At 38.0% G+C, this 57,671-nt stretch carries 46 protein-coding genes and 2 tRNA genes; 32 read left to right on the top strand and 16 right to left on the bottom strand.

Annotated features, from left to right (window positions below; translation table 11 throughout):
* Positions 1-77 precede the first annotated feature (77 nt).
* Positions 78-293, bottom strand: coding sequence for a YdcH family protein (locus J3U74_RS10425; RefSeq protein ID WP_220219450.1), 216 nt, complete (start codon positions 291-293; stop codon positions 78-80).
* 109 nt (positions 294-402) lie between these two features.
* Here J3U74_RS10425 and J3U74_RS10420 point away from each other — a divergent pair, with 109 nt between their 5' ends.
* Both J3U74_RS10420 and J3U74_RS10415 read left to right on the top strand, forming a co-directional pair.
* The gene (locus tag J3U74_RS10420) at positions 403-1,929 is read left to right on the top strand and encodes a helicase HerA-like C-terminal domain-containing protein (protein ID WP_267328526.1); all 1,527 of its coding nucleotides are present in this window, start codon (positions 403-405) and stop codon (positions 1,927-1,929) included.
* A gap of 48 nt (positions 1,930-1,977) precedes the next feature.
* On the top strand, positions 1,978-3,063 hold the full coding sequence (locus J3U74_RS10415) for an AI-2E family transporter (protein WP_220219452.1): 1,086 nt from the start codon (positions 1,978-1,980) through the stop codon (positions 3,061-3,063).
* Between the two features lie 39 nt (positions 3,064-3,102).
* Here the strand turns inward: J3U74_RS10415 and bcp are convergent, their stop codons facing one another.
* Positions 3,103-3,579 carry a thioredoxin-dependent thiol peroxidase gene (gene bcp, locus J3U74_RS10410; protein ID WP_220219453.1) on the bottom strand — a complete coding sequence of 159 codons (477 nt, stop codon included), beginning with the start codon at positions 3,577-3,579 and terminating at the stop codon, positions 3,103-3,105.
* 70 nt (positions 3,580-3,649) lie between these two features.
* Positions 3,650-4,942: a glutamate-1-semialdehyde 2,1-aminomutase gene (hemL, locus tag J3U74_RS10405; RefSeq protein ID WP_267328525.1), complete on the bottom strand. Its 1,293-nt coding sequence runs from the start codon at positions 4,940-4,942 to the stop codon at positions 3,650-3,652.
* A 158-nt stretch (positions 4,943-5,100) separates the two neighbouring features.
* On the opposite strand from hemL, the gene erpA reads away from it, so the two are divergent.
* The 4 genes from erpA to J3U74_RS10385 all read left to right on the top strand — a co-directional run bounded on the left by erpA (position 5,101) and on the right by J3U74_RS10385 (position 7,079).
* A complete protein-coding gene (erpA, locus tag J3U74_RS10400) occupies positions 5,101-5,439 on the top strand; it encodes an iron-sulfur cluster insertion protein ErpA (protein WP_220219455.1) in 339 nt (112 codons plus the stop codon).
* A gap of 416 nt (positions 5,440-5,855) precedes the next feature.
* Positions 5,856-6,755, top strand: coding sequence for an AraC family transcriptional regulator (locus tag J3U74_RS10395; protein ID WP_267328524.1), 900 nt, complete (start codon positions 5,856-5,858; stop codon positions 6,753-6,755).
* Between the two features lie 142 nt (positions 6,756-6,897).
* Positions 6,898-6,985, top strand: a tRNA-Leu gene (locus J3U74_RS10390).
* Positions 6,986-7,003: 18 nt separating this feature from the next.
* Positions 7,004-7,079: transfer RNA gene (locus tag J3U74_RS10385), tRNA-Gly, on the top strand.
* 995 nt (positions 7,080-8,074) lie between these two features.
* Here the strand turns inward: J3U74_RS10385 and J3U74_RS10380 are convergent.
* The 3 genes from J3U74_RS10380 to J3U74_RS10370 all read right to left on the bottom strand — a co-directional run bounded on the left by J3U74_RS10380 (position 8,075) and on the right by J3U74_RS10370 (position 13,547).
* A complete protein-coding gene (locus J3U74_RS10380) occupies positions 8,075-9,331 on the bottom strand; it encodes a type VI immunity family protein (protein WP_267328523.1) in 1,257 nt (418 codons plus the stop codon).
* Between the two features lie 47 nt (positions 9,332-9,378).
* On the bottom strand, positions 9,379-10,668 hold the full coding sequence (locus tag J3U74_RS10375) for a hypothetical protein (RefSeq protein ID WP_267328522.1): 1,290 nt from the start codon (positions 10,666-10,668) through the stop codon (positions 9,379-9,381).
* 290 nt (positions 10,669-10,958) lie between these two features.
* Positions 10,959-13,547, bottom strand: a complete 2,589-nt coding sequence (locus tag J3U74_RS10370) for a type VI secretion system Vgr family protein (protein WP_267328521.1) — start codon at positions 13,545-13,547, stop codon at positions 10,959-10,961.
* A 500-nt stretch (positions 13,548-14,047) separates the two neighbouring features.
* On the opposite strand from J3U74_RS10370, the gene J3U74_RS10365 reads away from it, so the two are divergent.
* Entirely contained in the window at positions 14,048-15,211 is a 1,164-nt protein-coding gene (locus tag J3U74_RS10365; protein WP_267328520.1) for a DUF3829 domain-containing protein, read from the top strand.
* 401 nt (positions 15,212-15,612) lie between these two features.
* Here J3U74_RS10365 and J3U74_RS10360 read toward each other — a convergent pair whose 3' ends face one another.
* Complete coding sequence (locus J3U74_RS10360) at positions 15,613-15,978, bottom strand: ester cyclase (protein ID WP_220219458.1); 366 nt, start codon at positions 15,976-15,978, stop codon at positions 15,613-15,615.
* Positions 15,979-16,579: 601 nt separating this feature from the next.
* Between J3U74_RS10360 and J3U74_RS10355 the strand changes: the two genes are divergently transcribed.
* Positions 16,580-17,236 (top strand): DUF421 domain-containing protein, encoded by a 657-nt coding sequence (locus J3U74_RS10355; RefSeq protein ID WP_220219459.1) that lies wholly within the window; start codon positions 16,580-16,582, stop codon positions 17,234-17,236.
* A gap of 69 nt (positions 17,237-17,305) precedes the next feature.
* Here J3U74_RS10355 and J3U74_RS10350 read toward each other — a convergent pair whose 3' ends face one another.
* A complete protein-coding gene (locus J3U74_RS10350) occupies positions 17,306-17,578 on the bottom strand; it encodes a DksA/TraR family C4-type zinc finger protein (protein ID WP_220219460.1) in 273 nt (90 codons plus the stop codon).
* A 156-nt stretch (positions 17,579-17,734) separates the two neighbouring features.
* Here J3U74_RS10350 and msrA point away from each other — a divergent pair, with 156 nt between their 5' ends.
* Genes msrA through msrB form a run of 3 tightly spaced genes read left to right on the top strand, consistent with a single transcriptional unit; the run spans position 17,735 to position 19,300 of the window.
* Positions 17,735-18,271, top strand: coding sequence for a peptide-methionine (S)-S-oxide reductase MsrA (gene msrA, locus J3U74_RS10345; RefSeq protein ID WP_267328519.1), 537 nt, complete (start codon positions 17,735-17,737; stop codon positions 18,269-18,271).
* A gap of 14 nt (positions 18,272-18,285) precedes the next feature.
* Entirely contained in the window at positions 18,286-18,804 is a 519-nt protein-coding gene (locus J3U74_RS10340; protein WP_220219462.1) for a cytochrome b, read from the top strand.
* A 58-nt stretch (positions 18,805-18,862) separates the two neighbouring features.
* Positions 18,863-19,300 carry a peptide-methionine (R)-S-oxide reductase MsrB gene (gene msrB / locus J3U74_RS10335; RefSeq protein ID WP_220219463.1) on the top strand — a complete coding sequence of 146 codons (438 nt, stop codon included), beginning with the start codon at positions 18,863-18,865 and terminating at the stop codon, positions 19,298-19,300.
* A gap of 110 nt (positions 19,301-19,410) precedes the next feature.
* On the opposite strand, the gene lptG is transcribed toward msrB, so the two are convergent.
* The gene (gene lptG / locus J3U74_RS10330) at positions 19,411-20,475 is read right to left on the bottom strand and encodes an LPS export ABC transporter permease LptG (protein WP_220219464.1); all 1,065 of its coding nucleotides are present in this window, start codon (positions 20,473-20,475) and stop codon (positions 19,411-19,413) included.
* 12 nt (positions 20,476-20,487) lie between these two features.
* A complete protein-coding gene (gene lptF / locus J3U74_RS10325; protein ID WP_267328518.1) occupies positions 20,488-21,591 on the bottom strand; it encodes an LPS export ABC transporter permease LptF in 1,104 nt (367 codons plus the stop codon).
* A gap of 98 nt (positions 21,592-21,689) precedes the next feature.
* Here lptF and J3U74_RS10320 point away from each other — a divergent pair, with 98 nt between their 5' ends.
* The 7 genes from J3U74_RS10320 to J3U74_RS10290 all read left to right on the top strand — a co-directional run bounded on the left by J3U74_RS10320 (position 21,690) and on the right by J3U74_RS10290 (position 31,928).
* A complete protein-coding gene (locus J3U74_RS10320) occupies positions 21,690-23,213 on the top strand; it encodes a leucyl aminopeptidase (protein WP_416379805.1) in 1,524 nt (507 codons plus the stop codon).
* A gap of 17 nt (positions 23,214-23,230) precedes the next feature.
* Positions 23,231-23,686, top strand: a complete 456-nt coding sequence (locus J3U74_RS10315) for a DNA polymerase III subunit chi (RefSeq protein ID WP_220219467.1) — start codon at positions 23,231-23,233, stop codon at positions 23,684-23,686.
* Positions 23,687-23,978: 292 nt separating this feature from the next.
* Positions 23,979-25,430 carry a hypothetical protein gene (locus J3U74_RS10310; protein WP_267328516.1) on the top strand — a complete coding sequence of 484 codons (1,452 nt, stop codon included), beginning with the start codon at positions 23,979-23,981 and terminating at the stop codon, positions 25,428-25,430.
* Positions 25,431-26,321: 891 nt separating this feature from the next.
* Positions 26,322-27,161, top strand: a complete 840-nt coding sequence (locus J3U74_RS10305) for a Rossmann-like and DUF2520 domain-containing protein (protein WP_267328515.1) — start codon at positions 26,322-26,324, stop codon at positions 27,159-27,161.
* A 2-nt stretch (positions 27,162-27,163) separates the two neighbouring features.
* On the top strand, positions 27,164-28,018 hold the full coding sequence (gene panB / locus J3U74_RS10300; RefSeq protein WP_267328514.1) for a 3-methyl-2-oxobutanoate hydroxymethyltransferase: 855 nt from the start codon (positions 27,164-27,166) through the stop codon (positions 28,016-28,018).
* 4 nt (positions 28,019-28,022) lie between these two features.
* Positions 28,023-28,871, top strand: coding sequence for a pantoate--beta-alanine ligase (panC, locus tag J3U74_RS10295; RefSeq protein WP_267328513.1), 849 nt, complete (start codon positions 28,023-28,025; stop codon positions 28,869-28,871).
* Positions 28,872-29,069: 198 nt separating this feature from the next.
* On the top strand, positions 29,070-31,928 hold the full coding sequence (locus tag J3U74_RS10290) for a valine--tRNA ligase (protein WP_267328512.1): 2,859 nt from the start codon (positions 29,070-29,072) through the stop codon (positions 31,926-31,928).
* Between the two features lie 8 nt (positions 31,929-31,936).
* On the opposite strand, the gene J3U74_RS10285 is transcribed toward J3U74_RS10290, so the two are convergent.
* The 4 genes from J3U74_RS10285 to J3U74_RS10270 form a co-directional block, all read right to left on the bottom strand.
* Positions 31,937-32,065 carry a hypothetical protein gene (locus tag J3U74_RS10285; protein WP_267338035.1) on the bottom strand — a complete coding sequence of 43 codons (129 nt, stop codon included), beginning with the start codon at positions 32,063-32,065 and terminating at the stop codon, positions 31,937-31,939.
* Between the two features lie 126 nt (positions 32,066-32,191).
* Positions 32,192-33,721, bottom strand: a complete 1,530-nt coding sequence (locus tag J3U74_RS10280; RefSeq protein WP_267328510.1) for a glycoside hydrolase 43 family protein — start codon at positions 33,719-33,721, stop codon at positions 32,192-32,194.
* A gap of 44 nt (positions 33,722-33,765) precedes the next feature.
* Positions 33,766-35,148 (bottom strand): glycoside-pentoside-hexuronide (GPH):cation symporter, encoded by a 1,383-nt coding sequence (locus J3U74_RS10275; protein ID WP_267328509.1) that lies wholly within the window; start codon positions 35,146-35,148, stop codon positions 33,766-33,768.
* A 1,080-nt stretch (positions 35,149-36,228) separates the two neighbouring features.
* Positions 36,229-37,641 (bottom strand): EmmdR/YeeO family multidrug/toxin efflux MATE transporter, encoded by a 1,413-nt coding sequence (locus J3U74_RS10270; RefSeq protein ID WP_255556214.1) that lies wholly within the window; start codon positions 37,639-37,641, stop codon positions 36,229-36,231.
* 254 nt (positions 37,642-37,895) lie between these two features.
* On the opposite strand from J3U74_RS10270, the gene J3U74_RS10265 reads away from it, so the two are divergent.
* From J3U74_RS10265 to J3U74_RS10225, 9 genes are all read left to right on the top strand, one after another.
* Complete coding sequence (locus J3U74_RS10265) at positions 37,896-38,387, top strand: hypothetical protein (RefSeq protein WP_267328508.1); 492 nt, start codon at positions 37,896-37,898, stop codon at positions 38,385-38,387.
* A 271-nt stretch (positions 38,388-38,658) separates the two neighbouring features.
* On the top strand, positions 38,659-39,384 hold the full coding sequence (locus J3U74_RS10260; RefSeq protein ID WP_267328507.1) for an epoxyqueuosine reductase QueH: 726 nt from the start codon (positions 38,659-38,661) through the stop codon (positions 39,382-39,384).
* A 214-nt stretch (positions 39,385-39,598) separates the two neighbouring features.
* Entirely contained in the window at positions 39,599-43,873 is a 4,275-nt protein-coding gene (locus tag J3U74_RS10255) for an acyl-CoA dehydratase activase-related protein (RefSeq protein ID WP_267328506.1), read from the top strand.
* Positions 43,874-43,946: 73 nt separating this feature from the next.
* Positions 43,947-44,597, top strand: a complete 651-nt coding sequence (locus J3U74_RS10250) for a CDP-alcohol phosphatidyltransferase family protein (protein WP_255556215.1) — start codon at positions 43,947-43,949, stop codon at positions 44,595-44,597.
* The gene (locus J3U74_RS10245; protein ID WP_267328505.1) at positions 44,567-46,318 is read left to right on the top strand and encodes a bifunctional alpha/beta hydrolase/class I SAM-dependent methyltransferase; all 1,752 of its coding nucleotides are present in this window, start codon (positions 44,567-44,569) and stop codon (positions 46,316-46,318) included. The genes J3U74_RS10250 and J3U74_RS10245 overlap by 31 nt, the downstream gene beginning before the upstream one ends.
* Before the next feature lie 3 nt (positions 46,319-46,321).
* The gene (locus J3U74_RS10240; RefSeq protein ID WP_267328504.1) at positions 46,322-47,650 is read left to right on the top strand and encodes a phosphatase PAP2/dual specificity phosphatase family protein; all 1,329 of its coding nucleotides are present in this window, start codon (positions 46,322-46,324) and stop codon (positions 47,648-47,650) included.
* A 7-nt stretch (positions 47,651-47,657) separates the two neighbouring features.
* Positions 47,658-48,116, top strand: coding sequence for a hypothetical protein (locus J3U74_RS10235; RefSeq protein WP_267328503.1), 459 nt, complete (start codon positions 47,658-47,660; stop codon positions 48,114-48,116).
* Positions 48,117-48,181: 65 nt separating this feature from the next.
* Entirely contained in the window at positions 48,182-49,120 is a 939-nt protein-coding gene (locus tag J3U74_RS10230; protein ID WP_267328502.1) for a phosphatidate cytidylyltransferase, read from the top strand.
* A 146-nt stretch (positions 49,121-49,266) separates the two neighbouring features.
* Positions 49,267-49,530, top strand: a complete 264-nt coding sequence (locus J3U74_RS10225; protein ID WP_220219483.1) for an HPr family phosphocarrier protein — start codon at positions 49,267-49,269, stop codon at positions 49,528-49,530.
* 108 nt (positions 49,531-49,638) lie between these two features.
* On the opposite strand, the gene J3U74_RS10220 is transcribed toward J3U74_RS10225, so the two are convergent.
* Entirely contained in the window at positions 49,639-51,000 is a 1,362-nt protein-coding gene (locus J3U74_RS10220; protein WP_267328501.1) for an APC family permease, read from the bottom strand.
* Between the two features lie 547 nt (positions 51,001-51,547).
* Here J3U74_RS10220 and J3U74_RS10215 point away from each other — a divergent pair.
* From J3U74_RS10215 to J3U74_RS12570, 5 genes are all read left to right on the top strand, one after another.
* Positions 51,548-52,741 (top strand): tetratricopeptide repeat protein, encoded by a 1,194-nt coding sequence (locus J3U74_RS10215; protein WP_267338034.1) that lies wholly within the window; start codon positions 51,548-51,550, stop codon positions 52,739-52,741.
* A gap of 332 nt (positions 52,742-53,073) precedes the next feature.
* A complete protein-coding gene (locus tag J3U74_RS10210) occupies positions 53,074-53,922 on the top strand; it encodes a tetratricopeptide repeat protein (RefSeq protein WP_267338069.1) in 849 nt (282 codons plus the stop codon).
* Between the two features lie 328 nt (positions 53,923-54,250).
* Positions 54,251-55,408, top strand: coding sequence for a tetratricopeptide repeat protein (locus tag J3U74_RS10205; protein ID WP_267338070.1), 1,158 nt, complete (start codon positions 54,251-54,253; stop codon positions 55,406-55,408).
* Between the two features lie 455 nt (positions 55,409-55,863).
* Positions 55,864-56,970 (top strand): tetratricopeptide repeat protein, encoded by a 1,107-nt coding sequence (locus J3U74_RS10200; protein ID WP_267338072.1) that lies wholly within the window; start codon positions 55,864-55,866, stop codon positions 56,968-56,970.
* A gap of 42 nt (positions 56,971-57,012) precedes the next feature.
* Positions 57,013-57,171, top strand: a complete 159-nt coding sequence (locus J3U74_RS12570) for a hypothetical protein (protein WP_416379761.1) — start codon at positions 57,013-57,015, stop codon at positions 57,169-57,171.
* Between the two features lie 271 nt (positions 57,172-57,442).
* On the opposite strand, the gene J3U74_RS10195 is transcribed toward J3U74_RS12570, so the two are convergent.
* Positions 57,443-57,671: hypothetical protein (locus J3U74_RS10195; protein WP_267396015.1), on the bottom strand; the 229-nt coding region annotated here is incomplete at its 5' end.

Below are 57,671 nucleotides of genomic sequence, written 5' to 3'. Positions count from 1 at the left end.
AACCAGTTTTCACTCTATTTAATGCACGAATAAACTTTACTATAATGGTGGGTGCATTATTACAATAAACAAACCTTCTATGATGAGGCTTTTTTCAGTATTTCATAGAGCTGATCTTTCAATTTAAGCTTAAGCTTTTTTAGCGTCTCAATCGATTCAGATGTATCAACAGCAATGCCTGATTCAATATTTTTAATTTTTTGATCCAGTTCATTATGTTCAGCAAACAGTTTTTGAAAACGTAAATCGGTATTTTTTAATTTAGAAATTAAATCGCGGTATTCAGGAAACATAGCTACTCCTTAATCAGGTGAGTGAAAATAATAACATTAGCAGTTATTACTGTTTCAGCTTACAATATTCTCAATTGTTTTAATAGCAATTTTTATGAGGATTTAACCCATGAGTGAATCAATTGTTATTGCCAAAAGTAATGGCAAAGATCTTTATATTCTTGCTTCATTAGCTAACCGTCATGGTTTAATTACCGGTGCAACTGGTACAGGTAAAACGGTGACTTTGCAAAAAATGGCTGAGAGTTTTTCACAAATTGGCGTTCCTGTTTTTTTAGCTGATGTAAAAGGCGATCTAACCGGCATTGGCTTAAAAGGTGAATTAACCGAAAAATTGCAATCTCGGTTAGAAAACATTGGCGTTAAAGATTGGTCTCCTATTGTATCGCCTATTGCATTATGGGATGTTTTTGGTGAAAAAGGGATACCTGTTCGTAGTACGGTGTCTGATATTGGCCCGGTGTTACTGGCTCGATTATTAAATCTTAATGATATACAATCCGGCGTTTTACAACTGGTATTTAAAATTGCTGACGATAATGGCTTATTATTGATCGATTTTAAAGATCTACGCACACTCGTTCAATTTGTCGGCGATAATGCTAAAAAATTCATAACTCAATACGGTAATATCTCCTCATCATCAATTGGTGCTATCCAACGGGGCTTATTGACCCTTGAACAAGAGGGCGCAGAATATTTCTTAGGCGAACCTATGTTAGATATCGCCGATCTGCTGCAAGTAGATGCACAAGGCCATGGTGTTATCAATATACTGGCAGCTGACAAGTTATATAATTCACCAAAATTATATTCGGTGTTCTTACTATGGTTACTTTCCGAACTGTTTGAACATCTGCCAGAAGTGGGCGATTTGGACAAACCGAAATTGGTATTCTTTTTTGATGAAGCCCACCTGCTATTTAATGATATTTCACCGGCTTTATTAGAAAAAATTGAACAAGTTGTTCGTTTAATTCGTTCAAAAGGCGTTGGCGTCTATTTTGCAACCCAAAATCCGACCGATATCCCCGATACTGTACTTGGGCAGTTAGGTAATCGAGTACAACACGCCTTACGAGCCTTCACCCCTAAAGATCAAAAAATAGTTAAAGTTGCAGCGCAAACTATGCGGGCTAATCCAAATTTCGATACCGAAAAAGCCATAATGGACTTAGGTGTAGGTGAAGCTTTAATCTCGTTTCTCGATGAAAAAGGGCGCCCCAATATGGTTGAACGTGGATTTATTATTGCCCCTGGCTCAAAAATGGGACCAATGCCTTTAGATGACCAATTATCTATTATTCATCAATCGCCATTTTATAATAAATATTCGCAAACGATTGATCGTCAATCCGCTTACGAAAAAATTAGGGATGGATTTAACGTTAACGGAGTTGCTAACGCGAATACTAATGAGCCAAATACCAATGCTGATGATGCTAACACCGATCAACAGAACAATCATGGTGGTGTGGTCGATTTTCTTCGTTCGCTATTTTTTGGTTGGAATGGCCCAAAAGGTGGGCAACATGACGGCGTTGTTCAACAAGTAGCCAAAAGCGCAACCAGACAGATAATAAATAATGTTGGTCGGCAAATTAGCCGTGGTATATTAGGCGGCATAAAAAAATAAAGATAATTAAATAATAATAAAAATTATTTACAAAATAGGAGTTTGTAGATGTTTAAAATGTTTATGCAATGGTATAAAAAACGATTTAGCGATCCCCATGTTGTATCGTTGATGTTTGTTATCCTGATTTTATTTTTTATAATCTACTTCTTTCATAAAATTCTTTTGCCCGTTCTAATTGCTATTGTGTTGTCATATCTACTTGATAGACCGGTCAATTATTTACATAAAAAGAATATACCACGCACGTTTGCAGTCATCATTGTTTTATTAGTATTTGTGATGCTGGTGTTAGCTGGATTTATGATTTTAGTTCCCTTAATTTGGCAACAAAGTATCAGCTTAATCACCAATATCCCAAACATGCTTAATTTTGTTAATAACTTACTGACCTCGCTACCGGAACACTATCCGGAACTGATTGATGTAGGATTGTTTGATTCAATTATTCAAGGTATCACTAGTAAATTCGTCCAAACCGGTAATTCGCTTTTACAATTTTCAATTGTTTCTTTGTTTAGCTTAGTTTCAGTCGCGATTAATGCTGTTTTAATCCCAATTATTATGTTTTTCTTACTGAAAGATAAAACTAAAATTTGGGGCTACTGCTCAGTGATATTGCCCAAAAATAGAACAGTTTTAAATAAAGTTGCTTCTGAAATGGATATGCAAATATCAAATTATATTGTCGGTAATGTTTTACATATCCTTATTTTAACCATTAGCGTTTATATTCCGTTTTGGTATTTTGGGCTGGATTATGGCTTGTTATTGGCTGTAGGCGTTGGTTTATCAGTTTTAATCCCTTATATCGGAATTATTATTTCCAGTATTCCGGTCGTTTTAATCGCCTTGTTCCAATGGGGGCTGACTGCTCAATTTGGCTATTTAATGTTCTTTTATGTGCTTATTCAAGCTTTAGACGGTAATTTATTAGTGCCTTATCTCTTCTCGGAAAAACTTAACTTGCACCCATTAGTTATCATTTTAGCGGTAATTATTTTTGGTGGTTTGTGGGGATTTTGGGGGGTCTTTTTCGCAATACCGTTAGCGACATTAGTAAAAGCCATAATTAATGCTTGGCCAAATCCTGAAGAAATCCATAAGATTAATCAAAAAATAAAAGCAGATTAGTGGGCTAATCTGCTTTATCATTCGTGATGCAATAAGATGCTATTTTGCGTGCGATTTAAGATAATCTAACACAACGGTATGATGATCAGCGGTTTTAAAATTGTCGAAGACTTTTTCTATTTTACCGTCTTTACCAATTAAAAAACTGATTCGATGAATACCGTCATAGGTTTTCCCCATGAATTCCTTTTCCCCCCAAGTACCAAATGCTTGACAGACTTCATGATTTTCATCTGAAAGAAGGGTAAAGTTTAATAACTCTTTATCTGCAAAACGTGACAACTTTTCCGGTTTATCGGTACTAATGCCAATAACAACGACATCATATTTTTTCAATTCATCAGAACTGTCACGTAAATTACAAGCCTGAATAGTACAACCAGGCGTCATAGCTTTGGGATAAAAATAGATTAAAATACGTTGACCTTTAAAATCTTTAGAACTTATTAGCTCCCCATCTTGATCTGGTAAAGAAAATTGAGGTGCTTTTTCACCTTCTTTTAGTGGATTAACCATAAATTATTACCTATGTTAATAGTTTAAAATTTTAATCTCTATTTGGTATTAAAAACTCTGTGTCATTAATTCATTTAATATTACTAAAAAAACGACTTGCCGCATCAATGGTGTGATTAATTTCTCTATCTGTATGCATAAGTGACATGAAACCTGCTTCAAATGCTGAAGGAGCAAAATAAACACCCTCAGATAGCATATGATGATAGAATTTTTTGAATATTTCAACATTACATTGCATAACATCTTGATAACAGGTTACTTCTAAAGCAGTTGTAAAGAATAAGCCAAACATACCGCCCACATGATTGGTTACTAATGGTATATTATGTTTCCGGGCGACATCTGACAGCCCGTTAACCAGTGATGCTGTTTTATCCGCTAATTGTTGATAAATCCCCACATCGTTCAATTTGCTTAAAGTTGCATATCCCGCAGCCATTGCTACCGGATTGCCGGAAAGGGTGCCGGCTTGATAGATTGGACCGGTCGGCGCTAATTGTTGCATTATTTCCGCTCGACCGCCAAATGCGCCAACTGGCATTCCTCCACCAATAATTTTGCCTAAACAGGTTAAATCCGGGGTGATATCGTAATACTCTTGCGCTCCGCCTAATGCAACTCTAAATCCTGTCATCACTTCATCAATAATTAACAAAGCGCCATATTTGTCACATAACGATCGCAAACCATGTAAAAATTCTTTTTTGGCCGGTACGCAGTTCATATTACCGGCTACTGGCTCAATAATAATGGCTGCAATATCATCGGGATGTTGTTCAAATTGGCGCTCGACGGAGGCTAAATCATTATAATCACAAACTAAAGTATGTTTAACAAAATCATGCGGAACACCTGGCGATGTTGGATGACCAAAGGTAAGGGCGCCGGAACCGGCCTTAACTAATAAATAATCCGCATGACCATGATAGCAGCCTTCAAATTTGATAATTTTATCTCGACCGGTAAAACCACGAGCAACGCGAATTGCGCTCATGGTGGCTTCTGTACCGGAGTTGACCATACGTAACATCTCAATTGACGGCATTAACTGGGTGACAAGATCAGCAACCTTTGTTTCAATTTCCGTGGGGGCGCCATAGCTCAGACCTTGATGAACAGCCTTAATAACTGCATTAGCCACATCCGGATCATTGTGACCTAAAATCATTGGACCCCAAGAGCCGACATAATCAATATAGGCTTTTTCATCGACATCATAAATATAAGCACCGTTAGCCCGCTCAATAAATATTGGCGTACCACCAACACCGTTAAAAGCCCGAACTGGCGAATTTACACCGCCCGGCATAAAGGATAATGCTTGATGATAAAGCTTTTCAGATTTTAAAGTATTTTGCATGATATTGGCATTCTCTAAAGAAAAGGTTGATGTATTTATTCATAAAATTGAATTTAATTCAAGCAAGCTTTAATAAATTTATCTGATAGAAGTTTTCATTTTGTATTTTCATTTGCCAACAGTATATAATATGACAGTATAACTATTAGGAGAATCAAATGAGCGATGCTTTACCGATTAACTTTACTGATGCTGCTGCAAATAAAGTTAAATCACTAGTCACAGAAGAAGAAAACCCTAATCTAAAATTACGTGTCTACATCACTGGCGGTGGTTGTAGTGGGTTTCAGTATGGCTTTACTTTTGATGAAAAAGTAAACGAAGATGATCTGTCAATCGAAAAAAATGGCGTTTCACTAGTTATTGACCCAATGAGTTTACAATACTTAGTTGGTGGAACGATTGATTATGTTGAAGGTCTACAAGGATCGCGTTTTGTTGTTGATAATCCCAATGCAACAACAACTTGTGGCTGTGGATCATCTTTTAGCGTGTAGTATTCTTTTTCTCTTCTTATCTTACCAAAGGCTCAGAAACCATGTGTTTCTGTAGCTGATTTATCCATATTAATTAAGTTAACGCTGAAAGATTATTATTGATTTAAATTATTCTATTAGGTTTATTCATTTGTAACTTTAAATAGGTTGATCTTATCCGATTGAAATTAATCAAGCTGTGACATACTCAAATTGAATGATTGTTTTGTGCATAGATTTGAAAAGATCAGATCTTCGAATGCATGCATTATCATGTTATCTTTTGTTCACTACCTGCTATTAAATAGATTAACCAATGGCAACAACGAATAGTTGCTGCTTAACGTCATCAATAAATTAATTGTGGCAACTAAACGTTTAATTGGCTTGATAATAAGATCTAAAACACAAAGCTGAGAGGCAAAAGGGGGGAGGAAATGCATAACGATCGGTTGGTACAAACGCATGCTTATTTAAAACAGAAGATTTTGCAACTACTACCGCAACAAGCTCGACACTCCACAGATATTCCGGGATTAATGATATCTCGTTATGAGCATGACAGACCACCTGAAAGCTGTTTTTATCATCCAATGATTGCCATGGTCGTGCAGGGGCATAAGCGGTCAATGATAGGAAATCAAACATTCAATTATGACCAAGGCCAATGTATGGTTGTTGGCGTCGATCTGCCGGGAGTATTTCATATTTCGCGCGCTACGCCAAAAGATCCTTTTATTTCAATATCAATAAAACTTGATAAGCACATCATCAGTCAATTACTTAGCGAAATGGCGATAATACCTGACCTAGCGACAAATAAACCCACATCAGCGGTGGTCGTCTCTACAGCAACACATCAAATTATTGATACGTTTTTGCGCCTAATTGAGTTGCTCGAACAGCCACAAAGTATAGGCTTTATTGCGCCACTGCTTATCAAAGAACTTCATTATTATTTGCTTAACAGTCCATTGGGTCAAAGTCTACGATTTTCCGATCTAAAAGGGGCAAACCTTAAGCAGATAGCCAAAGCGATTAATTGGCTACGCAATAACTACACTCAGCCACTTGATGTTGATACCTTATTAAAGTTAGTGCATATGTCGAGCTCAACCTTTCATCGCCATTTTCGTCAAGTCACAACTCTAAGTCCCTTACAATTTCAAAAACAGTTACGTTTATATGAAGCTGAACGCCTTATGCTGCAAGAAGGCAAAGATGTGAAATCGGTTGCCTTTCAAGTCGGCTACGAAAGCCAGTCACAGTTTAGTCGAGAATACAAACGCCAGTTTGGTGCTTCGCCAAATAATGATATGCTCAAAAAACGATATTAAATCAAAACAAGGTTGAATAGAGGCCAAATCAGACAAACATTGAGCAGTTAATCAATTATTTTCATTTTTTTATTGACGTTGAAATTTAGATAGGTAAAATGCACTGCATTCAAAGCGAATTACCTTACGTAACCAGTTTTGAGCCCGGGTGGTGAAATCGGTAGACACAAGGGATTTAAAATCCCTCGGCCTTTTTGGCCGTGCGAGTTCAAGTCTCGCCCCGGGCACCATTATTAATCATCTCTTATGCGGGAATAGCTCAGTTGGTAGAGCGCAACCTTGCCAAGGTTGAGGTCGCGAGTTCGAACCTCGTTTCCCGCTCCAATTCATAATGTATAAAGCTGCACTAAAATATACCGCTAAATAAATTTTAAGTTAATAATTGGTTGTTTCTCACATACTGAGATGAACTTTAATATACTCATAAGCACTCAAAATTCCAGATTATGTCATCCTTTTATCTAGGCTAGCTGTCGATATAGTTAGAGAATTATCGCTGAGTTAGGATAATCAACCCTATTTACAGTGTGGTCGAGGCAAGCCACATCAGTCTGTTAGTGAAAATACTTTCTATCAAGGGATTAAACGTATTTGGTATGATAAAAAACTAGCCACACATGGTTTACCAGAAACACCTTCTACAGTACTCTATGAACTCGATTATGAAGAGATAGACATTGAGGCTCAACTCTCTCACCAAGACTAAAAATTAAGTCAGACGTTCGTATAATCATGTTAAGTGCATCACGCAGCTTCAAAAGATGATGCAAGAAAGTTCATATAGACTCGATAAGTGGGAACTATAGGCCTTAGAACAGTAGTAATCTATCAATAGTTATATGGTGCTTTACGGCACCTTTTGCATTTCTATTGATAAACAGAGCAATGATCACTAAGTTTTCGTGTCTGCTTTCACATCTTCAAAGGTGATAAACCAGAGTAGTTTAACCTAGAAAAACTGGTATGTAGGTTTTCTTTAAGTAACGAATCTCTGATTTCTCATCTTTGTATTAACATAGTTAATGCTGTATTTGTAGGCAGTAAACGTACCATATTGTGAAAACCACAAGCAAATTCTTCAAAAACCGCGAGTACTGTATGTTATCCACACATTAAAAAATCATTACTTTATGGCTTATGTTAGTAATATCACTTTGCTCATTGATTAGTGCATCGACACTAAACTGACTCGCAGTCATCAAAAATGACTTGAGTGCCACCATTGATTGCATCGACCGTTCATACCAGTGTTGGTGAAATAGCATTTCTTGTTGTGCCTAGTGCTTTTGTTTATCTTCAGCCTAGCCATACACCATCAACTAGTTATTTTTTATAAATACGTCACCACCATCGTCACGACGTAGTAATTGCCATGTAACATCGGTATATTCTTGCTGAGTTTCACTATCAATAAAAGGCTCTACTTTATAGCCACTAACTAATTCGCGATATTCAATTCTGCCATTAATGGTGGTTGAATAAAGCCCACTATGACGGCATAATTCTCCAGTTTTGAGGCTTATACGCACTGGTGAATCAGCTTTATTGATGCTATCTAAGATTTCTTCATTGATTACAGGAATGTCAGTTGCCATTACATCATCAAAACGACTTTGCCAATCTTTTGAGGTACGATTATTAAAACGGACCTCACCATTAATAGAGCCAAAGCCTAATGAACCAATTTCAGGTGCGCGCGCATCTTTAAGCAGTGCATTCACATTCACATAATGTTGTGGATAAGGGTTTGTTTCCACATCGCCCAGTTCAGGAACTTCCCCTGCCCGCACAACAACCCCACCCGAATAGGGATAAAAGGTAATTGCTTCATCATGATTGTTCTGTTTTAATTGACTAAGTCCACCAAGCTTGTTATTAATCAGTTCATCACTGAGTACTGTCAACCAGTTAATACATTTAAAACCTTCTCGAAAAGATAAATCATCCTCGACATTAGAAATATCTAATCCCAAAAATTGATGGGCAATATCGTATTCTAAATATTGGTAATCATAGTATTCATGGCAATGCTGAATGCCTAAGCCGAAAAAGCCATGCATTGGTTGCAAGATATCACTGATTTGTTGAACCAATTCTACTATTTTTTCAACACCAAAACGCTCAAGTTCAGTAACGGGTAAATAGAATTGCACATAACTGATACCTCTATGTAGATCCTCATGCCAATCTGCTGATGAAAATGTTTTAATAAGATAGTTGGGAGTAAACTCTAAATCATCAACATTACTCCAGTAAAAGCAAAGATCTCCTGTTCCCATCAGATTGATATAATCAATTTTTTCATCTATTAACATTGATTTATAAGAATATAATTTGTTTGGATTACCATCGAAATAGCCAGAAGATAATTTATCCCCCCAATATTTATCATAGAGCGCTAATACTCGTCCAATGGCTTGGCGTTTTTCTGGACGATACGCTTGATTAAGATAAAAACAACCAACCAATCCTGCTTTTAAGGCATCTTGATTATCTGGATCGAGATAGTGTCCATAGGTAAAGTCATTATAGTTTTCATAATACTTATCTAAAAACTGCTGTAATTTTTCTGTCATAGCTTATCCTGTTATTTTAGTTACAACGTATTCATGATATTTGAACCCTAGTCATCGCTCGGTTCATCACCTGGTGTGAAATAGTAATAGAACTGCTGCCGGGCGGGATAATAATGTACTTTTCTCCCTCGTTCATCAAGACGATATTTATCTCTATTTTGCCTTGCTTGCATTGAATCGTCCTCAATATCCATTATAGGTTTTATCTGCCCAATATTTTTTTTATAGCGATAATCAATTTCAATTAAACGATCATCTTGGTATTTCAGACGTTCTTGTTTATCAAAATCAGCATAGTAGGTCAGTTGAATGTTATTTTCGAAAACATAACTATTAGTCGATTTTTCCTTTGCAGCTAGTCGTTCAGAGTTAGCGGCCACCGCTCCAGCAAAAACAGTTGTTCTAATAATAGGAAAAAGCTCTATTACCTTATCTCCCGATCGAGTCACTGTTGCGGTAGCAACCGATTCGGCACTTGACGCCATGAATGGCATAGCTGCCGTCATTGCTCCAATAACAGCGACTCCCACCGTGGCTAACGGTGCATTTATAACTTGTTCGTGATGTTGCTCATAACGTTTGAAAACTTGTTCTAGCGCTTCTCGGTTGGTATTATCTCGTGCAAGTAGTTGTGGGCGGCTATATTCAACCTCTTGTTTTTTAACCCATTTTATCACATGCTTAGAAAATGCATCATATTCCATTTGTATCTGCTGTTCAATGGACAATACATGTTGCGGGTTTGTTAACGCTGTTTCACCAACCACCTGAAAAATAGGATCCGCTTTAGCCTTTGCTAACATTTCCTCTGCTTCTTTTTTACCCCGACGACGATATTTACACTGTTTTAAAGTCATTAAGCGAAACTTATTTCGATCACCACTTGCAATTATTAAATAATCTCTTTTTTGTGCATCCGACAGATAATCTCTGGGAAATTTAACCTCAATCACTGTATCAATATTGTTAGGACTGTAGCCTTCTTTGCCTAATAAACTATGATCTTTTTTCTTAATAATATCAGGAATACGAATCATCCCACGGCCATTGGGGAATCGCTCATTTGCCACTATAGGATTAATAGTACGGTAGCCTTCAACGATATCATTATCACCACTACGTTTTAGTGCTAAGGTATTCTCCAGCTCAGTTTTACTGACCATCGGATCAACAGTTTCAGCCCCTCTGAAATCGAACAGATAACTACCTTCAGGATCACCAAATTTATTTATTCTACGGTACTCACGGAAAACCATGCGAAATTGTGATAGAGGATAGTTACTAGGACGATGTGGTTCATTTTTGCTAGTTAATGGTGTTGGCGGAGTTTTTGTCATATTATAGCCAACCTCGCCGCAATACGGCCACAGATAACCCGATAGTTCAGCTTCTTGCCTAATCCATTTAGTAACTTGCCTCTGATATCGTGGAGTGCCATTTTTCGCTATATATGGAGATTTTTTCGCAGCTTCCATTTTATGGCATAAGTAGACAATATCTAGCGGATTCACTACGGGTAATACTATACCAGATGAATCGTAACTTGTTGAAGCAGACTTGCTTCCAATCGAAGAAGGTGCTGCATTTGAGCTATTAGACCTTTTACCCATTATTAATTTCCTATTTTCTAACATTCGTTAAAATCAAGTTGTACACGTTTACCAGTGGCAACATGCCTTGCTAAAAAAGTATTTTTAGGACTATTATCTTTTGGTGTTCCCGTAATAGTTTGCGGCTCATCAGTGAAAATACGTTTCGTTCGTCCTTTGGCATCGGTGAAGCCTGTAATAATTTGTCCATTCACTTCAATATCATAAGGATGAAAAGCTAACGGTTCACCTGTTTCATGATTAGTGAGAATAAAAAACTCACTACATCCATTCACGTTCGGTAAATTAATAACAGGGGCATTTAGTGTCGCTGCCCCCATTTTTTGCAGTGCAGTACTTTTAATCGATACATTATCTGATGTGCCGAGTTCAATTCCGTTTTCGTTGATTTTGATATACGAACCACCGCACATTAAAGTAATGTCTTTCGGTGCGGTGATAGTTATCGAACCATCCACACTATTAATATTAATATCTTGCTTAGCGGCGATCTCCATTGCAGCATTTTGTGCTTGAACTTCAACTTGGCCTTGATTAGCAAACAGTTTCATCCCTGTTTTATGGACAAATAAACTGATTGCCTCTTCGGCTGCAAAGGTAATGTTTTTTAATGCACTAATATCGGTATGGTTCTCTGAGGTCGTCGTTATACAATTCGCTGAGGATAACTGGATATTTTCATCACTGGTAAAAGCAATTCCTTCCGGTGCATAGGCTAAAATTCCAGCCTGTTTGAGCAGCGTTAAAGCGGTCTGCAGTTGTTGCTGATTATCAACGTCAGAGGGATGGGCTTGCGCGGTTTGGGCCGCGTTGTGCAGTGCGTTAGCGATTGACAGCGCGTTTTCAATCTGCTTAATAGCCCCTTGCATATCAAGCTGTTTGCCTTGGGCTTTCGGTTCAGTTTGCGCGGTGAGATATAGTCCTTTATTTGCAGCTATTGTACCCCACTTATCGGTTCGAAGTTCAAACCCCTCACCGCGTTGTTCTTTGTTGTGGTCAACTAAGTGGCCGAGATTTAGTTGAGTTTTGCCATATTCGGTGGCCAGCTTAATGTGCTCTTTACCTCGCTTGTCATCCATCCGTAATTTGTTGTTGGCTGGCGTGCGAATGACATTGCGGTGTTTGTTAGCCGTTGCAACGTGGTCAGGGTGGGTGCTGTCATGCATAGCATGGGCAATGTACGGTCGGTCTGGATTGCTATCTGTAAAAGCAATTGCAACACCTGTACCATCGATTAACGGGAAATGAAAACCATAGGTATCACCAGCATAAGGTCTAGCCAGTCGTACCCATAAGCTTTCTTCGCCGTTTTTCCAATTTTTCAGGTCAAAATCAAACTTAACGCGGTAACGCCCCATTGTATCAATATAACCATAGGTATCGTAGTCAGGACTGGTCACTCTCGCTGGCAAGGTGCCTGCCACTTTGGGCCAAGCTAGCGGTGTAGGTCGATAGGGTTTTAATACGTCATAGGGAATAGCAGTAAAATGTATTTGGTAAGAGTCGCTGCGGTCACCGTGACTGGCGGTTGAGAGAATAATGATACCTTCTTTAATGCCCTCTATTCCACTTTCGTCAATAATAATGCGTTGACCCGGCATTAAGTTATAGTCGTTACATTTCCCCTGAATAATCAATTTTTGACTGATAAGGACCTCATGACGTATGTTAGCATACCAATGTCCGCTTTCAATCTCACTATCATCACCTTTGTATTTATAGTGTTCACCATAGCGATAGTCTGTACCTCGGGTGGTGCTATCTTTAGGATCTGCATTAACGAGAGAATATTGACTGCTATTGGCGGTGCGGTAGTTGTAATCTTGGGTGATAACCTCTTTTGGCTCCGTATAGCTGCTAAACTGCAAATTCCATACACTATTTTGCTGACCATCCACCATACCACTCGGCTCTTTGCAGCGAATATGCCCCAAATCCTTAAAACCTTGCTCATAATCACTTAGGACTAAAACATCACAGTGGTGTTCACTGTGGCTTTCAAAGCGAAACCAAATTCCGACGTCGCTCAATAGGCGCTGGATAAATTCGAGGTCACTTTCTTGCCATTGGGTTATAAATTCCCTCAACGGATAGCTATTTTGTAATTCAAGACGGTAGTCTAGGCCAGTAAAACCATGCCGTCTGAGTATTTCTTCGACCACGCTAACTACACTTTGATTCTGGTAAATCGCACTGTAGTGGTCTTTTGCAAATAATGCAAGGCGAGACTGTAACACGACACGGTAGCGGGCTTCGTCTTTGCTGGCCGAGAGCAAACTAAATTCAGTAATAACACCATATAACGTACGTGGTAAGGTGGGTTTTTCAAAGGAGCTGATTTGAGCAACTTGCCAGGCAGGACTTGGCGCTTCAAAGGTTAATGATGCTGAACGCTTAAGTATTGAACTGATAGCAATATGTTTATCTGGAGAGGTGAAGGTGATGTCGTAACGCCAAGGCTGGTTTAGCCATTCTTGTCCGTCAAGGGATAACACGGAGAGTTTAGCACAATGATTAAGACCATCGATTATTAAACTGTAGTGATTGTGATGCACACCATTTACCGTAGCTGAAATTGTATCAGCCAATTGTTCTATAGTAATCATTATCATTCCTTGATCATTTATACATCAATGTATATATTAGTTCTTATATTTATTTAATTTTATGCTAACTGGTAAAGATAAGCGATTTTATGTAGTTAAAATACGATTTTTTTTTTTTTAGATCAACAATTTTTACAATTCAATTAAAACAATATAATGTTGTTTATATTAGTAATAATTTTTTAGTAAGGGGTGATCATTTGAAATCGGAAAGAAATAGGTATGATTAATTTTAAAAAGTTCGAACCTCGTTTCCCGCTCCAATTAACAAGCCTTACTTAATCTCCTAAACGTTAACCGAGCTAACTGCCAGTTGTACTAGTTTTCTCAAAACATTCGAGAAAATCCAAATTAATGCACGACAAAAAACACCGATTACTGATCTGGATCACAAATAATTAGTGTTTATAAAATAATCTACTTGAATTTTCAATAATTCTAATAAACAATAAATGCTTTACGCAAAACTTAAGTTTTAATTCGCTTGAAAGGATAAGATTTTGGAAAAAAAATTATTATTAGCATTAGTGATTAATGTGCTGGCTTTGACTGGTTGTGATGAAGGTGATAATAATGATGTTTCGGAAAAATCTAATGTGTCAACTTCAATTAATTCTTATGATATCAATTTATCTGATGATTCTTTTGATGATAATGCAGTCGTAAACACCGAACCAAATGTTGTAAATACTAAACAAAGCGACGTAAATACTAAACCAGACGTTGAAAATACTAAGCAACAGGACAACATTACTAATATTGTTAAACTTGATACTCAAAAGATTGTGGAGCCTGCTCAAACAACGGCAACAGCTAATTTAACTGAAGAACAAAAAGCGTATCAAATAACTCAGAAAGTATCTAACTATATCGATGCGACAAACCAGCACAGTAGACGCCTAAGTGCTGGTTTATCGGTTTGGTCTGATAGGGTAGAGAAAATAAAGCAGGGGATTGAAAATAAGAACTATCGCGTTATTGAATCCTCACTGCTTTTAAACTCCAGAGGTTACGAAAGGTTACGCCAAAGCTTGATTGCCACTTTAACTAAAAATCCGATTCCGATTGAACCGGTAGATACTCATGCTCGTAATCTAATCGCAACGCTAGATGAGCTTTTACCGATTTGGGCTGAACTGGAAAAATATAACTCCACCAGACGTTTTGAAGATGATAATGGGGCAAAAGGAAAAGAGTTAATGGCGACTTTTACGCCAGATTATTTAAAAGCAAACCAACTTTATAATCAATTTTCTGCCTCTGTCCAACAGTTGGCATATGAGCAAAGTAAATTAAGTCTGGAGTTATTTAAAAAGCAGGGTCGAACCTTAGAACTTTATGCAGAAGAGTGTTTAAATTATGGCGAACAAATCTTAGCGCAATTTGACTATCTTGAAGATTTTCAGGATAAAGAAAAAATCACTAAAGCCAATGAATATTTAGCGCTGTTAGAGGACAGACTCGACAAGTTACAAAATGAGCTACAAATTGCTGAAAAAAACGGTAGAAATATTGTGGGATTTAGCTCGATGATAAGATATTTAGAAGATTTTATTGGTGATTATCGCGCTATCAGAAATAATCCGCGTGCGGTAACAACGTATATGGTCGAACATTATAATCAAGCAGTCGAATGTTATAACGACCGTATCAATCAACCTTAATTAGTTTTCAAACAGTACCTTTAAGGTGTGTTGTTTACCATGTGTTAGGTTAAATACCTGAAATAAATTGCTATTTTTTACCTTAACACTTAGTTCAAGATCTATTGGCTAGTAAATTAAATGATTTGCTAAACAAGCAGTGAAACTTCAAATTCGTTTAGATGTTAAATAAAAATACAGGAATTGATTGAGGTATTTGGTTTTATTAAGCTGCGAGTATTATTGAAATATCTGGTTTATTGCTTGCTAAGCCTTTGTTTTGACAGAAGCTTAAAGTACTTTAGAAACACCGATAAAATTTACTGATAGTTAGCTAATTGCGCATGGTTTCGTGGAAGCTTATGTCAAAGTAAACTTCCACGAAAGGTGTGATTTAAAAATCTGTTTTAGCAATCCTGTTTCTAAAATACACTATTATGATTGACCGATTTAATTTTTTCGACATGCGATTCAATCACATCCCAATGTTCCGCAATTTTATTATTTTCAACACGGTAAATATCACAAACTTTACTAATCGAGCCATCGGGCATGGTGGTTTTATAAAAAACATAAACCATATCGGCTTCACAACTTATATTAATCACGTCAAATTTTGGTTTACTTTTAATATAAGACTTAAAAAATTCAGTAAAACCGTCTAAACCATTTTTAACTTGAGGATTGTGTTGAATATAGTTTTCAGCGACGTAATGTTTAATTTTCTCTACATCGCCATTGATAAATACATCTTTAAAGAAGTTTTCAACTAATTGCTTGTTTTTCATAATCTGTACCCCTTATTAAAATCATACAAAGAATATTAAAAAACGATTAATTAAATGTGTTAAAAAAGATTAAAATTCAATAAGACAGATGTTGATAGGATAATTATTTATACACCCTTGAGGGTATGTAGTAGCTGATTTGCCACCATAAGGATAAAGCTATTATGCCTGTTTCTAATCGTAATAGCTAGTTTTTAACCTGTTATGACCGCTCGCTATATTTTTTACGTTGATTTTGACGAAAAACTTGTGACAGGAATTATTTAACCATTAAAGCGATAAATTGATGATTTTTAACCGTCGATAAAAACATTTTACTTATCTAATTAAAATCCCGACTGACCTGCATTTATCATCAATATAATCAATATCTATTGTAAGTAGGATATTTTAAAATATCCAAATTCGTGTAAAATAAAGAAGTTTTCTGTTCTAACTGATCTTACAGCGCTTAAAATCGTCAGCAACAATAGATTGATTTTATCGTGACTAAATATATTCCAATTTGCACATATTTTTATTGTTCCATATATCAGTACATATCTTTCTAAAAACATATTTATCGGGAATGAATAATAAAATCTTAGCTTGGAGGTAGGACATGTATTTATTATCAATGGCGCCAAAATTTTTGTTAGCTTTAATAATATTACTTATCTATGTCAAATTATCCGGAAAAAGCCAAATAGCGCCAATGTCTCAGTTAGATCAGGTCGGTAGCATGGTTATCGGTGCGTTAGTCGGGGGAGCGTTATTAAGTCCAACAGTTTCTGCATGGGAATCGGCTGGATTAGTTGCCATTTGGGCGGGATTATTAATATTGATTCGCTTTATTAAATCAAAAAATTCCCGTTTGCGTGATGCCATTGACGGTGAGCCAATTCAATTGGTGAAAAACGGCAATCTATTGAGTGATAACTTTATCAAAGCTAATTTACCGGTCAGAGACTTTGAGACATTAGTCAATATTCAAGGTATCTCCTCTTTTGATCAGCTAAAACAAGTTTGGTATGAATTAAATGGCTCATTAACCATTATCAAGAAAGGTGAAAAAGATATTGCGGTATTGATTATCGAAAATGGTGGAATCAGTCATGATAATCTGGAACAGCTAAAAAAATCTGAAGATTGGGTGAAAAGTGAAATCAAAAAACAGGGTTATGATAAGATTGAAGACATCTTTTGTGCGGAATGGTTTGATAACAAATTTCTGATTTATCCATACGATTCAGTGCGTAATGGCGAGGCGAATAAATAACATCACTGGTACAATAAGATGAAGTAGCAAGGTGATTTTGATTGTTAACCACCTTGCTATCCATTAATACTAACGCAATTGGCTATCTTTACTGCCACGTCGATTATATAATGTAGCGGTTTTGCTAATTTGTTTATCGATTTCTTGCTGACAAGATAAGCAATATTGAACACCCGGTAGCGCTTGTTTGCGTGCTTCGGGAATAGGCTCACCACATTCAATACAAAAATCGGCACTCTTTGTATTTTGGTTTAAATGACGTCTAACATTTTCGATAGCATCAGCAATGGTACCTTCAATTTGTTGATTTACAGCATCATCAGATGCCCAACCACTAGCCATATTCAAATCCTCCCGTGTAGGAATATTGAATATCAATATGGTGATAATCTATACAATTTCAAGTGAGGATTATTGCTTAAAAGAAAAGTTAGAATGATAAAAGTAGTCTGATAACGTTAATTTCAAAAGGTATGGGTTATTTTATCGGAGGTCTTTATGCAAAAATATGAAAAAGCAACATTTGCCGGCGGCTGTTTTTGGTGTATGGTTAAGCCGTTTGACAAATATGAGGGGGTAATAAGTGTTGTCTCTGGTTATACCGGCGGGCATGTGCCTAATCCGACTTATGAGCAAGTTTGTCAGGGAACAACCGGCCATACTGAAGCGGTAGAAATCACATTTGATCCGAACAAAATCACTTATCAAGCCTTGCTTGATATATTTTGGCAACAAATTGACCCAACCGATGCCAATGGGCAGTTTGCTGATCGGGGTGACTCTTATCGCCCGGTTATCTTTTATCATACACCTTCACAACATAAACTGGCTTTAGAGTCTAAACAAAAATTAATTGCCAGCAAACGTTTTTCCCAACCAATCAATGTCGCAATCGAACCGGCTGTTGCATTCTATCCGGCAGAAGAATATCATCAAGATTACTATAAAAAGCGACCGGAACATTATAATCGTTATTACCAGTTATCGGGTCGAGCACCCTTTATCTCGAAAAATTGGGCTGATAAAAATAGATGAGAGTGAAAAAAACAATGCAGAAATATCCACAATATAGCAGTAAACAAAAAACGATCCATTGGTTATCAGCGTTACTGGTGGTCATTGTCGTTGCGTTATTAATCTTCAAAGTGACATTGTCACCTATTTTAGGTGGTATGGCTAATATCTATTTATGGCATAAATCGCTAGGGGTCGTGGTTTTCCTATTTACCGTATGGCGTGTGATTGTCATTAGTAAAGACGGCGTGCCGGATGTCTTACCTAAAAATAAGAAATTACAACGCATTTTAGCCAAATCAACTCAGGGATTTCTTTATATTCTATTATTTATATTACCCTTATCCGGGTATCTTATGAGTAGCCGTGCTTTGAATGTGTTTGGCCTCATCTCAATACCGGCTATACCTATGCCCAATGGGTTATATGGATTTTTTCACTCTGTTCATATAGTGGGATCGTATTTGTTAGCCATATTAGTGATGTTACACATTGCCGGGGCTTTATATCACTATTTTTGGGTTAAAGATAAAGCTTTGCAATCGATGTTATAGGGCGATTAACGATCCTAAGTTAATTCATATTAATTAAGTTGCGTAAGATAGGTGGGTTATGAATAAATTATTGAAAGAAAAAGCCGTTTCAGCGCTAAGTCCTATGCAATATCATGTCACTCAACAAAATGGGACAGAGCCGCCATTTGAAAACGAGTTTAATGACAATCATCAAGAAGGGCTTTACGTTGATGTGGTATCGGGTGAACCACTGTTTACCTCGACAGATAAATTTGATTCTGGCTGTGGTTGGCCAAGTTTTGCTAAGCCAATCAACAATGACAGTATCATCGAAAAAGAGGATAACAGCTACGGTATGCGCCGCATAGAGGTGAGATCACAGCAAGCCGATTCGCATCTGGGGCATGTCTTTAACGACGGTCCGAAAACGTTAGGTGGTTTACGCTATTGCATTAACTCTGCTGCGTTGCGGTTTATTCCGAAAGATGAGTTAGAAGCAAAAGGTTATGGCGAATATCTGCATCTATTTAAATAGCTAGCCAACCCGCCTCCTATCATGCTCTCATTGGGTGATAGGAGGGGGAAATACCAAAATTAGAGTAATAAGCAAACTAACCTTAAATTCTTCCAATAGTAAAATTTAACTTAGTTTTTTCGCTTAAATAAGATGTAACTGATTATCAGGAAGATCAAACTGGTTAGAAGCGAGCCAACCACCGGATAGACACCCCAAACAATACTAATTTGCGCAAAAAGATTGTCGGCAATATAGAACAAAAATCCAAAACTAATCCCAATAATCACCCTAATCCCCATAGATACACTACGTAAAGGACCAAATATAAACGATAAAGCCAATAGCATCATAACGGCTACAGAAACAGGTTTAATCATCTTTTTCCAAAACAGCAGATCATAATATTTGGTGTCTTGACCGGAGCTTTTTAAATATTGGGAATATTGATAAAGACCGGAAGCCGACAAAGAATCGGGATCGAAAGCCACAATGCTCAATTTATCGGGCGTAATATTGGTTTTCCACTCCATTGAGAGCATATTGACATTGGTGATCTGATTTGGATTAGTTAAATCATTCTTTTCAAGTTGATTTAACGTCCAAACACCGTCTTTAAACACACCGCTAACCGCATGGGTTATCGAGAGCAATTTATTGTTACCCACTGAATAGATATCAATATTGGCTATCGAACTGTCATTATTAACATGACCGATATACACATAATCATTACCGTCTTTAGCCCATAAACTGCCTTGTTCAGCCATTAACGAATTGCCATAAAGCTTTTCTGAACGCATATTGCGTGCGGTTTGTTCGCTAATGGGTGCGACCCATTCACCGATAGCCATGGTTAAAATAACTAAGGGTAGTGCGGTTTTCATTACCGCCAAAGCAATTTTAAAACGACTAAATCCCGATGTTTCCATAACGATAAGTTCACTACGGGACGCCAAAATACCTAAGCCGATTAACGCGCCTAACAGTGCCGCCATTGGGAAAAATATTTCCAAATCTTTAGGCACCATTAACAATGTATACATACCGACAGAAAAAGCATCATAATCAACTTTAATTTTTCTAAGCTGATCGATAAAACGGATAATGCCCGATAGGCTGATTAATAAAAACAGGCAAAGTCCGATTGTACTTATTATAGTTTTACCAATATAGCGATCTAAAATCGAAAACATCCCTTTTCTCCTTTACGATGCAATATATTTTAAACGAAGTTTACGCATAAATAAGTTATCCCAACAATTCAAAATTAAGGCAATAACCAGATAGCCTAAATTGATAACATAAAACCAAAATGCCGGATCGAGCCGTTCTTTGCCGGCGTTCGCTTTAAATGAACTGGCTAAAAGAAAATAGATTAAATAGAGCAACAATGCCGGCAATATTTGCGCCAATCGCCCTTGCCGTGGACTTGAGACACTTAACGGAATCACCATGAAGGCCATAAGCGGTACAGAAATAATAAGGGTTAATCGCCAATAAAACTCAGCGTTAGCTTTCGCGGTATTGCTGTGATACAGTTCAGTCATACTCAACTGTTGCACGTCGATCTTTTCATCCTCATTATTCATATCTAACTCTTTAGGTTTGATGATGCCTAAATAGTTATGGAAGTTTGAAATACGAAAATCTTTTAATTGAGCGGTGCCTTCATAGCGATTAGCATCTTGCAGGGTAATAATTTGATTGCCTTGCTCATCTTGCCCGGTTTTACCTTTATTGGCAATAATAATTGACGGACGTTGATTGTTTTTAGGATTAATTTGCGCAATAAAGACATTGTCTAAATTATTATTGTTCACATTACCAATATAGATAACAGAATTACCGTCCGGGGTTTGCTGGAATTGACCGGCTAACAAACCGGCTAAACTAGGATTAATTTTCGCATTTTCAACTAACTGATCTTGCTTTGAACTCGACCAAGGACCAAAGCACAGACTATTGAGGGCAGTTAAGCCACACGTTAAAATGCAAAGAAAGAACACAACTTGATAGTTGATCGATTTTTTTACGCCACAAGCGTGCATTGCAACCATTTCACTATCTGCATATAATCGGCCGAAAGTCACAAGCACACCGAGAAACAGGCTAAGCGGTAAAATAAGATCAGCCATATTGGAAATGCCTAACACTAATAAAGGCATGATTAACTCACGTGGAATATTTCCATCAATGGCGCTGGATAAAATTCTGATTAATTTTTGAGAAAAAAAGATCAGCAATAATATAAATAGTATTGCACCTTGCGTTTTCAATGTTTCTCTTACTAAATATCGACGAATAATCACATTTTACCTATCTACTAGTTCAACCAAATTTGGCTATTATAATCTGATTTGCAAGGTTTCGTTATCTTTTTGTTGCTATCGCTTTATGAACCGATAAAATGTTATCATTCACTTTAAATCAAACACTAAAGAGAAAGCTAATGGAATTTCAAATAAAAAACAGCGCAACTATCACAAAACAAAAATCCGAATGTTTAGTGCTGCCAATATTTCTAGATAAAAATCAAATAGATTCAGTAAAAGAATTAGACCTTGCAACCAACGGCTTAATTAGCCAAATGATTAAGTCAGGTGAAATTAGTGGCGAAATAGGGCACACAACCTTTTTATATTCCTGCTCAACTCAATTAAAACAAAAACTGCTTTTTGTCGGTTGTGGCAAATTAAAAGCGTTTGATTTAAAGCAATCGAAAAAAGTAATTCAAGCAGCGGTTAAAGAATTATTAGCGAAAAAAGTAAAAGAGATCAGCTGGGATATCTTAAACATTAATTCATCAATCACATTACAGATCGCTAAACAGTTACCCCAAATTGTTGCTCAATTAACTTATCGCTTTGATGACTACAAATCAAAAAAATCACCATTAGCAAGTTTAACCAAAATCACCTTACTTTGTGGCGATAAAAAACTGGTTAAACAGGCAAACGAAGCCTTATCACAAGGTAACATTATTGCGCAAGCTACTTGTGCAACTAAAACGATTGCCAATATGCCGTCTAATGTTTGTAATGCTAGCTACTTAGCAGAACAAGGTAAAAAACTCGGAAAGCAGCATGCTTCGTTAAAAGTCACTTGTTTAGGTGAAAAAGAACTGGCTAAATTAAATATGAATGCTTATTTAGCGGTAGGGCGTGGTTCACAAAACGAATCAATCATGACTGTTATTGAGTATCATGGCGCCAAAGATAAAAAAGCACAGCCTTATGTCTTAGTCGGTAAAGGTTTAACTTTTGATTCGGGCGGCATTTCGATTAAACCGTCAGCCGGTATGGATGAGATGAAATATGACATGTGTGGTGCGGCAACCGTTTATGGAGTTATGCAGGCTGTTGCTCAATTAAACTTACCGATAAATGTGGTTGGTATTATGGCAGGATGCGAAAACATGCCGGACGGCAATGCTTATCGACCGGGTGATATCTTAACCACGATGTCCGGCATCACCGTTGAAGTTATCAATACCGATGCGGAAGGCCGTTTAGTGTTATGCGATGCCTTAACCTACGTTGATCGTTATCAACCTAAAACGGTTATTGATATTGCCACCTTAACTGGCGCTTGTATTGTGGCTTTAGGTCATCACTATACCGGCGTAATGGGCAATAATGATAAATTAGTTGAACAATTAATAACCGCATCAAACAGCGCAGGCGATAAAGCATGGGCGTTACCTATTGACGATGATTTTCAAGATCAGATAAACTCCACTTGCGCCGATATAGTTAATGCCGGTGGGCGTGATGGTGGCACAATAACGGCTGCTTGTTTTTTATCTCGCTTTACCGAAAAATATCAATGGGCACACTTAGATATCGCCGGTACTGCTTGGCAGTCAGGCGCCAACAAAGGTGCAACCGGTAGACCGGTGGCGATGTTAATCGAATATCTATTAGCGCAATAATATAAAGTTAGGGGTTTATGAAAAAAGTCATATTTTATCTCTTAGAAAACAAGGCACCGGCGGATGAGGCGGGTGTTTTGTTTCATGAAAAATTGGCTTGTCAAAAAATTACCGAAGCTTGGCAAACAAAGCAACGGATACTGGTAGCCTGTCAAGATCAAGCGCAAGCTGAACGCATAGATGAATACCTGTGGCAACAAGATACGCAACATTTTGTGCCGCACAATTTAGCCGGTGAAGGCATGAGAGGCGGTTCACCGGTTGAAATTTGTTGGCCGCAAAGACGTAGTAGCGGTAGTCGGCAGATACTGATCAATCTGCAAGAGCAGTTCCCGGAATTTTCCGGCGTATACCGAGATGTGATTGACTTTGTGCCGGTAGATGAACACTTGAAAGTGTTAGCCCGGGAAAGGTATAAAACCTATAAACAAGCAGGTTTTAATCTTAAAACTATTCCGATCTTAATTAGCTAGTATTGCTAAGTATATCGGTAAAAAAGTTTAGGAATTCGAGTAGTTGAGACGATTATACCCGCAATATTTATGTAGTATCTCTTCATCACTGTTGCGTTAAATCCAAATCCTCCAGATTTTGTTCGAAAGATACCTTAGATCAATTTTTCCTGACTATTACGATAGGTATAACTTATTGATTAACGAATATGTTTAATTTATACTTGCCGAAAAGGTCAGGAAAGATCAAAAAACAATAAAAAAAATCAATAATAACAAATAATAATAAATTATAACTAAAAAGGACTAAAATATGTTGAAATGCAATTGTCTTCTTCATAAGAAAAAGACATTACTCTTAACTTTAGGCTTGCTTGCTTTATCCAATCCAGCTACGTCAATCTCGATATCTACTTTACGAAGTATCGAAGGTTACGCCCCTTATGTAACATTTGATAATGGACAAACCAAAACGGAGTATCTATCCCCTTTGTTGTCAATCACATTACCAAATGGCGAAGAAATCACTGCCCATTCTGATACCTCAACGGCAGCAAATCCGATAAAATTTGATAACGAAAATGTCAAGTTCTCCGATATAAAAACTATCGTCACATTGCCTTCACAAAACGCGAATTACCCTCGACTACCTATTCAAGATGTCATCCTTAATGCCAATTTTTGGGGTGATGATGACGGCGATTATAACCCGGTAATAACCGGCGATTTACAGGTAAACTGGACTGACGGTGACGGTAACGATCTTACAAATTTTGTTAAAAATAATGAAAATGCTGTATTAGAGCCTTGTGATGCACCTTTGAAGTTATTGGTATCTTCTGACAATGGCACGATCAGCACACAATATGGTATTCCTAACCAAAGTTCTTTTATCGGCGAACAACACGCTTATTATATGTACCCTAAAGTCCCTTCTGTGGTTAAATTTTGTTATGCACAACCGAATCTTAACAATGAAGGTGATGTAGATAACACTTGGGTTAGAGGTAAGGGCTTTACGATGAATGATACCAATAATCCGGGAAACAATTTTCCTACGATTGGATCTAACAACTTATTTTTCGACCTTAAACTTGCCGGCTTAAGTGTTGCTGAAGTTATTGATATCAACGGTACTAACGTTTCATCTCTTGGCGGAACAGGGGTACATTTAGTCTTAAGTGAGCATAACGGAAAATTGCGAGTGACCTTAAAAGGCCCTTCAGCTGCAACCAATGGCGGTAAATTTGTACCTTCAGTTTTCAAATTGTACGCCGATCGCAACAAAACTAATGCATTTTATTCATTTTTTATCCAGCGCTGGATGATCGCCTTCCCGGATGGTCCTTCCAGAAATTGGGCTGAAAGTTCTGATCGTTGTAACACCTTAAGCGGTACATACAATCTACCGGCAGTATGGGATTTTACAAACTCTAATCGTACCGTCGACTCATCCGGTAACCAAATTAACTGGGAAGAAGGTGTACCAGGGGTTGGTGAAATTTACCGTAGGAAGATTAGCTACCGAAACAGTGCGACTACCGAATGGATGGGTGGTTTATTCTCTGAATGGGGTAAGGTAACCAGGGAATATTATCCGGATAGTGATTGGATAGTTTATGATAGTGATTATGGTGACGCTTATTATTGGGCTGCGACCGTCCATAGTCCCGAAAATCATTACGTAGTTGAATCAGGAACCGGCGTTGTTGGTTTCAGAAACGATGATTATGGTAATTTCTTAAGCAGTTGTGTGGCTTGGTAATTATCGTTGTTGAGAAAAAACCTTATAGCAATTTTTGTTATAAGGTTTTTTTATAGATAATTTAACAGTCTATTTTCTTGGTATAACCATTAATCTTCCCACAAACTCAGCCTTATTGAATTTGTATTTCTTCCGCTTTGCTTTTTGTAAAAAGTTTATATACCAACGCTTATCCCGCCATCGCTTTTAGCATGTTTGACTACCTAATTATGCAAACTTTATTAAGGCGTAAAGTTGTATTTTTAATTTTGTAAAATAACAGTCGAATTCTAAGCACAATTAAAAATCAGTTTTATACTTAAACGTATGTGTTTTCTGAAAGTTTTTGACAAGAATATGTTGTCGTTTATGTAAGGTAGTAAGCTAGATTTTTAATAGATTTACTATAATTCAAAGAGTTTTCTACTTAAACATATGCATTTTCTGAAAGTTTTTGACAAGAATTTGTTGTCATTAATGTAGGGTAATCAGATAGATTTTTAATAGATTTATTATAATCAACACCGTTTTATACTAAAACGTATATGTTTTCTGAAACTTCTTGGCAAGAATCCGCTGCCGTTTCTATAGGGTAGTGAGATAGGTTTTTTTAGACATTTACAGTAATTAAAACAGTTTTATACTAAAACGTATGCATTTTCTGAAAGTTTTTGACGAAAATTTGTTGCCATTAATGTAAGGTAATCAGATAAATTTTTAATAGATTTACTATAATCAACACTGTTTTATACTGAAACGTATATATTTTCTGAAACTTCTTGACAAACACCTTTATCACTTTTTAAACGCTAGCCTTTGATATGCTGTGATATTGTTTATATAAAACTAATTCAATTGAATAAACAGCAAATTACGCTATAATGCGTTAATTTTTAACTATTTGTATCTGTTATGATCGTTGGTTTTATTGGTGCTGGGAAGGTTGGTTGCACCTTAGGGAAGTATTTTAGTTCTTGTGGAATCGAAGTCGCAGGATTTTATAGCCGCTCTTATGAGCATGCAAAACAAGCAAGCGAATTTACCCAAAGTCATGCATTTTTAACGCTAGCTGAGTTAGTTGCTAAGTGTGATTGTTTGTTGGTCACCGTCTCAGATAGTCAAATTGCCGAAGTTTGGTATGATTTGTGTCAACTGCCAATTGGCAATAAATGGCTTGGCCATTGTAGCGGGCTGTTAACGTCTCATATCTTTAGCCAAAATAAAATTGTTCATCCTTTCGCTTTTTCATTACATCCACTCTATGCAATTTACGACCGCTTTGATTGTTTTTCTGATATGGTTAATGTGTCTTTCACGCTGGAAGCCAATGCCGATATCATTCCAACCTTAACTGAATTTTTTGCAAAACTCCCCAACCCTATCGCCATTTTGCCTGCCATTAAAAAGCCGCTTTACCATGCCGCTTGTGTCATGCTAAGCAATCAAGTTTTGGCTTTGGTGCAAATTGGTGTTGATCTGCTCAACGAGCAGTGTGGATTGGATCAAGAGTTTAGTGAACAGGCGTGGCATCCACTATTTTTAGGCAATGCCAATAATGCTTGCCGGGCGGGTATCATTGATGCGTTGACCGGGCCGGTTGAACGTGGCGATGTTGAAACAATTAAACAACATATAATGGCCATGCCCGATGAACTAAAGCCTATTTACCAGCAACTATCGACCATATTGCTTAATATCAGTCGAAAAAAACATCCAAACAGGGACTACAAACAATTAGAACTGGAGCTGTAACTTTGAAAAACACAATACTCACCCTACAACAACGAAAACTGAATCAAGAAAAAATCACGATGTTAACCGCCTATGATTACACCACCGCTAGATTAATGGATGAGAGTGGCGTTGACTGTTTATTGGTTGGTGACTCATTGGGAATGGTGATGCTGGGTTACCAAAGTACCGTATCGGTGACAATGGAAGATATGATTCACCACTCCAAAGCGGTTGCCAGAGCGGCTAAAACGGCTTTTGTTGTGACTGATCTGCCTTTTATGTCCTACCATACTTCGGCCTATGATGCGGTGTATAATGCCGGTCGTTTAATCCAAGAAGGTCAAGCACAAGCGGTCAAGCTTGAAGGCGGGCAGGCGTTTTGTGAACATATTCAATTGATTACACAAGCATCGATTCCGGTCATTGCGCATATTGGCTTGATGCCACAATCGGTACTGGCATTAGGCGGATATAAAGTTCAAGGCAAAGACTATAACGACGCTAAAAAGATAGTGCTTGATGCATTGGCGGTTGAGCAAGCAGGTGCGGCGGCTATTTTACTCGAATGTGTGCCGGCGGAGTTGGCAAAACTGATATCTGAACTGGTTAGCATTCCAACTATTGGCATTGGTGCCGGTGTTGGTTGTGACGGTCAGGTTTTAGTCTATCAAGATATGTTGTCGATGTATGAAGGTGTATCGTCTAAATTTGTAAAATCATTTGCGCCAATTGGCGAGCAAATGAAGCAGGCTTTTAAAGATTATTGCGAAGAAGTGAAGCAGCAACAGTTTCCGTCTGCAAATCATGAATTTGCTATCGATAGCGATGTAATGGCAAAAATTAAATCTGAATTTTTCATCAGTCATCAAGGATAATACCGTGAAAGTTGTGACCTCAATTGATCAAGTTCGCCAGCAAGTTAAAGCTTGGCGACAGTCCGGCGCAAGTATTGGTTTAGTTCCCACTATGGGCTTTTTGCATGAAGGGCACCAAAGTTTAATGGCGGCGGCCAAAGAGCAGAATCAAAAAGTGATTGTGACCATTTTTGTTAATCCCATCCAGTTTGCCCCTAACGAGGATTTGGCAAGTTATCCTCGTGATCTTGAGCGAGATAAAATTGCCTGCAAGCAAATGGGAGTCGATCTTATCTTTTGCCCAACAGCCAGCGAAATGTACGAGGCTCACTTTAACAGTTATGTCGATGTTAATGGGCTAACAGAAGCGTTATGTGGTAAAAAGCGACCGGGACATTTTAAGGGTGTCTGCACGGTGGTCACTAAATTATTTAACATCACCCAACCGGATCGAGCCTATTTTGGACAAAAAGATGCTCAGCAGCTTGCTGTGATTAAACGAATGGTTTGCGATCTTAACGTCGATATTGAAATTATTGGTTGCCCGATTGTGCGAGAAGCAGACGGACTGGCAAAAAGTTCACGCAATAGCTATTTATCCGCAACTGAAAGAGAAGCGGCAACTTGCCTTTATCGAGCCATTCAATGCGCTGGCGAAATGATTGCACAAGGTGAAAGATCGGTTGATATCATTGCCGGTGCTATGCAAGCAATAATTAGCGCTGAGCCGCTTGCTAAAATTGATTATATCGAATTTGTCGATATGGCATCATTCAATGCAATTGATTCCCTTAAGCAAGATAGCTTATGTGCACTTGCCGTTTATATTGGTAAAACACGATTAATTGATAATTTTATCTATCAACCCAGTTAGCTTTTAACATATCGAAATTTAACTGTATAAAAGGCCGCTTATGACACAGCGGTTTTTTAATGCCAATCATTCCAATAAAAGCGAGATTGACAAGAGATTTAATCAACGAGTTTCTCACTTAGCCAATTTATTGTTTGGCTATTTTACTGTAGAATAGATAGCATTTTTATGCCTTGAATCAGGATTTATGCATTTATTATGAAAAATACAACTTATAATCCACAAGAAATCGAACAACCAATTTATCAACATTGGGAACAAAGTGGCTATTTTAAGCCTAATGGCGACAAATCACAGCCAAGCTACTGCATCGCTATCCCACCGCCGAATGTGACCGGAAGTTTACACATGGGGCACGCATTCCAACAAACCATTATGGATGCATTAATACGTTATCATCGTATGCAAGGTAACAATACGTTATGGCAATCGGGTACCGACCATGCCGGTATTGCAACGCAAATGGTGGTTGAACGTAAAATTGCTGCCGAAGAGGGCAAAACCCGTCACGATTATGGTCGTGAAATGTTTATCGAAAAAATCTGGGAGTGGAAAGCGCAATCAGGCGGTAGCATTACCAAACAGATGCGTCGTTTAGGCGATTCGGTGGATTGGGATCGTGAGCGCTTCACTATGGACGAAGGGCTATCAAATGCGGTAAAAGAGGTATTTGTTAGACTTTATCAGGAAGATTTGATCTACCGTGGTAAACGTTTGGTCAACTGGGATCCAAAATTACGCACCGCGATTTCTGATTTAGAAGTTGAAAATCGTGAAGTAAAAGGCTCAATGTGGCATTTACGTTATCCACTTGCTGACGGCGCCAAAACGGCTGACGGTAAAGATTATTTAGTTGTCGCCACAACGCGTCCGGAAACATTATTAGGTGATACCGGGGTAGCGGTCAATCCGGCTGATCCTCGCTATCAAGATCTGATCGGCAAATTTGTTATTTTACCTTTGGTTAATCGTCGTATTCCGATTATTGGTGATGAACATGCCGACATGACAAAAGGCACCGGTTGCGTAAAAATTACTCCGGCACATGACTTTAATGATTACGAAGTGGGTCGCCGTCATCAATTACCGATGATCAACATCTTCACCTTTGACGGTGAGATCCGCTCACAAGCCGAAGTGTTTGACACAAACGGCGAACCGAGTGATGTTTATGGGGGAGATATTCCGACTGAATTGCAAAATTTAGAACGATTTGCTGCCCGTAAAGCGGTTGTTGCCGCCTGTGAAGCGCAAGGCATTTTAGAAAAGATTGAACCACATGATTTAACCATACCGTATGGCGATCGTGGCGGCGTGGTGATTGAGCCAATGTTAACTGACCAATGGTATGTGCGAGCGAAAGTATTGGCCGAGCCTGCTATTGATGCCGTTAAAAATGGCGATATCCAATTTGTGCCAAAACAGTACGAGAACATGTACTTCTCGTGGATGAATGATATTCAAGATTGGTGTATTTCACGCCAATTATGGTGGGGTCACCGTATTCCGGCATGGTATGATGCGCAAGGCAATGTCTATGTTGGGCGAGACGAAGCCGAAGTCCGTCGGGAAAATAATATCGCTGATGATGTGGTATTATCACAAGATGAAGATGTGCTTGATACCTGGTTCTCATCTGCACTTTGGACTTTCTCTACATTAGGTTGGCCGGAAAATACCGATGATTTGGCAACTTTCCACCCAACCAATGTACTGGTAACCGGTTTTGATATCATCTTCTTCTGGGTCGCTAGAATGATTATGATGACCATGCACTTTATCAAAGATAAAGACGGTAAGCCGCAGATTCCGTTTAAAACAGTCTATGTTACAGGCTTAATTCGTGATGAAGAAGGGCAAAAAATGTCGAAATCTAAAGGGAATGTTATCGATCCTTTAGACATGATTGACGGCATCTCACTTGCTGATTTACTGGAAAAACGTACCGGCAATATGATGCAACCACAACTGGCGGAAAAAATTGCCAAACGTACTGAAAAACAGTTCCCTAACGGCATTGAAGCGCACGGTACTGATGCATTACGCTTCACCTTAGCGGCACTAGCCTCAACCGGACGTGATATCAATTGGGATCTCAAACGTTTGGAAGGTTACCGCAACTTCTGTAATAAACTTTGGAATGCCAGCCGTTATGTCCTTATGAACACGCAAGATCACGATTGTGGTTTTACCGGTGGTGATTTAGCCTATTCTTTAGCCGATAAATGGATATTAGCTGAATTTAATCATACCGTGAAAACCTATCGAGAAGCGTTCGATACTTATCGATTTGATTTAGCCGCTAATATTTTATATGAATTTACTTGGAATCAGTTCTGTGACTGGTATTTAGAGTTAACCAAATCAGTACTGGCAAATGGTGAACAATCTGAACAGCGTGCTGCTCGTCATACTTTAGTGACGGTACTGGAAGCATTGTTACGCTTAGCACATCCAATTATTCCATTTATTACTGAAGCAATTTGGCAAAGTGTTAAACCACTAATGCGTATCAAGGCTGATACTATTATGTTACAACCGATGCCGACTTTTGATAGTAAACATATTGACGATCAAGCTGTTGCCGATATTAACTGGATCAAAGAGGCGGTGATTGCCGTGCGTAATATTCGAGCTGAAATGAATATTGCACCGAGCAAACCGTTACAATTATTGATTCGCCAAGCTTCACCTGCTGTTCATCGTATTATCAGTGATAATATAACCTTTATTGAATCGCTGGCAAGATTAGCAGAAATTGTGCTGTTAGATGAAGGTGAAACCGGGCCATTATCAGTCACTAAGTTAGTTGACGGTGCTGAACTACTTATTCCAATGGCTGGGTTAATTAACAAAGAAGATGAATTAGCTCGACTGGAAAAAGAGATGGCACGCATCGATAACGAAATTGCTCGTATCGACGGAAAACTGAGCAATAGCAGTTTTGTCGATAAAGCGCCAGCGGCTGTTGTGGCGAAAGAGAAAGAAAAACAACAAGGCTATATTAATGATAAAGCTAAATTGCAAGAGCAATACCAAGCGATTAAAAGCCTATAACAAACAATCTAAACCGCCCACGATAACGTGGGCGTTTTTTTATCACTTAGCGACCACGCTGAAATATTTAAAATGGCAATTGCCGCCCATATTTTGCCCAGCATCAGTTGCTGCCACCATACCGATTTAATCTCCAACCCATTTACCTTTACCGGCAACAAGTTAGGTGGATAGTGCAATCCCGTTCGCAAGCGCAATACCTAGCGATTAAAAGCCTATAACAAACAATCTAAACCGCTCACGATAACGTGGGCGTTTTTTTATCACTTAGCGACCACGCTAAAACATTTAAAATGACAATTGCCGCCCATATTTTGCCCAGCGTCAGTTGCTGCCACCATACCGATTTTAGCACCAACCCATTTACCTTTACCGGCAGCAAATTGACGGGGTAGTGCAATCCAACTATCTTGCGATTGGCGATAATAAAATTGGCAGATACCATTTAATCCGACTTCTACCTTAAGTTGACAGGAGGCGGAGTCGAGTTTTGCAATCGGCTGATGATACTCATCAACAACACCCGAATCTTTAACCCAACCATAACGATACATAAGACGATATTCGCCGTTATCATAACAAACAACTAAAGCTGCATAGCGTTCACCATAAATAATCATTCCGGCAAAATCACCCGATTGGGTTGGGTTAAAGGTCATTTCTGTTTGCGCTGAAAACTGAAATGCTGCGAATTTTTGTAACAGTAAATTTGGCGCAAAATAGAGTGTATCTTGCCCATTACGTATCGGTAACGGGCAACAATTTAACACCAATCCCGCATCACTATCAGCCAGCCAGTGTGGTTGTGGATTGGCTGGCCATTGCCACTGTAAGCCAAATTTTCCCTGCTCAAAATTATCACTGGTTTGTATTTTATCGCCTGTAGACTCACCATTAACAAGCGGTTTCGGGTAAGATAAAACCGGTTGTCCGGCACCATGATCATCTAACGTTTGGCCGATCCTTGGCCAGTTATCATCGTCCCAATACATTGGCTGTAAGTGCACAATTCGCCCATATACATTGGCATCTTGAAAGTGTACAAACCAGCACTGCGAATTGGCTAACTCCACCCAACCGCCTTGATGTGGGCCATTAATGGGGGTGTTACCTTGAAAAAGCACATTTCGCGCTGTCCAATTGCCGGTTAGCTTATCGGATCGTAAAACCGTTTGCCAACCGGTTTCGACGCCGCCGGCTGGCGCAAAAATATAGTACCAACCGTTTCTTTTATACAGTTTGGGACCTTCAAGCGTAGGCAAATCGGCGGTGCCGTCATAAATGATTTTGCCTTCACCGATTAATTCGCTACCGTCAGTTTTCATCTCAAACAGTTGTAATTGATGCTTTAGACCACACCGGCTCTGGGCAAAGGCATGTACTAACCATGCTTGCCCGTCATCATCCCAAAAAGGGCAAGGATCAATCCAACCTAGCGCTGGCTGAACACAATGCGGTTTGCTCCATTCGCCCCAAGGATCGGTGCTATGACACATAAAGATACCTTCATCGGGAGTGCTGAAAAAGACCCAAAACTTATCATCATGATAAGTGATAGACGGCGCCCAAACGCCTTTACCCGGCTCCACCTGATCATAATCACCAAACTCAAACGACGAAAAAACATGATTAATAATCTGCCAGTTGATTAAATCCTTAGAATGTAAAACAGGTAGTGCAGGTAAATGATTAAAGCTTGATGCGACCATAAAAAAGTCATCGCCAACTCGGATAATATCCGGATCAGAATAGTCGGCGCAAATAATCGGATTATGATAATAGTTACTGCTCATATTAATACCTTTCTGGTTTGTCCATTTATAACCGAAACACTATCTTACTGATGATTATCAGCTTGCTTTTGTCTGGCAAGCAGATCATCTTGAATTTTTTTCATCATGTTGTCATCTAATTTATAAAAGCGCATTAACCACCAAAGTAACAGATAGGAAAATGCCGGTCCAATGGTTAACAGTCCGATGATGCCCATGGTGGCTAGTGGTGTTTGCTCATCGACGCCAGCTTGATAGCCTAACAGACCTAAACAGACCCCAACCAAAGCACCAGCTACCGCCATACCTAATTTTAATGCAAACAGATTGCCGGAAAATGAAAGCCCGGTTGCACGTCGGCCAAATTTCCATTCGCCATAGTCAGCGGCGTTTGCCATCATATTCCATTTAAACGGTTGATACATTTGATGAAAAAATCCAATTAAAAAGTAGAGAGGAAATACAACCGGTAACCAAACCGGCGGCACAAAAAACATCAACACACCAATGGCAAACAGAATTAAGTTAATATTTTTAAACAGTGAAATCGCACTAAAGCGCTTAGCAAAATATCCTGCTGCCATGGCACCAAGTATGGTGCCAACAACTGAGGTAGAAACAAAGGCCGATTTCATCGCCGTGCCGGCTGTTGAACTGATGCCACCCAACATTAAATAGGTGGCATAATAAAGCGTAGCGGAACTTCGCATCACGCCCGCCATACTCGAGAAAAAAGTAATAATAGCAACAATGCACCACTGGTCATTGGCGAGTAGGCATTTAAGATCTTTTTTAACGCTGACTTGCTCATCTTTAATCGGCGTCACACGCTCTTTGGTGGTAAAAAAACAGAGCAGTAACATGCCAATAGCGATAATGCCCATAATCGCCATGGTCAGTTGAAAGCCCAGTTGCTTATCTTCCTTGCCCAGCCAATCGACTAAAAATAATGTGCCGACTGATACCATTAACCCCGACGCTGATGAAATGGTAAAACGATAGGATTGGGCGCTCAGACGATCTTTTTCATCCCGAGTAATCACCCCACCAAGTGCACAATAAGGAATGTTTATAAAAGTATAACAAAGCATTAATAGCGCATAGGTGATATAGGCATATAACAATTTACCGGAATAACCAAAATCCGGCGTGGTATAGGTCATCACGGCAAGCACGGCATAGGGAATTGCGAACCAGACAAGCCAAGGCCGAAATCGACCAAAACGGGTTTTGGTACGATCAGCCACCATACCGGTTATTGGGTCGATAATCGCATCAAAAATGCGTGTCGCTAAAAACATGATCCCAACCGCCGCAGCTGAAAGACCATAAATGTCAGTATAAAAATAGGTTAAAAACATCGTGACCGACGAGTAAACAATGCCGCATGCCGCATCCCCCATGCCAAATCCTATTTTTTCCATGACTGATAATTTCTTGTTATCCATTACAATCTCCTTATAACCCTAATGACAATCGATATTAAGCCGTTATAAATTAACGGTTTACTGCTGATAACTTATTGCTAAACAATAACCATAAGTTGAGTTTATAAAATAAGTTTTCAAAACAGTATTACGATTTTGCGTAGCGTAATTACGTTATATGGTTAATGTGATTGATATCACAGTTTTATCATACAAAGACTAAGGGGATTTGGTTAGATTTGCTGTTTGGTTTTGCAGAGAAAAGCGATTTAAAAGTTAAAATTCGGTTTTTATACTAAAACATAGGTATTTTCTGAAACTTCTTGACAAAAGTTTACTGGTTTTGATTTAAGTAAGAATTACCAAAGATTTTTTATTTAACAAGCGACAGGTGGTTTAGGTTGGTTAATATTGGCTAAATAATATTTAGGATTAATATCTTTTTAACATCTTAAAGATAATCCGATTTTTTTTGCTTAAACATAGGTATTTTCTGAAACTTCTTGACTAGATCTTACCGGCTTTGATTTACGTAAGGATTACTAATGATTTTTTATTTAATAAACGACCGGCGGTCTAGATTGATTAATATTAGCTAAATAATATTCAGGATTAATATTTTTTTAATATCTTAAAGATAATCTGATGTTTTTACTTTAACATGGGTGTTTTCTGAAACTTCTTGACAGGAGTTTATTGGTTTTGATTTACGTAAGAATGACCAACGATGTTTATTTAACAAGCGACTGGCGATTTAAGTTGGCTAATAGTAACTAAATAATATTTAGGATTAATATTTTTTATATCTTGAAGATAATCTGATTTTACTAAAACATAGGTGTTTTCTGAAAGTTCTTGACAAGAATTTACCGGCTTTGATTTATGTAAAGATAACCAATGATTTTTTATTTAATAAACGACCGGCGGTCTAGATTGATTAATATTAGCTAAATAATATTCAGGATTAATATTTTTATATATCTTAAAGATAATCTGATTTTTTACTAAAACATAGGTATTTTCTGAAACTTCTTGACAAGATCTTACCGGCTATGTTGTGTGGAACATTTAATATTGCGCTATTATAAACGTTAGAAAATATTAGTTTCGCTTTCGATGTCGCCATAACCATTTGCCACTGACTAATCGGTGGTAGAAAAACAGGCTTCTTATCACCCAATCTAGGAACATACCAAACCAGACACCAATCACGCCAAAGCCAAAGTATACGCCAAAGATATAACCGACAACAATTCGGCACATCCACATACTGCCGATAGCGACCCACATGGTGTAACTGGCATCTTTAGCACCTTTAAAGCCATAAGGTAGAACAAACGATGAAGCCCAAAATGGCGTAAATAGGGCATTAAACCACAGGAGATGTTTAGCAATGTCGATCACTTCCTGATCATTGGTATATAACGAACTTAAAAAGCCGGCAAAAGGTATGGATAAAAACGCTAAAAAGCAGAGTAAAAAGTTAGTTAAGTGAAAGATAAATTTCAGTTGTCTGGTCGGTTGATAGATCTGCCCCATGCCGATACGTTTACCGACAATGATCGTTGAGGTTGCGCCAAGTGTGCCACCGGGTAAGTTGAGCAAGCCGGCTATTGAAAAGGCAATAAAGTTTGCGGCAATAGTCGATGTGCCCATTCCGGCAACGAATGTTTGAGTAAGCAGTTTACCGATATTAAACATCACTGATTCCACACTGGCGGGAATACCAATGCTAAGAATATCAATCAAGATTTTACTATTAAATGAATGGAAATAACTTCGAAAAGGAATAAATAGCGCTCGACTGGGTTTTATGGTCAGCACCAGTAAAATAAAGAACATTCCACAATAACGTGAAATGGTTAAGCCAATTCCGGCACCAATAAAACCTAAACCGCCCCAACCAAAAATACCATAAATTAAGATATAACTTATCGATAAGTTGAGGATATTCATAATAATATTTAAGTACATCGGCAATTTGGTGTTACCGGCACCTCGCAATGCCCCACAACCAACCAATATAAAGGCTAAAGCAGGGTAGCCTAACACTGTTAATCGCAGAAACGTTAACGTGAGTTCTTTTACGTCTGCTTCGGCTTTTCCGGCAATAATCTCAACTATCCAATAACCGGAAAACTCGACAAATAGAAATAGTAAGATTGATATAATCACTAACAGCGTAATCGATTGCCGGGCAGCAACCACTGCTTTTTTGCGATTATGGCGACCTAAGCTAAACGCCACTACCACCGACGTACCCAGGGCGACCGCCATAAAAAAGGACATTACGATCATATTAAAACTTTCAGCAAGCCCAACCGCTGCCATTTCAGCTTTACCGATCCAACTGACCAGAAAAGTGCTGAAAATGCCCATTAATATAACCGATAGATTTTCGATGAAAATTGGAATGGCTAGCGGGTAGATCTCTTTCCACAATAAGACATTATTCGAGTGTCGTTTTTTATATAATTGCAGATTCTTTAATCGTTTAAGGAGTTGAACATCCAATTTCAGGCCTAATTGACATCAGGAAAAGATAAACACAATTATAACTCCATTATGAAATAAAAATGAATGGCTGTTTTAAAAAAGCGATCAAAAATAGTCAAAAAAATTGGACGATGATTTAGCGGATGAGTTGGCTATTATCTTATTGATAATATTATTTTTCATTTAAATGACAATATTAATTTGTCTGGCACAAGATAATCGATTAAAGTTAATCCTATTAAGCTTATCGTTAAAATGTAAGGCAACGACAAATGGTTTTAGAAAATACACCAATGAACTTACTTTTATTGACGCTCACTACCTGTTGGTGGGTCTATTTAGGTTTATTTATTTTGGGCATCACTCTGCGTTTTGCGAGTGATAATGTTGTCAAAAGCATTAGTGTTTTTATGGTGATGATTGGCTTGTTAATTCGAACAACGTATTCAATCAAACATCATGATCCGCTATTAAATCCTAACTATACCATTTATTCCGTTGTTTTGATCTGCGTGGGTTTGATGCTATTTCTCTTTGCCACTCAAAACCGACATCGAGAGTTTTTTAGCATCATTTTAGCAACGATTGGCATTAGTGCCGTTGCGATTGATGATATGTTAGCCATGGATCCGAGTTTAACGCTAATGACCGTTGGCACTATCACATTTTTAGTCAATGATCGTATCAAGAAAATTATCAGCAATATTTTTATTATCTTGCCGGTTATATGCCTGATTATCGGTGCGGTTGGGTTATTAATCTAAGTGAATAAGGTTAATTGTTTAGTTAATATCATGCTTTATTAACATGGTTTATTATTAACACGGTGTTTTGTTAACAAGGTTTTTGTTAATAGGGTGTGATATTAATATAGCGCTTTGAGCTAAGTTAAATATTAAAAGCTTAACTGACTTTTTAAGTCGGCCTTTTTGGCCATAAAATTTATAGCGATAACTTGAAGGGTGCCGATTATCGCTATATCATAGTCGGCTTAAAAATTTCAGTTAGCAAAATAACAAAAATAAAAGAGCTCACATGTTAATTAATGCCAAAGATATTCTTGATAAATTAAATCCCCATAATAAAGTCAATTACGATTCAGTGCTAAAAGAGGTCATTGCTGATTGGCAAAGCGAATCGATTCGCCCTAAATTACTGATCCATAGTTGTTGCGCTCCTTGTAGTACTTATGTTCTAGAGTATTTAGCGCAATATGCTGATATCACCATATATTTTGCTAATTCTAATATTCATCCTCGGGTTGAATATGAGTATCGTAGCGTTGTTCAGCAAAAATTTATTGCCGATTTTAATCAAAAAACCGGTCACCATGTGCAATTTTTACAAGCGCCATATCAACCGGCTGAATTTATTAAACAAGTTGAACATCTGCGTGATGCACCGGAAGGGGGGGGACGTTGTCATCTGTGCTATAAAATGCGTTTAGATTTAGCGGCAATTAAAGCGCAAGAGCTGGGCTATGACTATTTTGCCAGCGCCTTGACCTTAAGCCCGAAAAAGAACAGTCAGAAGATCAATCAATTAGGTTTTGAAATTCAAGAGATCTTCTCTGTTAACTATCTTCCTTCCGATTTTAAGAAGAATAATGGCTATAAACGATCGATTGAAATTTGCAAAGAGTACGATGTCTATCGTCAATGTTATTGCGGCTGTATTTTTGCCGCCAAAGCGCAGGGCATCGATTTAAAAAATGTCATTGCAACTGCAAAACAAGGGTTAGCTGAACACCAAAAAGATTAATTTTTGGGGGAAGGATAAACCCACACAAAGTGAAGTGATATCTGAATATTTTCGCTAGCACACACCTTATAAAGTGTGTGCATTTTGAACACATCAAATAAAAACTGCAAAAATTACACTATCTTAAGTTATTTAAAAATATTATGATAAAACTAAGTTTGTGATAAGCATCTTTAAATACTTTAAGTCCTTTTTTGCAAAATGTGAGTTTGTTATGTCAAAAATATATAGGCTTGGATTGGATGTCGGTTCGACTACTGCGAAATGTGTCTTGTTAGATGAGCAAGACCATTTTGTCTATAGCAATTATGTTCGTCATAATACCCATATCATCGCCACCGTGATTGACCTTTTAAGCGAAATCAAACAAAAAATTGGCAATGATATCGAGCTGTCGGTAAAAGTGACCGGATCGGCCGGTATGGGAATATGCGAAAAAGCTAATATTGCCTTTATTCAAGAAGTGGTTGCGGCTTCTGAAGTGGTTCAGCGCCAATATCCGCAAGTTAGCACTTTAATTGATATCGGCGGTGAAGATAGTAAGATGATCTTCTTTTTTCCTGACCGTCCGCCAGATATTCGAATGAATGGCAGTTGTGCCGGTGGAACAGGTGCCTTTATTGATCAAATGGCTACTTTGCTCAATACTCCCGTACAACAATTCGATCAACTCGCTAAGCATCATGACAACATTTTTCCAATTGCCTCCCGCTGTGGTGTTTTTGCCAAAACCGATGTGCAAAATCTTATCAGCCGTAATGTATCGAAAGAAAATATCGCTTATTCAGTATTACATGCCGTTTGTATCCAGTTGGTAAACAGCCTTGCTCGAGGCTATGATATTGTGCCAAAGGTGATGTTTATTGGCGGGCCGTTTTCATTTATTCCAACCTTAAAACAAGCTGCTTGCGATATTTTAAAGTTGAATGCTGATGAGGTTGTGCAAACGGCGCACCCGACGCTATTATCGGCATGGGGCGCCGCTATTGATAGCCGTTGCCGAACAGTGCTTTCGATTGATGATTTTACCCAAAGATTAACTGCTTCAAATAAAATTCAGCTCGCTTCTCCCACTCGCTTAAAGCCGCTATTTAGTCAGTCGTTATCTTTTGCAGATTGGCAAAAGCAGCGTCACTATATTCAAATCCCCAGCGTAAGCCTATCGGATTATTCAAAGCAAAATGCTTTTTTAGGTATTGATAGTGGTTCAACCACCACCAAAATTACTTTAATTGGTGAAGATAACCAGCTACTTTTTAGCTATTATGCGCCCAATAATGGACACTCCATTAGCGCCTTAATTAAAGGCTTAACCCAGTTAAAAAAAGAGATTACCGCATCCGGCAAAACCATCAATATTGCTCGCACCGGTGTGACCGGTTATGGGGAAGAGCTGTTAAAGGCGGCATTTGCTATTGATGATGGGTTAGTTGAAACCATGGCGCATTTTGCCGCAGCCAAACATATTGATCCTAAAGTCAGTTTTATTATGGATATTGGCGGGCAAGATATGAAAGCCATTTTTATCGCTAATGGCGTAGTGAATCATATCGAGTTAAATGAAGCGTGTTCATCGGGGTGTGGTTCATTTATTGAAACCTTTGCAAAATCGCTTAATTCCAATACGATCGAGTTTGCCAATGCCGCTTGTCAATCCACCAGCCCCTGCGATTTAGGTACTCGTTGTACGGTATTTATGAACTCTAAAGTGAAACAAGCACTGCGTGAAAACGCCACCATGGGCGATATATCCGCCGGGCTTGCGTTTTCGGTAATTAAAAATGCCATTCATAAAGTACTAAAGTTGCATGATATAAAAAAACTAGGCGATCATATTGTGGTGCAAGGGGGAACGTTTAAAAATCCGGCGGTATTTCGGGCGCTGGAACAGTTAACCGGGGCACAGATCGCCAGCTCCAATATTCCGGAACTAATGGGCGCTTATGGCTCAGCGCTGTTTGCTAAACATCACTACACTGAGCATCCGAGCTTATCAACCTTTATCGGTTTAGATAATTTGGATAAGGCGCTAGATAACAAAGCTAAGCCTTCACGCTGTAAAGGATGCGAAAATCATTGTGATATTATGATTTACCGTTTTGCCAATGGGCAGCGCTATTATTCGGGCAATAAATGCGAACGCTTTTTAAGCAATAATCCTTATCAAGATAAACATGCATTTAACATGTTTGATTTCAAAAACTCGCTTTTATTTGATCGCTGTAACGGTGAAGTGCCAAATGCCACAATCAATATTGGTATTCCACGTGTTTTAGGTCAGTATGAAAATTTCCCGTTTTGGCATACACTGCTCACCGCCAGCGGTATCAATGTGACCCTTTCGCCATTTTCGACCCATGAAATTTATGAAAAAGGCGCCGGCACTGTAATGTCAGACAGCATCTGCTTTCCCGCTAAACTGGTGCACGGGCATATTATGGCGCTGATTAACGCCAATGTTGATCGTATTTTTATGCCTATGGTGATATTTGAATCGGCACAGTTTAATAATGCGGTCAATAGTTATAACTGTCCGATTGTCAGTAGTTATGCCGAAGTGATAAATAGCGCTATCAATCCGGCTAGCAAATATGGTATTGCGCTTGATTATCCGGTCATCAATTTTAGCGATATTAAATTGCTTAAAAAAGGCTGCATAGCATATCTAACATCATTAGGCATTACTAAACAAGTTGCCAATAAGGCGTTTAAACAAGCCTTGATTGCGCAAAGTGACTACAAAAAAGCGCTCTATGATAAAGCGGTTGACGTGTTGGATAAGGCGAAGCAAACTGGGCGTTATGTCTTTATTTTAGCTGGTCGTCCTTATCACAGCGACAGCTTAATCAACCATAAAACCCCTGAGATTTTAAACGCTTTAGGTTGTGATGTGATTTGCGAAGATTCAGTATTGGGCGCCACTGATGCGCTTTCGCCGGAACTGCAAATCTGCTCGCAGTGGAGTTACCCAAACCGCCTGTACGCTGCTGCGTCGTTTGTAGCTCAGCAGCCAAATAATATTCAATTTGTTCAGTTAAACTCTTTTGGTTGTGGACCCGATGCAATTGTCACTGATGAGTGTAAAGCGATCTTAGCGTCGCAAGGCAAAACCTGCACCGTGATTCGGGTTGATGAGATCACTGCTACCGGCTCAGTTAGATTACGGTTACGCTCAATTATTGAATCAATCCGGATGAATCATCACCAACCATTAACATTGCAAGAGCGCCAAAAAACAGCGATTTTTACGCTACCCGATAAACAGCGAAAAACGATATTAGCACCGTTTATTTCTGACTTTTATTCACCTTTGTTACCGCCGATTTTTGCTTTATCCGGTTATAAATTGGAAATTTTGCCTAAGCCGGATAAGCGTTCAGTTGAGTGGGGCTTAAAATATTGTAATAACGAGATCTGTTATCCGGCAACAATCATTGTCGGCGACATTATTAAAGCACTGCGTTCGGGGAAATATCAGCGTGATCAAGTCGCTATTGGCATTACCCAAACCGGTGGGCAATGTCGTGCCAGTAGCTATCTATCATTAATTAAAAAAGCGATGATAAGTAATGGTTTTGCCGATGTACCGATTATTTCGCTTAGTACCGGTAATATCAATGAAATTGAGCAACCGGGCTTTAAAATTAACTGGCTTAAAACTCTACCGACGACTTTCTTTGCCATGCTGTTTGCCGATTCGCTGGCTAAAATGTATTACGCCATTGCGCCGAGGGCAAAAGTGAAACAGCAAGCCGATGAGCTTAAACAGTTTTACACCGACAAACTAAAACAGCTTATTAGCCAACATAAAGGTAAAAAAGCGATTTTTACTTTATTAAGTCAAGCGGTGGCACAGTTTAATCAGATTGAAACGCACAATAGAGCCTGCCCGCAGATTGGTATTGTGGGTGAAATCTATGTCAAATATAATAATTTTGGTAATCAGCATAGTGTAGAGTGGCTGATAGAACAAGGCATTGAGCCGGTGATGCCACCGATGATTGAATTTTTTGCGCAATGTTTTGTTAACTATGACAGCAATATCAAAAATCATCTGATTGCTAATAGTTACCTGTCTTATGTACTTAAATTCCTAGAAAAAATAGCGCAGGTTTATATCGATAAAACCAACCAGATATTAGCGGACTTTAAATACTATCAACCTTTCCATAACCTGCGCAATATGGCGCAAAAAGCGCAAGAGATCTTAAATTTAGCCAACCAATTTGGTGAAGGTTGGTTAATTCCAGCCGGTATTATGACTTTTGCCCAGCAAGGGATAGATAATGTTATCAGCTTACAGCCATTTGGTTGTATCGCCAATCATGTGGTATCAAAAGGCGTTGAAAAGCGGATGCGAGATCTGAATCCTAAACTTAATCTATTATATCTTGATTTTGATGACGGAGCAGGGGAAGTAAATGTACTTAATCGTTTGCATTTTATGATAAGTGCTTTAAAGTATAGTCAGTTACAACGCATTGTTTAATATATGTAAAGCGCTATAATGGTTGCTTAATCTGTTGGTTAACGCCCTCATTTATGGCTAAAAAGGATTGCAAGTGTTGTCAATATATCAATTAAAATCACGGTTCCAATCTCTACTTCGCCCTTATGCGAATAAAATTTACCATGCCGATATTACGGCTAATCAGGTCACGATCGCTGCTTGTATAGGATCGATTTTTGTGTCATTAATTGTTGGGCTGTTAGCGCAATATCAATGGGTTTTTTATCTCATCCCGCTATGGATGTTTATTCGTATGGCGCTCAATGCCATTGACGGTATGTTGGCAAGAGAGTTTAACCAAAAATCTAATCTAGGCGCTTACTTAAATGAGATTTGTGATGTGATATCTGATTGCGCACTGATCGCTGTATTTACGCAAGTTGCTACTGTTAGCTATAGTTTAGTTATGTTTGTGGTATTGCTTTCGTTTCTGACTGAATATAGTGGCGTGTTGGGACTAATGATTGGCGCTACTCGCCGTTATGACGGACCTATGGGCAAAAGTGATCGCGCATTTGTTTTCAGTGTTATCAGTTTAGGTATTGCAAGCTATTTACTCCCATTGGATTGGATTAATCCTTTACTGTGGCTGATAAGTGCTTTACTTATCTATACCATTGTAAATCGGATCAAAAAGGGATTGAATGAGTCCAAAGAATTAAGGATCAGTTTATGCGACAACAACAAGAAAAATCTTTTATAAGTCATGATGGCTGCCAAATTTTTTATCGCTATTGGCCGGCTGTGGATAGCGACCAACAATCAAATCAAGCGTTGGTGCTGTTTCATCGAGGGCATGAACATTCCGGGCGTGTTGCGCATCTGGCTGATGAACTTGCGCTGCCCGATTTCCAAATCTTTGCGTGGGATGCAAGAGGAAACGGACAATCAGAAGGGGAGCGAGGAGATGCCCCAGACTTTGCCACTTTAGTCAAAGATGCGCAATGTTTTATTGAACATATCACCCAAGAGTACGGACTTAACCAACAAGATATCGCTATTATCGCCCAAAGTGTAGGCGCAGTTATTGCCAGCGCTTGGGTGCATGATTATGTGCCCAATATTCGTGCTTTAGTCTTAGCATCACCCGCTTTTAGCGTTAAACTCTATGTGCCGCTTGCCGTTCCCGGACTAAAATTGCTGTATAACTTTAAAGGCAATTTCTTTGTTAATAGTTATGTCAAACCCAATTTATTAACTCATGATGCTGAACGTGCCCGCTCATTCACGCAAGACCCACTTATTACCCGACCGATTTCAGTGCGTTTACTGCTCGATCTCTATTCGGTATCAGACAGAATTATAAAAGATGCTAACGCAATTACCGTACCGACTCAATTACTGGTTTCCGGATCGGATTATGTGGTTAGGCGTAAACCCCAACAACAGTTTTATGACAATCTAGGCACGCCGCAAAAAGAGTGTCATATTTTGCCGGGCTTTTTTCATGATACGTTGGGTGAAAAAGATCGCCATATCGCTCTTGAACGAGCAAGGCGTTTTATTCTCGGCTGCTTTGCCAGCCCAGCTTATACGCCGTCACGACTTAACGCCGATCGGGTAGGTTATACTCGATTAGAAACCGATAATTTAACCTTACCGCCTTCCGGTTTAGTTAAGCCGTTATATTGGAAATTTATTAAGGCAAGCTTAAAGTACGCAGGCAAAATATCTCATGGCATTAAACTCGGTTTAGAAACTGGCTTTGATTCCGGCAGTACCCTTGATTATGTCTATCGGAATGAACCTGCGGGAAATTCTAAATTAGGGCAATTTTTTGATTACCTCTATTTACAATCTATTGGTTGGCGTGGCATTAGACAACGCAAACTCAATCTTGAAGAGCTATTAAAAGAGGCGATTAGTCGTTTACAGCAACAAAATGACAAGGTCAATATTGTCGATATTGCAGCCGGCCATGGACGCTATATTTTAGATACCATTACTCAAATCGCTCACAAACCCGATTACGTGCTATTGAGGGATTATAGCGATATTAATGTTCGTGACGGGCAAGCATTAATTGAACAAAAAGGCTTAAGTGATATCGTTCGTTTTGAAAAAGGTGATGCGTTTGATCGACAACAATTAGCGCAATTATCACCAAAACCTAATCTTGCCATTGTCTCAGGGCTTTACGAGCTGTTTGGAGATAATCAATTAATCCATAACTCGTTAGCCGGATTAGCCGATGCGATACCGGTTGGCGGTTATTTGATTTATACCAACCAGCCTTGGCATCCACAGTTAACCTTTATTGCCAGAGCGTTAACTTCTCATCGAGACGGTCAACCCTGGATAATGCGTAGACGAACACAACTTGAAATGGATCAGCTTGTCGCTCAAGCCGGCTTCAAAAAAATTACCATGCGCATTGATCAGTGGGGCATCTTTACCGTTTCATTAGCACAGCGCATTCACTAATCGATGATGAAAACATCAGCAACCGCACCTTCAACTACTTTAAGCATTTATAAATGCTTATGGTTAGTTGGATTGTGCCTGTTTTTCTTTAGCAGTTATAATTTAACCAACTCATTTACCGCTAGCCGTGCTGATGTCACAAGCATTGTTTTTAGCTGGGAAAGCTTAATTCCGCTTTGGTCTTGGACTATTGTGCCCTATTGGTCAATCGATTTGATGTATGGTCTGGCAATCTTATTAGCAACCAGTAAGCAATCGGTTAAAATACTTTGTTTACGACTACTGACCGCTCAAATAATTTGTATCGGCTGTTTTTTGCTTTTCCCGCTTAAATTCAGCTATGAGCGTCCGGCTTTAGACGGCTTTTTTGGATGGCTGTTTGAGGTATTAATGGGCTTTGATAAGCCATTTAATCAAGCCCCATCACTGCATATCACCTTACTGGTTATTTTGTGGCAATTTTATGCCGGCTATTTTAAATCTGTGGCAACAAAGTATCTGCTTAATATTTGGTGTTTACTGATTGCGCTTTCCGTATTAACCACATGGCAACACCACTTTTTTGATATACCGACCGGATTATGGGTTGGTTGCTTATGTATCTGGTTATGGCCGGATAATGAGCAATCACTATTCAAAAATGCTTCACGCTTGAAAAACGGCAAATGGGTGACGCTCTATAGTGTTTTTGCGCTTATAACCTATGGTTTGGCTGTTTACTTTAAGCATGAGGCACTTTGGTTATTATGGTTAGCCGGCGCACTGGTATTAGTTGCCATTAATTATTTGCTATTAGGTGCTAAAGGTTTTCAAAAACAGCCTAACGGACGGTTTAAGTTGGCTATCGCCATACTTTATTTACCTTATTGGGTTGTTATGTGGCTCAATTCCCGTTTATGGACCATAAACCATGCATCCCCCGATATGATCGAAGATAAGCTTTATCTTGGTCGCATAGCGGAAACTAAAACGCTCAAAGCCTATCAGTTTGTTTCGGTGCTGGACTTATGCGCTGAATTACCCATAGCGCATTTTAAGGGCAATTATACTTTAATACCGGTCTTAGATATGACCCCGCTAACCGCGGCGCAGTGCCAGCAGAGCGCAGAAGTGATTAATCAGTATTATCAAAAGGGCAAATTACTGGTGTGTTGTGCATTAGGTTATTCCCGTAGCGCTACGGCGGTTATTGCTTGGTTATTATGGACGCATCGAGCGCAAAATCTTGATGACGCCATTGCCAAAGTAAAAGCTTGTCGTAGCAGTATTGTGATCTCTAAAGCGCAACGTGTAATTTTAACTGAGTGGTTTTTACAATTAAAAAAGGGGTAAAGATTAGATGACTCAAACCGATAATATAACGAAAACGAGGTTAGTGACATTCAGTAGCTTTTTACTTATCAGCCAGCGATTAGATATTTTGTCGTTATCATTGAGCTTAATGGCACTGTTTTTCTGGCTACTGGCAAGTTGGTCAATCGGCAATCTATATGTAATCATATTGTGTTTGATCACTTTTTTTATCGGATTAATCAGTAAATATTATGCTCTACGTATCGCCTTTGATAGAAAGTTATTTGAATATCTTGCCAGCCAAAGCGACCGTCTGCCCGAAGCAATCACGGAATTAGACGATGCTTTAGGGCAATTAAATCTGATTAAAGCGAATCAACAAAACGTGCGATCAATCCATGAACGTGAAAACGGCACAATGAAGTTATTCAAAAAACAGATCGCTTATATTATTTTACAACTTGGATTACTAACAGCTCTGGCGTTAGGTGTGTTATTTTTTTAATTAAGCACACCCTGCATTAATGCTTAATGCTACATTGAGCAATAACAGACAATCAGGAGAAAGACATGACAGATTACCAACGTGATACACTGCTTTTATTTTTGGGTATCGGTCTGTTTTTAGTCATCGCATCGACTATTGGTCTGTTATTAAAACGACGAGTGCAAAGTCCTAATCCGGTGATTGATAATTTAAACACCCGCATTAATGCTTGGTGGATTATGGTGCTAATTATTGGTTTGGCATTTTTCATCGGAAAACTGGCGGTCATTTTTCTATTTTTTGTTATATCCGGCTTAGCATTGCGTGAATTTTTGGTCTTAACCCCCGTTAACCGCTATGACTTTTATGCGCTAATTTTTGCCTTTGGCGTTGCCTTACCACTGCAATATCTTTTCGTTGCCATTTCTTGGTATGGAATGTTCAGTATCTTTATACCGATTTATGGTTTTTTATTGTTAGCTATTTTGTCGTCAATTACCGGTTCAAGCCAAAATTTTCTTGAACGCACTGCCGAAGTACAATGGGGGCTGACAATCACCGTTTACAGCATCTCTTGTGTGCCGGCATTATTAGCGTTACAAATCGATAATTATCAAGGCCGAAACTTACTGCTTATTGCTTTTTTAGTCTTGGTTGTGCAGTTATCCGATGTTTTACAATATGTGTTTGGAAAATTATGGGGCAAGCATAAAATCAGTCCAAATTTATCCCCGTCAAAAACCATTGAAGGTTTTGTCGGTGGGGTATTATCGGCAAGCTTTATTGGTGCTTGCTTGTTTTGGATAACGCCATTTAGCTTTGTGCAAGCCGGGCTGATTTCGTTAATGATCACCTTGCTTGGTTTTTTTGGTGGATTGGTTATGTCTGCCATTAAGCGAGATCGGGGCGTAAAAGATTGGGGACGGCTAATCGGGGGGCATGGCGGTGTGCTTGATCGGTTTGATTCAATCTGTTTTGCTGCGCCGGTTTTTTTCCATGTTGTACGATATTTCTGGGGATAAAAGTAAACTGAGATTGAAAAATCCTTCAAATCATTGATGCGTATTATTTTGCAAAAATTTGCATGCAAAAAAAGAGCAATATTATTCAATTTATGATATAAATACTGCCATTGTATTAACGTTAAGATATAAATAAGGACTGTAATATGTTAAAAGAGCAAATGGTAGTAAAAAATTCAACTGGTTTACATGCACGCCCTGTAACGACACTGGTAAAATTAGCGGGTCGTTATAAATCATCTATTGAGCTTGTTTATAATGATAAAACGATCAAATTAAAAAGTATGATGGGTTTGCTTGGTGCTGGTATTAAAGGTGGTTCAACTGTCGAAATTATTTGTGACGGTGAAGACGAGCAAGCAGCGATGGATGAAATCCGTGAATTATTTGCTACTGGTTTTGGTGAGTAATTAACGATACTTATTCATTACCAAAAAATTTCATTATTCCGTCGACATCATGTCGACGGAATTGTTTTAAAAGGACAGTAACTAAAACTTGTAAGTAGACCAGATAATTTAATCTTTAATAATCGAACTTAATTCTTTATGATCGATCGAAGGTAATGCAGATCTAAAGCCTTTGGTTAAATAGACCAAATATAAAAAGCCAATTGCTAACCAGACCAATCCAACAACCATCGCTGTTTCATCCAAACTTGTCCACAACCACAAAGAAAGTAGCACGCCAATAGCAGGCAATAATCCATATTTAAACAGGATTGCTAACGTTTTAGTGTTTTTACCGCTAAGATAACTTTTGATAACACATAAGTTAACAAAAGTAAAAGCAACTAAGGCGCCAAAGCTTATCATCGAAACGACCAGACTAAGATCTAATACTAATGATAGCAATGAAAAACAAGCTACAAAGATAATCGATAAATAAGGCGTTCTAAAGCGTGGATGAATTTTATAGAAGATCTGCTTCGGTAACACACCTTCACGCCCCATAGCATAAAAAATGCGTGAAACACTGGTTTGTGCAGTCATTGCAGAGGCAAACACACCGGTTAAATATGCAGCTTGGAAAAAGTTATACATAAAATCACCACCTAAATGGCTAATATTACCTACACGGCGCACAACTTCTAAACTTGCAGTATCTTTGTTATTAGCAAAATCGATCCAGTTAGGATAAGCTAAATGGGCACAATAAGAGACCACCAAAAAGATACAACCGGCAATAAGTACGGTACATATAATCGCTCTAGGTAACGATTTTTGCGCATCATTTGACTCTTCAGCTAACGTTGCAATAGCATCAAATCCTAAAAATGCTAAGCATAATATTGCTGCCCCGGAAAGTAGCCCGCTAAAATCGCCCGCATTCACTAACAACGGTTTCATCATTGCTTCAGGCGTTAAATTAACATTGGTCAGTGTTAAAAAGATAAATAACCCGATAAAAATCATTTGAACAATAATCAAAGTAAAATTAACCGAATTAATTAACTTAATACCTAAGTAATTTAAAAAGCTTACGCTAATTAAAGAACCTAACACAAAAACCCATGCCGGAATATCAGGAAATGCTTCATTAAGATAGATACCCAAAACCAAATAATTTAATATCGGTAAAAACAGGTAATCAAGGATTTGCGCCCAACCAACCAAAAATCCAATTTTGCCTCCAAAGGTATGTTGTACATAAGAGTAGGCAGATCCAGCAATCGGTAGCTTATTTGCCATACGGCAATAGCTCAGTGCTGTAAAAAAGATCATGGCTAAGGTGATAATGTAAGCTACAGGTAAGTGCCCATTACTGGCAACGGTAACTTCCCCATAAGTGGTAAAGATCCCTAAAGGAACCATATAAGCTAAACCAAATGCAATCAATGCAGGTGTGGTTAAAACTCGTTTCATTTTTATTGCGGACATGACTAACTTTGCTCCTCTGTCCCAAAAAACAATAAAAAACTACTAAGTATAGTTTTGCCTTTTTACCCGCTAAAAGCGGCAGGGAATTCTCCCACATTATTATAATTATGCAAGCTAATTTTTATTATATTGACATTAAATTATGCAAACGGCGAATTTGACCATTTAGGATGAATTATTTCTAAACAAATCTTAATCAAAATAGATGGTTTAAATGCATTGAAAGTGACTGATATTTAGGTAAGCGTTCAGTGATGAATAAGTATAAAAGGATGAAAATAGAATATGCTAAGGTTATTTACTCATAAAATAAATTCCTTTTTTAATTGCTGAAGGAAAGGGAATAGTGTGGTTAAATACTTTTCTAATAACAGAGACATTTTTATGTGACCCAATAAGTGGTGTGTTAACATTTTTTTCAACTCTATATATCCATAAACCTTTAAAAGTACATTGTTAACGAGTAAAAGAAAGCAAGCCTATTTTGTTCTTTTATTATTAGTAGGCAAAGTAAAAAATACTATATTTTAGGAATCTAAGGAAAACCATGAAAAAAACACTATTTGTTGTATTAGCAGCATTATTATCGACGACGGCTTACGCTAATAATTGCGCGACCTATTATGAACATAACGATTTTCGTCAAGCTTTTACTGCTTGTAAAACTGAGGCTAAGCATGGAGATAGGGAAGCTCAGTTTAATTTAGCACATATATATTACCAACGTATAGGTGTCGGCAATAAAGAAAAAGCGATATATTGGTACACAAAAGCAGCGGAACAAGGGCTTGTTGAGGCGCAATATTATTTAGCACTGATGTATAACATGGGGTACGTTGTCAACAGTCATCTTGTCGGCATTGATAACGATAAAGCACTCTATTGGTTCACAAAAGCAGCGGAACAAGGATTTCTTGAGGCGCAATATAAGTTAGCACTTATGTATGTTGACGATACCGGTTTTGAAGTCAATAAAGAAAAATCGCTATATTGGCTCACTCAAGCAGCAGAACAGGGGTTTGATAAGGCGGAAAATGATTTAGGACTTGTTTATTACAGAGGAGACGGTGTCGAAAAAAATACAGAAAAAGCGCTATATTGGTTTACTAAAGCAATGGAACAGGGGTCTAATGAGGCGCGATATAATTTAGCAGTTATGTATCAAGTAGGAGAGGGTGTGGAAGTGGATAAAGAAAAAGCCCTCTATTTGTACACTCAAGCAGCGCAAGAAGGGAATATTTATGCGCAATTAGAGTTAGCATATAGGTATGACCAAGGTGAGGGTGTCGAAGTCAATAAAGAAAAAGCACGACATTGGTACTCTATAGCTCAAGAACCATATGGGTGTATTGATGAGCTATTAGAGTTAGCATATAGGTATGATCAAGGTGAGGATGTCGAAGTCAATAAAGAAAAAGCAGCATATTGGTACGCTCTAGCTCGAGAAGAAAGGGTAAAAGATAGGGGAGGAGAAAGGGGGTTTGCTTTGGAGCAATATGATTTGGCAAGAAAGTATGCCGGAGGTTATAGGGGGATCAAAGTTGATAAAAGGAAAGCATTATATTGGTACACAAAAGCAGCAGATTATGGTGACACTCAAGCAATGCATGATTTAGGCATTATGTATTATAAAGGTGATGGTATTGAAAAAAATAGCGAGTTAGCTAAAAAGTATTTTGAACAAGCTTGTGAGCAAAAACTTAAAGAAAGTTGCGATATTCTTCATAAAGGAATCAAATAAACATTATTCATAAGCCACGCAAATTGAAAATCTGTTCAAAGAACTGTCTTACATATTAAGGCAGTTCTTTTTTTATATAGCCACAAAATGTCATTTATTCTATTAACACAATCACTTTTTTGATATAAATTAGCTTAACAGTGACATTTTAATACGGCTCAATATATTTGGTTAGCGTGTTAGTCATTTTATCAACTCTATAACCCGATACCGATAAGCGATTTAAAAGTGCATTGTCAAGAAGTAATAGATAGTAAGCCCATTTTTGATCTTTTCTTGCCAGCAGGCAAAATAAAAAAAATTATTATATTTAAGGAATTTAAGGAAAACTAATGAAAAAAGTACTATTTGTTGTATTAACAGCATTATTATCGACGACGGCTTACGCTAATAATTGCGCAACCTATTTTGAACAAAAAGCTTTTGATCAAGCTTTTATTGCTTGTAACACTGAGGCTGAGCAGGGAGATAGGGAAGCTCAGTATAATTTAGCACGTATATATGACAAACGTATAGGCGTTGACAATAAAGAAAAAGCACTCTATTGGTACACAAAAGCAGCGGAACAAGGGCATGGTGATGCACAATATGATTTAGCACAGACGTATAACAATGGGGACGGTGTCGGCATTGATAAAGATAAAGCACTCTATTGGTTCACGAAAGCAGCTGAAGAAGGGGATATTTCTGCGCAATTAGAGTTAGCATATATGTACGACCAAGGAGATGGTGTCGAAGTCAATCAGGAAAAAGCATTATATTGGTTTTCTCAAGCTCAAGGAGAGGAAGAAGGGTTTGTTGGGGCGCAATATTATTTGGCAAGTATATATGCTGAAGGTGATGGGGTCAAAGTTGATAAAAGGAAAGCATTATATTGGTACACAAAAGCCGCTGAGCTATGGGATGGTGATGCGCAAGAAGAGCATACTGCTGCGCAATATGAGTTAGCACGTATGTATGACAAAGGTGACGGTATCGAAGCCGATAAAGAAAAAGCACTATATTGGTATAAAAAAGCAGCAGATAATGGTTACACTCAAGCAATGCATTATTTAGGCGTTATGTATTATAAAGGTGATGGTATTGAAAAAAATAGTGATTTAGCTAAAAAGTATTTTGAACAAGCTTGTGAACTAAAATTTAAAGAGAGTTGCGATATTCTTCATAAAGAAATGAAATAGCCATTATTCATAATTCACGCATATCTGAAATCTGTTAAAAGAACTGTTTTACCTATTAAAGCAGTTCTTTTTTACAGCCTAAAAATGTCATTTATTCTATTAACACAATCACTTTTTTGATATAAATTGGCTCAACAGTGATACTTTGATGCGACCCAATAAGTTTGGGTAGTGTGTTAACCCTTTTATTAACCCCATAACTGTATACCAATAAGCCATTTAAAAGTACATTGTTAACAAGTAATAGATAGTAAACGTATTTCTGTTCTTTTCTTGCCAGCAGGCAAAATAAAAAAATTATTATATTTAAGGAATTTAAGGAAAACTAATGAAAAAAGTACTATTTGTTGTATTAACTGCATTATTATCGACGACGGCTTACGCTAATAATTGCGCGACCTATTTCGAACAAAAAGCTTTTGATCAAGCTTTTATTGCTTGTAACACTGAGGCTGAGCAGGGAGATAGGGAAGCTCAGTATAATTTAGCACGTATATATGACAAACGTATAGGCGTCGACAATAAAGAAAAAGCACTCTATTGGTTCACAAAAGCAGCGGAACAAGGTCATATTTATGCGCAATTAGAGTTAGCCTATATGTATGACCAAGGAGATGGTGTCGAAGTCAATAAAGAAAAAGCACTTTATTGGTACTCTCAAGCTCAAGAAGAAGAAAAGGGGGCTGCTTACGTGCAATATTATTTTGCAAGGATGTATGCTGAAGGTGATGAAGTCAAAGTTGATAAAAGGAAAGCACTATATTGGTACACAAAAGCAGCTGAACAAGGGCTTGGTGATGCACAATATGATTTAGCACTTATGTATGACAACGGGGATGGTGTCGAAGTCGATAAAGAAAAAGCGCTATATTGGTATACTAAAGTAGCAGAAGAAGGATTTATTACTGCACAATTAGAGTTATCTTATATGTATGACCAAGGTGAGGGTATTAAAGTCAATAAAGAAAAAGCACTCTATTGGAACTCCCGAGCTCAAGCTCAAATAGAAAGACAGGAATTAGGGATTGTTGAAGTGCTATCTGGTTTGGCACGTATGTATGCCCAAGGTAATGGGGTCAAAGTTGATATCGGGAAAGCATTATATTGGTATACAAAAGCAGTAGAAGAAGGGGATATTTTATCGGAATTAGAGTTAGCTTATATGTATGATCAAGGTGAGGGTGTCGAAGCCAATCAGGAAAAAGCGTTATATTGGTTTTCTCAAGCTCAAGGAGTGGAAGAAGGGTTTGTTGGAGCGCAATATTATTTGGCAAGGATGTATGCTGAAGGTGATGATGTCAACGTTGATAAAAGGAAAGCATTATATTGGTACACAAAAGCCGCTGAACAAGGACTTGGTGATGCACAATATGATTTAGCACTTATGTATGACAAAGGAGATGGTGTCGCAGTCGATAAAGAAAAAGCGTTGTATTGGTACAAAAAAGCAGCCGATCAGGGTGTTACTGAAGCAACGCATAATTAAGGTGTTATGTATTGTAAAGATGACAGTGTAGAAAATAGCGAGTTAGCTAAAAAGTATTTTGAACAAGCTTGTGAGCAAAAATTTAAAGAAAGTTGCGAAATTCTTCACAAAGGAATGAAATAGCCATTATTCATAATTCACGCATATCAGAAATCTGTTAAAAGAACTGTTTTACGTATTAAAGCAGTTCTTTTTTACAGTCTAAAAATGTCATTTATTCTATTAACACAATCGCTTTTTTGATATAAATTAGCTTAACAGTGATACTTTGATGCGACCCAATAAGTTTGGGTAGTGTGTTAACCCTTTTATCAACCCCATAACTGTATACCAATAAGCCATTTAAAAGTACATTGTTAACAAGTAATAGATAGTAAACGTATTTCTGTTCTGTTCTTTCTTGCCAGCAGGCAAAATAAAAAAATTATTATATTTTAGGGATTTAAGGAAAACTAATGAAAAAAGTACTATTTGTTGTATTAACAGCATTATTATCGACGACGGCTTACGCTAATAATTGCGCGACCTATTTCGAACAAAAAGCTTTTGATCAAGCTTTTATTGCTTGTAACACTGAGGCTGAGCATGGAGATAGGGAAGCTCAGTATAATTTAGCATTTATGTATTACAACGGCGACGATGTCGAAGAAAATACTGAAAAAGCGCTATATTGGCTTACTCAGGCAGCGGAACAAGGGGTTTCTGTTGCGCAATATGGTTTATCACGCATGTATGAAGAAGGTGAGGGAGTCGAAGTCGATAAAGAACAAGCACTCTATTGGCTCACTCAAGCAGCGGAAGCCGGATCTGTTCAAGCACAATATGATTTATCCAATAGGTTTGAATATAAAAAATGGCTCACTAAAGCAGCAGAGCAAGGATTTGTTGTTGCGCAATATGATTTAGGGCAATATGGTAATAAAGAAAAAGCGCTATATTGGTATACTAAAGCTGAGCAACAAGGGCTTATTTCTGCACAAATTGGATTAGCACACATTTATGAAAATGGACTCAGTGTCGAAGTTAATCAAGAAAAAGCGGTGTATTGGTATACAAAAGCTGCGGAACAAGGGGATGGTTGGGCGCAATTAAAGTTAGCAAAGAGATATGACAAAGGAGACGGTGTTGAAGTCAATAAAGAGAAAGCAGTATATTGGTACACGAAAGCAGCAAAAAAAGGATTTGTTGAGGCGCAATATAATTTAGCAGTTTTGAATAATGAAAGTGACGATGTTATAGCAGAACTACGTAAAAGGTTAGGTAGAAAAATCACTGAACCGGAATATGGAATTGCTCAAGCGCAATATCATTTAGCAGAAATGTATGACAAAGGTGATGGTCTCGAAGTTAATAAAGATAAAACGGTATATTGGCTCAGTAACGCAATGAAAAAAAAGCTAAGTCAAACACAATATCGTTTAGCATATATGTATGACAAAGGAGACGAGATCGAAGTCGATAAAGAAAAAGCACTATTTTGGTATAAAAAAGCAGCAGATAATGATAACTTTGAAGCAATGCTTCATTTAAACACTATGTATCATAAAGGTGGTGGTATTTAAAAAAATAGCGAGTTAGCTGAAAAGTATTTTGATAAAGCTTTTATTGCTTGTAACACTGAGGCAGAGCAGGGAGATAGGGAAGCTCAGTATAATTTAGCACTTATATATCACGGACGTATAGGCGTCGACAATAAAGAAAAAGCGCTATATTGGTACAAAAAAGCAGCCGATCAGGGTGTTACTGAAGCAAGGCTTGATTAAGGTGTTATGTATTGTAAAGATGACAGTGTATAAAATAGCGAGTTAGCTAAAAAGTATTTTGAACAAGCTTGTGAGCTAAAATTTAAAGAAAGTTGCGATATTCTTCATAAAGGAATCAAATAAACAACATTCATAAGTCAGGCAAATTTGGAATCTGTTTAAAGAACTGTCTTACATATTAAGGCAGTTCTTTTTTTATATAGCCACAAAATGTCATTTATTCTATTAACACAATCACTTTTTTGATATAAATTAGCTTAACAGTGACATTTTAATACGGCTCAATATATTTGGTTAGCGTGTTAGTCATTTTATCAACTCTATAACCCGATACCGATAAGCGATTTAAAAGTGCATTGTCAAGAAGTAATAGATAGTAAGCCCATTTTTGATCTTTTCTTGCCAGCAGGCAAAATAAAAAAATATTATATTTTAGGAAATTAAGGAAAACTAATGAAAAAAGTACTATTTGTTGTATTAACAGCATTATTATCGACGAC

Origin of the sequence: Gilliamella sp. B3892 (genome assembly GCF_026536305.1) — a bacterium.
In the GTDB taxonomy this organism is placed as follows: domain Bacteria; phylum Pseudomonadota; class Gammaproteobacteria; order Enterobacterales; family Orbaceae; genus Gilliamella.
Note: the sequence above shows the minus strand (reverse complement) of the source record. Positions and strands in the feature narration are given on the sequence as shown.

Bases quoted from the DNA above. Each gene is read 5' to 3' on its own strand.
- J3U74_RS10425 (WP_220219450.1), bottom strand. From the start codon at position 293: ATGTTTCCTGAATACCGCGATTTAATTTCTAAATTAAAAAATACCGAT.
- J3U74_RS10420 (WP_267328526.1), top strand. From the start codon at position 403: ATGAGTGAATCAATTGTTATTGCCAAAAGTAATGGCAAAGATCTTTAT.
- J3U74_RS10415 (WP_220219452.1), top strand. From the start codon at position 1,978: ATGTTTAAAATGTTTATGCAATGGTATAAAAAACGATTTAGCGATCCC.
- bcp (WP_220219453.1), bottom strand. From the start codon at position 3,579: ATGGTTAATCCACTAAAAGAAGGTGAAAAAGCACCTCAATTTTCTTTA.
- hemL (WP_267328525.1), bottom strand. From the start codon at position 4,942: ATGCAAAATACTTTAAAATCTGAAAAGCTTTATCATCAAGCATTATCC.
- erpA (WP_220219455.1), top strand. From the start codon at position 5,101: ATGAGCGATGCTTTACCGATTAACTTTACTGATGCTGCTGCAAATAAA.
- J3U74_RS10395 (WP_267328524.1), top strand. From the start codon at position 5,856: ATGCATAACGATCGGTTGGTACAAACGCATGCTTATTTAAAACAGAAG.
- J3U74_RS10380 (WP_267328523.1), bottom strand. From the start codon at position 9,331: ATGACAGAAAAATTACAGCAGTTTTTAGATAAGTATTATGAAAACTAT.
- J3U74_RS10375 (WP_267328522.1), bottom strand. From the start codon at position 10,668: ATGACAAAAACTCCGCCAACACCATTAACTAGCAAAAATGAACCACAT.
- J3U74_RS10370 (WP_267328521.1), bottom strand. From the start codon at position 13,547: ATGATTACTATAGAACAATTGGCTGATACAATTTCAGCTACGGTAAAT.
- J3U74_RS10360 (WP_220219458.1), bottom strand. From the start codon at position 15,978: ATGAAAAACAAGCAATTAGTTGAAAACTTCTTTAAAGATGTATTTATC.
- J3U74_RS10355 (WP_220219459.1), top strand. From the start codon at position 16,580: ATGTATTTATTATCAATGGCGCCAAAATTTTTGTTAGCTTTAATAATA.
- J3U74_RS10350 (WP_220219460.1), bottom strand. From the start codon at position 17,578: ATGGCTAGTGGTTGGGCATCTGATGATGCTGTAAATCAACAAATTGAA.
- msrA (WP_267328519.1), top strand. From the start codon at position 17,735: ATGCAAAAATATGAAAAAGCAACATTTGCCGGCGGCTGTTTTTGGTGT.
- J3U74_RS10340 (WP_220219462.1), top strand. From the start codon at position 18,286: ATGCAGAAATATCCACAATATAGCAGTAAACAAAAAACGATCCATTGG.
- msrB (WP_220219463.1), top strand. From the start codon at position 18,863: ATGAATAAATTATTGAAAGAAAAAGCCGTTTCAGCGCTAAGTCCTATG.
- lptG (WP_220219464.1), bottom strand. From the start codon at position 20,475: ATGTTTTCGATTTTAGATCGCTATATTGGTAAAACTATAATAAGTACA.
- J3U74_RS10320 (WP_416379805.1), top strand. From the start codon at position 21,690: ATGTTATCATTCACTTTAAATCAAACACTAAAGAGAAAGCTAATGGAA.
- J3U74_RS10315 (WP_220219467.1), top strand. From the start codon at position 23,231: ATGAAAAAAGTCATATTTTATCTCTTAGAAAACAAGGCACCGGCGGAT.
- J3U74_RS10310 (WP_267328516.1), top strand. From the start codon at position 23,979: ATGTTGAAATGCAATTGTCTTCTTCATAAGAAAAAGACATTACTCTTA.
- J3U74_RS10305 (WP_267328515.1), top strand. From the start codon at position 26,322: ATGATCGTTGGTTTTATTGGTGCTGGGAAGGTTGGTTGCACCTTAGGG.
- J3U74_RS10290 (WP_267328512.1), top strand. From the start codon at position 29,070: ATGAAAAATACAACTTATAATCCACAAGAAATCGAACAACCAATTTAT.
- J3U74_RS10280 (WP_267328510.1), bottom strand. From the start codon at position 33,721: ATGAGCAGTAACTATTATCATAATCCGATTATTTGCGCCGACTATTCT.
- J3U74_RS10275 (WP_267328509.1), bottom strand. From the start codon at position 35,148: ATGGATAACAAGAAATTATCAGTCATGGAAAAAATAGGATTTGGCATG.
- J3U74_RS10265 (WP_267328508.1), top strand. From the start codon at position 37,896: ATGGTTTTAGAAAATACACCAATGAACTTACTTTTATTGACGCTCACT.
- J3U74_RS10260 (WP_267328507.1), top strand. From the start codon at position 38,659: ATGTTAATTAATGCCAAAGATATTCTTGATAAATTAAATCCCCATAAT.
- J3U74_RS10255 (WP_267328506.1), top strand. From the start codon at position 39,599: ATGTCAAAAATATATAGGCTTGGATTGGATGTCGGTTCGACTACTGCG.
- J3U74_RS10245 (WP_267328505.1), top strand. From the start codon at position 44,567: ATGCGACAACAACAAGAAAAATCTTTTATAAGTCATGATGGCTGCCAA.
- J3U74_RS10240 (WP_267328504.1), top strand. From the start codon at position 46,322: ATGATGAAAACATCAGCAACCGCACCTTCAACTACTTTAAGCATTTAT.
- J3U74_RS10235 (WP_267328503.1), top strand. From the start codon at position 47,658: ATGACTCAAACCGATAATATAACGAAAACGAGGTTAGTGACATTCAGT.
- J3U74_RS10230 (WP_267328502.1), top strand. From the start codon at position 48,182: ATGACAGATTACCAACGTGATACACTGCTTTTATTTTTGGGTATCGGT.
- J3U74_RS10225 (WP_220219483.1), top strand. From the start codon at position 49,267: ATGTTAAAAGAGCAAATGGTAGTAAAAAATTCAACTGGTTTACATGCA.
- J3U74_RS10220 (WP_267328501.1), bottom strand. From the start codon at position 51,000: ATGTCCGCAATAAAAATGAAACGAGTTTTAACCACACCTGCATTGATT.
- J3U74_RS10215 (WP_267338034.1), top strand. From the start codon at position 51,548: ATGAAAAAAACACTATTTGTTGTATTAGCAGCATTATTATCGACGACG.
- J3U74_RS10210 (WP_267338069.1), top strand. From the start codon at position 53,074: ATGAAAAAAGTACTATTTGTTGTATTAACAGCATTATTATCGACGACG.
- J3U74_RS10205 (WP_267338070.1), top strand. From the start codon at position 54,251: ATGAAAAAAGTACTATTTGTTGTATTAACTGCATTATTATCGACGACG.
- J3U74_RS10200 (WP_267338072.1), top strand. From the start codon at position 55,864: ATGAAAAAAGTACTATTTGTTGTATTAACAGCATTATTATCGACGACG.